General features: G+C 58.5%; 45 protein-coding genes and 2 tRNA genes (1 of these 47 cut by a window edge). 27 read left to right on the plus strand and 20 right to left on the minus strand.

Annotation, left to right across the window (positions count from 1 at the left end; all coding sequences use genetic code 11):
* The first annotated feature begins 93 nt into the window (after positions 1-93).
* Positions 94-4,794, plus strand: coding sequence for an Ig-like domain-containing protein (locus tag JS530_RS02150; protein ID WP_214375554.1), 4,701 nt, complete (start codon positions 94-96; stop codon positions 4,792-4,794).
* A gap of 110 nt (positions 4,795-4,904) precedes the next feature.
* On the opposite strand, the gene JS530_RS02155 is transcribed toward JS530_RS02150, so the two are convergent.
* Both JS530_RS02155 and ahpC read right to left on the minus strand, forming a co-directional pair.
* Positions 4,905-6,797, minus strand: a complete 1,893-nt coding sequence (locus tag JS530_RS02155) for an FAD-dependent oxidoreductase (RefSeq protein ID WP_214375555.1) — start codon at positions 6,795-6,797, stop codon at positions 4,905-4,907.
* Between the two features lie 150 nt (positions 6,798-6,947).
* Positions 6,948-7,511, minus strand: coding sequence for an alkyl hydroperoxide reductase subunit C (ahpC, locus tag JS530_RS02160; protein WP_100493703.1), 564 nt, complete (start codon positions 7,509-7,511; stop codon positions 6,948-6,950).
* 307 nt (positions 7,512-7,818) lie between these two features.
* Here ahpC and JS530_RS02165 point away from each other — a divergent pair, with 307 nt between their 5' ends.
* The 5 genes from JS530_RS02165 to JS530_RS02185 all read left to right on the plus strand — a co-directional run bounded on the left by JS530_RS02165 (position 7,819) and on the right by JS530_RS02185 (position 13,881).
* On the plus strand, positions 7,819-8,457 hold the full coding sequence (locus JS530_RS02165; protein ID WP_214375642.1) for a carbonic anhydrase: 639 nt from the start codon (positions 7,819-7,821) through the stop codon (positions 8,455-8,457).
* Positions 8,458-8,582: 125 nt separating this feature from the next.
* Positions 8,583-11,363: an FHA domain-containing protein gene (locus JS530_RS02170; protein ID WP_214375556.1), complete on the plus strand. Its 2,781-nt coding sequence runs from the start codon at positions 8,583-8,585 to the stop codon at positions 11,361-11,363.
* Between the two features lie 75 nt (positions 11,364-11,438).
* Complete coding sequence (locus tag JS530_RS02175; RefSeq protein WP_214375557.1) at positions 11,439-12,737, plus strand: hemolysin family protein; 1,299 nt, start codon at positions 11,439-11,441, stop codon at positions 12,735-12,737.
* Positions 12,738-12,956: 219 nt separating this feature from the next.
* On the plus strand, positions 12,957-13,436 hold the full coding sequence (locus JS530_RS02180; RefSeq protein ID WP_214375558.1) for a Dps family protein: 480 nt from the start codon (positions 12,957-12,959) through the stop codon (positions 13,434-13,436).
* Between the two features lie 286 nt (positions 13,437-13,722).
* Entirely contained in the window at positions 13,723-13,881 is a 159-nt protein-coding gene (locus JS530_RS02185) for a hypothetical protein (RefSeq protein WP_214375559.1), read from the plus strand.
* 136 nt (positions 13,882-14,017) lie between these two features.
* Here the strand turns inward: JS530_RS02185 and gnd are convergent, their stop codons facing one another.
* The 3 genes from gnd to JS530_RS02200 form a co-directional block, all read right to left on the minus strand.
* Complete coding sequence (gene gnd, locus JS530_RS02190; protein WP_214375560.1) at positions 14,018-14,911, minus strand: phosphogluconate dehydrogenase (NAD(+)-dependent, decarboxylating); 894 nt, start codon at positions 14,909-14,911, stop codon at positions 14,018-14,020.
* Between the two features lie 68 nt (positions 14,912-14,979).
* Complete coding sequence (locus JS530_RS02195) at positions 14,980-15,549, minus strand: gluconokinase (RefSeq protein WP_240541041.1); 570 nt, start codon at positions 15,547-15,549, stop codon at positions 14,980-14,982.
* A gap of 53 nt (positions 15,550-15,602) precedes the next feature.
* Positions 15,603-17,027, minus strand: a complete 1,425-nt coding sequence (locus tag JS530_RS02200) for a GntP family permease (protein ID WP_214375561.1) — start codon at positions 17,025-17,027, stop codon at positions 15,603-15,605.
* Positions 17,028-17,197: 170 nt separating this feature from the next.
* Here JS530_RS02200 and JS530_RS02205 point away from each other — a divergent pair, with 170 nt between their 5' ends.
* Complete coding sequence (locus JS530_RS02205) at positions 17,198-17,947, plus strand: FadR/GntR family transcriptional regulator (RefSeq protein WP_214375562.1); 750 nt, start codon at positions 17,198-17,200, stop codon at positions 17,945-17,947.
* Between the two features lie 71 nt (positions 17,948-18,018).
* On the opposite strand, the gene JS530_RS02210 is transcribed toward JS530_RS02205, so the two are convergent.
* Together JS530_RS02210 and JS530_RS02215 are read right to left on the minus strand one after the other, a co-directional pair.
* The gene (locus tag JS530_RS02210) at positions 18,019-18,714 is read right to left on the minus strand and encodes a M48 family metallopeptidase (RefSeq protein ID WP_214375563.1); all 696 of its coding nucleotides are present in this window, start codon (positions 18,712-18,714) and stop codon (positions 18,019-18,021) included.
* 51 nt (positions 18,715-18,765) lie between these two features.
* On the minus strand, positions 18,766-20,835 hold the full coding sequence (locus tag JS530_RS02215; protein WP_214375564.1) for a beta-N-acetylhexosaminidase: 2,070 nt from the start codon (positions 20,833-20,835) through the stop codon (positions 18,766-18,768).
* Between the two features lie 216 nt (positions 20,836-21,051).
* On the opposite strand from JS530_RS02215, the gene JS530_RS02220 reads away from it, so the two are divergent.
* The 4 genes from JS530_RS02220 (at position 21,052) to JS530_RS02235 (ending at position 24,794) form a co-directional block, all read left to right on the plus strand.
* Positions 21,052-21,125: transfer RNA gene (locus JS530_RS02220), tRNA-Ile, on the plus strand.
* Between the two features lie 50 nt (positions 21,126-21,175).
* Positions 21,176-21,248, plus strand: a tRNA-Ala gene (locus JS530_RS02225).
* A 240-nt stretch (positions 21,249-21,488) separates the two neighbouring features.
* Positions 21,489-23,546, plus strand: coding sequence for an acyltransferase family protein (locus JS530_RS02230; RefSeq protein WP_214375565.1), 2,058 nt, complete (start codon positions 21,489-21,491; stop codon positions 23,544-23,546).
* A 273-nt stretch (positions 23,547-23,819) separates the two neighbouring features.
* Positions 23,820-24,794 carry a DUF5692 family protein gene (locus JS530_RS02235; protein WP_214375566.1) on the plus strand — a complete coding sequence of 325 codons (975 nt, stop codon included), beginning with the start codon at positions 23,820-23,822 and terminating at the stop codon, positions 24,792-24,794.
* A gap of 152 nt (positions 24,795-24,946) precedes the next feature.
* Here JS530_RS02235 and JS530_RS02240 read toward each other — a convergent pair whose 3' ends face one another.
* A complete protein-coding gene (locus JS530_RS02240; protein ID WP_214375567.1) occupies positions 24,947-25,624 on the minus strand; it encodes a vWA domain-containing protein in 678 nt (225 codons plus the stop codon).
* 112 nt (positions 25,625-25,736) lie between these two features.
* Positions 25,737-26,828, minus strand: coding sequence for a macro domain-containing protein (locus tag JS530_RS02245; protein ID WP_214375568.1), 1,092 nt, complete (start codon positions 26,826-26,828; stop codon positions 25,737-25,739).
* Positions 26,829-27,022: 194 nt separating this feature from the next.
* On the opposite strand from JS530_RS02245, the gene gdhA reads away from it, so the two are divergent.
* Positions 27,023-28,369 (plus strand): NADP-specific glutamate dehydrogenase, encoded by a 1,347-nt coding sequence (gdhA, locus tag JS530_RS02250; protein ID WP_214375569.1) that lies wholly within the window; start codon positions 27,023-27,025, stop codon positions 28,367-28,369.
* Positions 28,370-28,544: 175 nt separating this feature from the next.
* Here the strand turns inward: gdhA and lacZ are convergent, their stop codons facing one another.
* Positions 28,545-31,748: a beta-galactosidase, LacZ type gene (lacZ, locus tag JS530_RS02255; RefSeq protein WP_214375570.1), complete on the minus strand. Its 3,204-nt coding sequence runs from the start codon at positions 31,746-31,748 to the stop codon at positions 28,545-28,547.
* Positions 31,749-32,017: 269 nt separating this feature from the next.
* Here lacZ and JS530_RS02260 point away from each other — a divergent pair, with 269 nt between their 5' ends.
* Positions 32,018-33,040 carry a LacI family DNA-binding transcriptional regulator gene (locus JS530_RS02260; protein WP_214375571.1) on the plus strand — a complete coding sequence of 341 codons (1,023 nt, stop codon included), beginning with the start codon at positions 32,018-32,020 and terminating at the stop codon, positions 33,038-33,040.
* 199 nt (positions 33,041-33,239) lie between these two features.
* Here JS530_RS02260 and JS530_RS02265 read toward each other — a convergent pair whose 3' ends face one another.
* Entirely contained in the window at positions 33,240-33,395 is a 156-nt protein-coding gene (locus JS530_RS02265) for a hypothetical protein (protein ID WP_214375572.1), read from the minus strand.
* Between the two features lie 38 nt (positions 33,396-33,433).
* Here JS530_RS02265 and JS530_RS02270 point away from each other — a divergent pair, with 38 nt between their 5' ends.
* Both JS530_RS02270 and JS530_RS02275 read left to right on the plus strand, forming a co-directional pair.
* On the plus strand, positions 33,434-33,682 hold the full coding sequence (locus tag JS530_RS02270; RefSeq protein ID WP_214375573.1) for a hypothetical protein: 249 nt from the start codon (positions 33,434-33,436) through the stop codon (positions 33,680-33,682).
* 150 nt (positions 33,683-33,832) lie between these two features.
* A complete protein-coding gene (locus tag JS530_RS02275; protein ID WP_214375574.1) occupies positions 33,833-34,879 on the plus strand; it encodes a LacI family DNA-binding transcriptional regulator in 1,047 nt (348 codons plus the stop codon).
* 94 nt (positions 34,880-34,973) lie between these two features.
* Here JS530_RS02275 and JS530_RS02280 read toward each other — a convergent pair whose 3' ends face one another.
* From JS530_RS02280 to dnaA, 7 genes are all read right to left on the minus strand, one after another.
* The gene (locus tag JS530_RS02280; RefSeq protein ID WP_214375575.1) at positions 34,974-35,531 is read right to left on the minus strand and encodes a DUF3566 domain-containing protein; all 558 of its coding nucleotides are present in this window, start codon (positions 35,529-35,531) and stop codon (positions 34,974-34,976) included.
* 69 nt (positions 35,532-35,600) lie between these two features.
* A complete protein-coding gene (gene gyrA / locus JS530_RS02285) occupies positions 35,601-38,315 on the minus strand; it encodes a DNA gyrase subunit A (protein ID WP_425350838.1) in 2,715 nt (904 codons plus the stop codon).
* Positions 38,316-38,419: 104 nt separating this feature from the next.
* On the minus strand, positions 38,420-40,510 hold the full coding sequence (gene gyrB / locus JS530_RS02290; RefSeq protein WP_214375576.1) for a DNA topoisomerase (ATP-hydrolyzing) subunit B: 2,091 nt from the start codon (positions 40,508-40,510) through the stop codon (positions 38,420-38,422).
* Between the two features lie 181 nt (positions 40,511-40,691).
* A complete protein-coding gene (locus tag JS530_RS02295; protein ID WP_214375577.1) occupies positions 40,692-41,162 on the minus strand; it encodes a DciA family protein in 471 nt (156 codons plus the stop codon).
* Positions 41,159-42,445, minus strand: coding sequence for a DNA replication/repair protein RecF (gene recF / locus JS530_RS02300; protein WP_214375578.1), 1,287 nt, complete (start codon positions 42,443-42,445; stop codon positions 41,159-41,161). The genes JS530_RS02295 and recF overlap by 4 nt, the downstream gene beginning before the upstream one ends.
* Before the next feature lie 43 nt (positions 42,446-42,488).
* On the minus strand, positions 42,489-43,613 hold the full coding sequence (dnaN, locus tag JS530_RS02305; protein ID WP_214375579.1) for a DNA polymerase III subunit beta: 1,125 nt from the start codon (positions 43,611-43,613) through the stop codon (positions 42,489-42,491).
* Between the two features lie 588 nt (positions 43,614-44,201).
* Entirely contained in the window at positions 44,202-45,719 is a 1,518-nt protein-coding gene (dnaA, locus tag JS530_RS02310; protein WP_214375580.1) for a chromosomal replication initiator protein DnaA, read from the minus strand.
* A 319-nt stretch (positions 45,720-46,038) separates the two neighbouring features.
* Here dnaA and rpmH point away from each other — a divergent pair, with 319 nt between their 5' ends.
* From rpmH to JS530_RS02350, 8 genes are all read left to right on the plus strand, one after another.
* A complete protein-coding gene (gene rpmH / locus JS530_RS02315; protein WP_007054596.1) occupies positions 46,039-46,173 on the plus strand; it encodes a 50S ribosomal protein L34 in 135 nt (44 codons plus the stop codon).
* Between the two features lie 31 nt (positions 46,174-46,204).
* Positions 46,205-46,552: a ribonuclease P protein component gene (gene rnpA / locus JS530_RS02320; RefSeq protein WP_214375581.1), complete on the plus strand. Its 348-nt coding sequence runs from the start codon at positions 46,205-46,207 to the stop codon at positions 46,550-46,552.
* A gap of 1 nt (position 46,553) precedes the next feature.
* The gene (yidD, locus tag JS530_RS02325; protein ID WP_214375582.1) at positions 46,554-46,871 is read left to right on the plus strand and encodes a membrane protein insertion efficiency factor YidD; all 318 of its coding nucleotides are present in this window, start codon (positions 46,554-46,556) and stop codon (positions 46,869-46,871) included.
* Positions 46,868-47,881, plus strand: a complete 1,014-nt coding sequence (yidC, locus tag JS530_RS02330) for a membrane protein insertase YidC (RefSeq protein WP_214375583.1) — start codon at positions 46,868-46,870, stop codon at positions 47,879-47,881. Before yidD ends, yidC begins: the two co-directional genes overlap by 4 nt.
* A gap of 124 nt (positions 47,882-48,005) precedes the next feature.
* Positions 48,006-48,539, plus strand: a complete 534-nt coding sequence (locus tag JS530_RS02335) for a Jag family protein (RefSeq protein ID WP_214375584.1) — start codon at positions 48,006-48,008, stop codon at positions 48,537-48,539.
* 169 nt (positions 48,540-48,708) lie between these two features.
* Positions 48,709-49,374, plus strand: a complete 666-nt coding sequence (gene rsmG / locus JS530_RS02340) for a 16S rRNA (guanine(527)-N(7))-methyltransferase RsmG (protein ID WP_214375585.1) — start codon at positions 48,709-48,711, stop codon at positions 49,372-49,374.
* 264 nt (positions 49,375-49,638) lie between these two features.
* Entirely contained in the window at positions 49,639-50,607 is a 969-nt protein-coding gene (locus JS530_RS02345; protein WP_214375586.1) for a ParA family protein, read from the plus strand.
* Entirely contained in the window at positions 50,607-51,923 is a 1,317-nt protein-coding gene (locus JS530_RS02350; RefSeq protein ID WP_214375587.1) for a ParB/RepB/Spo0J family partition protein, read from the plus strand. The genes JS530_RS02345 and JS530_RS02350 overlap by 1 nt, the downstream gene beginning before the upstream one ends.
* 164 nt (positions 51,924-52,087) lie before the next feature.
* Here JS530_RS02350 and JS530_RS02355 read toward each other — a convergent pair whose 3' ends face one another.
* Positions 52,088-53,500 carry an ATP-binding protein gene (locus tag JS530_RS02355; protein WP_214375588.1) on the minus strand — a complete coding sequence of 471 codons (1,413 nt, stop codon included), beginning with the start codon at positions 53,498-53,500 and terminating at the stop codon, positions 52,088-52,090.
* 372 nt (positions 53,501-53,872) lie between these two features.
* Between JS530_RS02355 and JS530_RS02360 the strand changes: the two genes are divergently transcribed.
* The 4 genes from JS530_RS02360 to JS530_RS02375 all read left to right on the plus strand — a co-directional run bounded on the left by JS530_RS02360 (position 53,873) and on the right by JS530_RS02375 (position 56,552).
* Positions 53,873-54,142, plus strand: a complete 270-nt coding sequence (locus JS530_RS02360; protein ID WP_214375589.1) for a type ISP restriction/modification enzyme — start codon at positions 53,873-53,875, stop codon at positions 54,140-54,142.
* A 12-nt stretch (positions 54,143-54,154) separates the two neighbouring features.
* Positions 54,155-54,439: a type II toxin-antitoxin system PemK/MazF family toxin gene (locus tag JS530_RS11035; protein ID WP_425350839.1), complete on the plus strand. Its 285-nt coding sequence runs from the start codon at positions 54,155-54,157 to the stop codon at positions 54,437-54,439.
* Positions 54,440-54,633: 194 nt separating this feature from the next.
* Positions 54,634-54,969 (plus strand): ATP-binding protein, encoded by a 336-nt coding sequence (locus tag JS530_RS02370; protein WP_214375591.1) that lies wholly within the window; start codon positions 54,634-54,636, stop codon positions 54,967-54,969.
* 245 nt (positions 54,970-55,214) lie between these two features.
* A complete protein-coding gene (locus tag JS530_RS02375) occupies positions 55,215-56,552 on the plus strand; it encodes an ATP-binding protein (protein WP_214375592.1) in 1,338 nt (445 codons plus the stop codon).
* An 80-nt stretch (positions 56,553-56,632) separates the two neighbouring features.
* Here JS530_RS02375 and JS530_RS02380 read toward each other — a convergent pair whose 3' ends face one another.
* Positions 56,633-57,671, minus strand: partial view of a DUF5060 domain-containing protein gene (locus JS530_RS02380; RefSeq protein ID WP_214375593.1) — the 3' portion only. Its footprint extends 503 nt past the window's final position; the window shows 1,039 of its 1,542 coding nt (coding positions 504-1,542); its start codon lies off the right edge, out of view — the gene reads right to left on this strand; it ends in the stop codon at positions 56,633-56,635.

Consider the following 57,671-nt stretch of genomic DNA (forward strand, 5'->3'; position numbering starts at 1 on the left):
GAGAAGCCAGAGCCACACGTTTCGATTGATCAGCCCCGACGTAGGAGCCGAGAAAACCACTCACCACATCATCCAAGGCATGGAGGTCTTACGATGACAACAACCAACCGCCCGGCAGCCGAAGAAGCACTCACCGGACGCTCCAACAACTTCAACTCGGGCTGGCGGTTCTTCCGCGGCACGCCGAATGGCGCCGAACACCCCGAATTCAACGATTCGGCCTGGCGCCACGTCAATCTGCCCCATGATTACGGCGTGGAAGGCAAGTTCTCCCGCAACGCACGCGCCACCGTCGGCTACCTCAAGGTGGGTGAAGGCTGGTACCGCAAGACCTTCACCGCACCTGCCGAGCTTGCCGGCAAGTACGTGACCCTGGACTTCGACGGCGCCATGGATCGCGCCGAAATCTGGCTGAATGGCGAAAAGGTCGCCGAGCATCACTACGGCTATACGAACTTCGCCGTTGACCTGACCGGCAAGATCAAGCCCGGCGAGGTCAACGTGCTCACCGTACGCACCAATAACGAGGAGCCAAGCTCCCGCTGGTACGCCGGCGCCGGCCTCTACCGCGACGTGACCCTGACCGTCACCGACCCGGTGCACGTGGCCCGCTTCGGCACCCAGATCACCACGCCGACCCTTGAGGACGACGTCAAGAACAACCATGCCACCGTTGCCGTCTCCACCATCGTGGCCAACAGCACCGCAGCCGATGCCGCAGTCACCCTGCGTCACGAAATCCTCGACGCCAACGGCACTGTGGTCGCCACCGACGATGCCGCAGTCACCATCCCGGCCAACACCCCTGACACCACCAAGGCAGCCGCCGCCTACGATGCCGCCGAAGCACCGAACCGCTTCTCCACCACGCTCTCGGTCACCGATCCTCACCTGTGGAGCACCGCCGACCCGTACCAGTACACGCTGCGCACCACCGTGCTCGACGCCGACGGCAACGCCGTGGACACCACCGATACCAAGTTCGGCCTGCGCTGGATCACCCTTGATCCGAAGCGCGGCCTGTTTCTTAACGGTGTGAACATGCGCGCCCTCGGCATGTGCATGCACCACGACCTCGGTTCCCTGGGCGCCGCCACCTACCGCCGCGCCGTGGTCCGCCAGCTCGAAATCCTACAGGATGCCGGCGTGAACGCCATCCGCACCTCGCACAACCCGTGCTCCAAGGTGTGGGCCGAGGAGTGCAGCCGCATGGGCTTCCTGCTGCTCGAAGAGCTCACCGACATGTGGACCGCTCCAAAGAACCGCAACGACTACTCCAACTACTTCGCCCAGGATTATCCGGAAGACTTGGCCGCGATGATTCTGCGCGACCGCAACGAGCCGGCCGTGTTCATGTGGGGCATGGGCAACGAGGTGGCTTGGCAGGAACATGAGATTCCGATCGCCGCCGACCTGACCCGCCGGTGCCATCTGCTGGACCCGACCCGCCCGAACTCCGTGAACGACGCCTCGTACCTGTCCAAGGGCATCGACGGCATCGGCAACAAGATCCACGAGCAGATGGACGTGCGCGGCTACTCCTACATCAACCGCGATCAGATGGAGCAGGTGCATGAGAAGCACCCGAACGATGTGATTCTGAATTCCGAATCCGGCAACTGCACGCCATGCCGCGGCTTCTATGTGCACCCGACGATCCTTACCGACGAATGGCAGCTGCGTGGCCGCGATTACCCGTTTGCCAAGGGACGCCGGCCGTGGAAGGAAGACACCTACGAGATTTCCGACTACAACGTGACCACCAACCGTGGCTACCCGCTGGATATCGCGTTCGACCGTCTGGTGAACCTTGAGTTCAACGTTGGCGAGTTCGCATGGACCGGCTTCGACTACATCGGCGAGCCCGCTCCGTACATCTCGAACTTCTACTGGAACAAGCCTGATATGCCGGAATCCGACGGCACGGTGCTGGCTCCGTTGCGCTCCTACTACGGCATGGTCGATACGGCCGGCTTCCCGAAGAATCCGTGGTGGCTGTACAAGGCATTGTGGACTGATCCGGATGACGCTCCGGTCGTGCACCTGCTGCCGCATTGGAACTGGGAGCAGGGTGAATCCGTGGCCGTGTGGGCCTACACCAATGCCGCTTCCGCCGAACTGTTCCTCAACGGCAAGTCCCTGGGCAAGCGCGAATTCGAATCGCACCAGGCCACCTTCCACCTGAGCAACAAGTACGCGGACAAGCCGTTCGAGTACCGCTACCAGAAGGACGGCAACGAGCCCAAGCAGCTCACCCTGCAGTGGGAGGTGCCGTTCGAGCCGGGCACGGTGGAGGTTGTGGCCTACGACAAGGCCGGCCATGTGGTGGCCCGCGACTCCATCACCACCGCCGGTGCCCCGGCCGGCATCAAGCTCATTCCCGACCGCCACGTCATTGACGGCGACGGCCATGACCTGAGCTTCATCGAAGCCGATGTGATCGATGACGCCGGTGTGATTGTGCCGCGCGCCAACAACGAGATCACCTTCCATGTGGAGAACGGCACCCTGCTCGGCACCGACAACGGCTACCAGGCCAACACCGAGCCGCTGCAATCCCCCGTGCATTCCGCCTACTCCGGCAAGGTGCTCGCCATCGTGGCTTCCGACGGCTCCGGTAAGCCGATTCGCGTAACCGCCACCGCCAAGGGATTGAAGGCTGACACTGTGAACGTGTTCATTACTGATACGCTGGCCAACGACGCCGACGCCCTCGAAGCCCGTAACGTGGCCGTGCGCGTTCGCGCCGGTGAGACCCCGGTGCTGCCGCAAACCGTCACTGTGCTCAAGGCCGGCAATGTTACCGAAGATGTTCCGGTCACGTGGCAGCTGGCCACACTGCTGGATTCCGTGGCTGCCGCAGAAGCCAAGTCCGGCGCACAGTCGTTCACCATCGATGGCGAAGCCGCAGGACTGCCGGTCAGCGCAACGGTGACCGTGACTCACCCGGTCGCCGCACGCCCGGCTTCCTTGGCAGCCCCGGCTGGCGCTGCGCCAACCCTGCCCGCCAAGGCATTGGTCATCTTTGATGATGGCAGTGCCGTTGATGCTCCGGTGGCTTGGGATGCCGCCGAGGCCGACTGGAGCAATGCCGGCACTGTGGTGCTGAACGGTACTGTCGAAGGCTACGAGCTGCCGACCACCGTAAGCGTGCGCCTGGCCGACGGCGAAGCCACTGCCCACGACACCACTGATTTGACTCAGGTTCTGGTGGATGGCGAGCCGGTCGAGTTCGATGATCAGCATCGCGCTGTGCTGCACCGCGCCTACACTGCCGGCGCTCCGACCATCAGTGTTGAGGCCGCCGACAATGCTGTGGCATACGTGGTGCCGCCGCTCAACTACCCGTACGGCTCTTACGTGATTCGCGTCACTTCCGAGGATGGCGAACAGCATGCCGCGTATGCGCTTGACTTGGATGTGCCGCCGGCTCCGGTTGCCGAGGTCACCTTGGTGCCGCCGACCTTCACGTTGGCCGAGGATGAAACCTCTGATCTTGCGGTGTCTGCCACCGATGAGACCGGTGCCGCCATCTCGCTGGGCGAAGGCAGTGAAGCCGCAATCACGTTTGCTTCCAGCGACGAATCCGTGGCCGGCGTGGACGGCAACGGCATCATCACCGGCCGCCTGTCCGGTACTGCGAATGTGACCGCCACCGTCACGTACGGTGGAGTGGCCAAGACCAGCACGCCGGTCATCGTCACCGTTACCGAAGGTGCCCAGCCGAAGCAGCCGACCGATGTTCAGGTTCCTGCCGTGCGCACGATGGCAGGCACGGTGCCTGCATTGCCGGCTACCGTCACCGTCAACTTCGATCACGGTGTTGCCGCACCGCTGCCGGTCGCGTGGGAAGCCGTGCCGGCTGCCGCCTACGATCACGCTGGCGAAGTGAGCGTTGCCGGCAAGGTGACGCGCTTCGATCTGGATGTGAGCGTCAAGGTGCAGGTTGTTGAAGTGCTTGAGGTGCAGTCCGTGGCACTGGACACCATTACCGGCATCGAGCCACTCGTGGGTGAAACCGCTCCCGAAGTGACCGTCCACTGGTCCGATGGCGCCAAGGAACAGCGCGCGGTGACATGGGGCAAGCCTGAGGCTGCGCTGTATAGCCACGCCGGTGAATTCACCGTACTGGGCGATGTGGAAGGCTTGGAGCAGAAGGCTGTGGCTCATGTGCGCGTAACCGATGACTACGTGCAGAACCGCGACCTGTTCTCCTACCGTAACGACGTGTATCCGCAGGTGCGCGCTTCCTACACGAACCCGGATCCGAAGGCTCAAGAGGATGCTTCGCTGCTGATGGACGGCATTGTGTCCTACACGCCGCGCGTCGGCTACAACCTGAAGAACCGTTGGTCTACGTTCGGCGACCCGTCCAACACCGCTTGGCTGGAGTACCGCTTCGGCTATGGCGAAGAGGAGCCGTTCATGCTCAACTCCTTCACCATCTACTACTGCCTGGATGGCGAGGATGTCGCACTGCCCGAATCCGTGAAGGTGGACTACTTGGCCGCCGACGGTTCCTGGCAGCCAGTGCAGGGGTTGAAGGTATCCTCCAACCCGGTTGAGCAGACCAACGACGCCGCCTGGGTGTACGCCACGGTTGGCGATAAGCCCGGCTCCTCGATGAGCTCGAACGGTGACGAAACCACCTACTCCTTCGATATGGTGCGCACGTCTCGTATCAAGATCACGTTCACGTCCGCTGAAGGCAAGTGCGTGGCAATCACCGAGGTTCGCGGTGATGCTCGCATTCCGGCCCCGCGCAGCGAAGCTACGCCTGAGGAAGCGAGGTGATGCCGCATTAGTGTAGATTACTTCTCGATCCTAGCTTGGTAAATGTCAAGGCCGCCCGGCTCTCATATGAGGACCGGGCGGCCTTTACTGTTAGTTATCCAGCTATGTGCCTACGCACCCAGCAAATCAAGCATTTGCGGAATGCTCTTCTTGCCGAATTCGACGGTCTGGCTGCCGTCGGACTTGTTGATCACGATGCAGGGCACGCTCATCGCACCGTACTGGTCCTTGAGTTCGGGGAAGTGCGAGACATCGTAGGCTTCGGCGCGCACGTTCGGATTGAGCGAGGCGATGCGCTGCGAGGCAAGCACGGTTTCCGGGCACATCGTGCAGGTCAGGGACACCAGAATCATCACATCGAGCGGACTGCTGATGGCTGCGGCACGTTCACGCAGATCATCATCAAGCGGCTGACCCGGGCCGGCAGCATTGTAGAGACCCAGCACGAACGAGTTGAACTCGTGGCCGGACGGCACGCCGTGGAAGGCGAGTCCGGTGAAGGTGAGCTTGTCATCATCAGCCGTGCAGATGCGTACGGCCGGGCGGGCGAGCGGCATTGCGGCGGCAACATCGAATTCAGCACGGCCGGAGTCATCAAGTGTGCCGTACGTGGGCAGCGCAGCATCATCGGCCGGCAACGTCACCTCCAGCGGCTCGCCTACCACCAGGCTGGTTGGCGCGGACTCACCATCAATTGCGGTAATCAACCCATCGGCACCGACTGCCACCGAGTTCAACTTGCCGCCGGACAGGGCGACCATCGCGCCAATGAATCCCTGCAATTCCGTAGACAACGGAGTGTTATCGAGCTCCAGAACCAGCGTCACCGGGCGGGTCATGCGGCCGAACACCACACCAAGCTGCTGCTTGATGGCGGCGGAGAACAGCTCTCCCGGCTTCTTGGCGGTCTGCGCGGCGGCAGCAGCGGCAGCAGCGCTGCGCTTGGCAGGCGCGGGAGCAGGCGTCGTGCCAGCAGCGGCAGTCTTGGCAGCCGCAGTCGCTTCGGCCTGCTCATAGGCGGACGTGGTCGGTCGCGGCGGCACGAGACCCGTTTTCTCGCTCAGCTGCTTGGCGTAACGCTCCAGTTCCACAGCTGCAATGGCGCCATCGGCAGTAGCGGTGACCACCTGGCGCAGGTTCTTGACGCGCAGATCGCCGGCCGCATACACGCCGGGCACCGAAGTCTCCAGATAGCCGTGGGTGACCACGTAGCCGTGATCATCGAGTTCCACCACGCCACGCACCAAGTCGGTGGCGGGCACGTAGCCGGCGAATACGAAGACGCCGAACGTACCGTTATCGGCCGGCTTCCAGGTTTCGGTCTCACCGGTCTCACGGTTCAGAATCGTGGCTTCGCGCAGCCCGCCCTGACCTGCGGTGACACCCTTGAGCTCGACGTTGTACCGCACGTCGATCTTCGGATTGTTCTTGGCTTCGGCGGCCACGGAAGCATCGCAAGTGAAGTCGGGTTCGCGCACAAGCACGGTGACCTTGGACGCATATTTGGTGAGGAATACGGATTCCTCGGCGGCCGCGAAACCGCCGCCCACCACGAGCACTTCCTTGCCGGTGAAGAACTCACCATCACAAGTGGCGCAGTAGGCCACACCGCGGCCGGCGTATTCGCGCTCGCCCTCGAAACCGAGCTTGCGCGGGGAGGCGCCGGTGGCGATCAGAATGCCGAAGGTCTTAAGGTCGCCGCGCGAAGTGTGCACGGTTTTGATGTCTCCTTCGACATCAAGCCCGATGGCTTCGGCGGAGAGGAACTCAGCGCCGAAATCCTTGGCTTGCTGGCGCATGGTTTGGGTCAGTGCGCGGCCAGTAGTGCGGCCGACGCCCGGATAGTTCACCACTTCATTGGTGATGGTGATCTGCCCGCCGAAATCATCCTTCTCGAGAATCAGCACACGGTAGCGAGCGCGGGCGAGGTACAGGCCCGCGGTAAGCCCCGCAGGTCCCCCACCAATGACCACGACGTCATAAAGATTGTTGGTTTGAGTCATGCAAAAACTCCTTAGCGCGTATACAGTGGCTCCCTCTGACGAGGGAGCTGTCGAACGAAGTGAGACTGAGGAAGAGAAACAGTCAACCGCGCTGACAACTCCTTCATCAGAGGGAGTCAATAATCTGCTTACTGAGCTATTCAGCGCCGATCACAGCTGGCCGACGAGGTCGAGGCTAGGCTCGATGGTCTCCTCGCCCGGGGTCCAGTTGGCCGGGCAGACCTGATCGCCGTGCTCGTACACGAACTGGGAAGCCTGCACGCGGCGCAGCAGCTCGTCGGCGTTACGGCCAACGTTGGAGCTGGTGACCTCGTAGGCCACGACCTTGCCCTCAGGGTTGATGATGAAGTCACCGCGCTCGGCCATGCCGTCGGCCTCGTTGTAAGTGTCGAGGTCGCGAGCCAGCAGGGCAGTCGGATCGGCCAGCATCGGGTACTGGATCTTGGCGATCTTCTCGCTGGCGTCATGCCAAGCCTTGTGCACGAAGTGGGTGTCGCAGGAGACGGAGTAGATCTCGCAGCCGATCTTCTTGAACTCCTCGTACTTGTTGGCGAGGTCCTCAAGCTCGGTCGGGCACACGAAGGTGAAGTCAGCCGGGTAGAAGAAGAACACGGACCAGTGGCCGAGCACATCTTCCTTGGTCACCTCATGGAATTCGTTGTTCTGGAAAGCCTGCACTTTGAAATCAGTCAGTTCATGCTGCAGCAGAGTCATCATCGGTCCTTTCAGGAATCCTGTTGCATTACCGTTTTCTATCGTAATGTGATTGGCCACAGCTCGTGCCGATTCAGCGTATGAGCATAATCACAGCCGCATCGGTACTACCTCCCCAGCTACTATGAGGAACTAGCAACAAGCCGATTATGGAGGTTTCATGACACAGTCGGACTTTGAAGAGAACTTCGAACAGAACGAACAAAACGTTGAGGCAACGCAGCAGACGCCGGAGCCGGCCGCAGAATTCGCCTCTCCCCTGCCCAGCGAGCTGCACGAATCCACCGCCAACGCCACATGGAGCCGCATGCTCCAAGGTAACAAGCGTTTCGCCGAGGGCAAGGCCGAGCACCCGTGGCAGGATAAGGAAACCCGCCACATGCTCACCGACGGGCAGAAGCCGGATGCCGCCGTGCTCTCCTGCTCCGACTCGCGAGTGCCACCGGAAATCATCTTCGACCAGGGCCTGGGTGACCTGTTCACCGTGCGCACCGCCGGCCAGATGATTGATGATGCAGTGATCGCCTCACTGGAATACGCGGTCAAGAAGCTGCATGTGAGCCTGTTGTGCGTACTGGGGCACGGGCGCTGCGGTGCACTGGAGGTTGCCGAACGCGAGTTCAACGAACTCGTGCGCACGGTGACCGCCGAAGCCGAAGAATCCAAGGATTCCATCGAAGCGGAAAACCTGCTGGATGATTTGGATGAGCGTATCGCCCAATCGGATTCGATTGTGTTGCGTCAAGCCGGTATTTCCGTATGGCAGGCGCGCGAGTCCGAGCTGGATTGTCTGGACGACATCGAGCGCGTGCATGTGGCGCACACCATCGAAACACTGGTCGACCGCTCCGAAGTCATCCAGCAGGCACTGGCATCCGAGCAGCTCATGATCGTGGGCGCCCGCTACCAGCTCGACACCGGTCGCGTCGAGGTGCTGAGTTTCTGAGCTTCTGTATTTCTAACTGCCTGTTTGCCTTGTAATCGTTGATTTGTGGCCTTTTTACACGTCGGCAATGCGAGGGATGATAAAGGTTATCGAGAGAGAAGATTGCCTGAAGAAGGCGGGAACCAATGCCACCGACCCTTATCATCGATTACAAGTCAGCCCAGTACGCTGTCAATCCGGAACACGTCACGGTTATCGGGCGTTCGCCTGACTGTGATGTGGTGATTCCCGACGCGCATGTGTCGCGCCACCATGCCCGCGTCAGCTGGACTCCGGATGGTTGGCTGCTCCAGGATTTAGGCAGCGCCAATGGACTGACCGTCAAAGGTCAGCGCCTCACCCTCGTACCATTGACAGCCCCCGAAACCGCTGTGACCTTGGCGAACGGTGTGGTGATTCGATGCAGGGTGAATGTTCCCGCTGCCGCAGTGCCACCAGCGCCGTCAATATCAACGGCGCACACTGCGCAAACGGCGCACACTGCGCACACGGCACAAACCGGGCATACAACATACACGTCACCAACAGCACCGACCATCACATCGACGGTACAACCAACAACAACATCGATTGCGGCACCGGTTCTGCCGCAGCCGCAGCCGCAATCGCAGCCGCAGCCGCAACAATCCGCGTTGCCGATACCGCCGGCGCCACGACTGCCGCAACCATCAGCGCCACAACCATCAACATCGCAACCGCGCGTGCCGCAAGCCGCCGCGCCGGCACCTAAGATTCCCACGCCCCACCCGGCGGCCGAAAAGCACACCCATCGTGCACAGCCGCCAAAGCCGCGCGCACTCAATACTCCCATCGCGACTCAGCCCAATGCCCAAGCGCAACCACCGACCCCAGCTGCGCCGCTGCCCAATGATCAGAACCTCTCGGGCACAGTGCTGGCGGGCAGCATCCCGCTGGAGGAACTGGATTCCCAGCTCACCTCCCGCCGCATCACCGGTTACTTTGACCCCACCAAAGAACAGTCGGGCACGCTCGGACGTTCACCATCCTGCCTGATTTGCGTCAACGATGTACTCGTCTCCCGCACGCATTGCTCGCTAGCCGCCACACCGAACGGCATCCTGCTCACCGATCTTGACTCAGCCAACGGCACTTATGTCAACGGTCGCCGCGTGGCCAAAATCTGGCTTGAGGAAGGCGATCGCGTTACCGTCGGCAACACCGACCTTATTGTGCACGACGGCATCCTGTGTGACCGCTCACCGTTCAGCGGCGAAGATGCGGTGATCGCCGAGAACATCGGGCTCACGGTCGGCAAAGGCACGCGCCTGCTCAACGGCATCAACGCCGTATTCACCAAGGGCTCGCTGACCGCGGTAATCGGCCCGTCTGGCGCGGGTAAAACCACGTTCACCTCCATTGTGGCAGGCCTCAGCTCCCCCACCGAAGGACGTGTGCTGTTCGACGGCTACGACGTGCAGCAGAACATCGAACTGTTGCGCAGCCGTATCGGATTCGTGCCTCAGGATGATGTGGTGCATCGCAAGCTCACCGTGGATGATGCTCTCGAATATGCCGCCAAACTGCGCTTGCCGGGCTCCACCAAGACCGAACGCGCTGAAATCATCAACCGTGTACTGAACGAATTGGAGCTCCAGGAACGCCGTAAGAATCGTGTCGACCAACTCTCCGGAGGCCAACGCAAGCGCGTCTCCACCGCCATCGAATTGCTGAACAGCCCGGAACTGCTGATTCTTGACGAACCGACCTCCGGCCTTGACCCGGCACTGGATCTCACCGTGATGACCATGCTGCGCCAATTGGCGGATGCCGGTCGTGTGGTGATTGTGGTCACGCATTCGCTGGCCTACATCAACAAACTATGCGACAACGTGCTCATGCTGGCTCCCGGCGGCAAACCGGCCTTCTTCGGCAGCGTCACGGAAATGCAGCAGGCGTTCAACGGCCAGGAGTGGGCGGACATCTTCAAGACGGTCACCGAGCATCCCGATCATGTGTATTCCATCGCTGATTCGAAGCAGCGCACCGTGGAATACACGCAAACCATACAGCCGCGCACCAATCATGAAAAACCTGCCAAACCATTCCGCGTCAAACAAACCATCACCTTGGTGGCTCGTCAGCTGCATCTCATCGCCGCTGACCCAGGACTGCTGATTTTCCTAGTACTACTGCCGCTGTTCCTCGGCTTGCTCTCGCTGGTGGTGCCCGGCTCGCACGGCTTGGGCGAACCGGATTTCAAGGATTCCGCCACAGAGCCCAGCCAGCTACTGTCGCTGATCATCCTGGGCGCCTGCTTCATGGGTTCGGCGTTGTCGGTAAGGGATATCGTCTCCGAGAAAACCATTTATGACCGCGAACGCGCCGTGGGCCTCTCCCCCACGTCGTACACATTCTCGAAACTCATTGTGATGGGTTTGCAGACGCTGCTGCAGGCAGCATTGCTGATTACTGCGGTCAGCATCGGCAAACCACACCCGGATGAAGGCATGATCACCGATTCCGGCATCCCGGAACTGGTGCTGGTGGTGTGGCTCACCGCATGGGCTTCGGCCATGCTCGGCGAAGTGGGTTCCGCGCTGGTCAAGTCCAGCGAGCAGACCATGCCGTTGCTGGTGGTGCTGGTGATGGCGCAGCTGGTGTTCTCCGGCGGCATGATTCCGGTAACTGACCGCGATGGTCTCGAACAAATCAGCATGATTTTCCCCGGCCGCTGGGGCTTCTCGGCCGCAGCCTCGGACATCAACCTCAATGATCTGCTGTATGGCCCCACCAAGGTGCCGACGTTCAAGAAGGATGATTTGTGGGAGCACACCACCGATCAGTTCTGGTTCGACATCATTATTCTGCTGGTGATGGTGGTGCTGTTCACTGTGGTGCTGCGCATCTGCGTGAGCAACGCGGCAGCCAAGCTGAAGAGGCGGTAGTGCAGTCGGCTTCGCGCTGCAGCCTTGCTGCTTGCCTACCTGCAATTGACTCCCCGCTCCCCTAAAGTTGGAGTCATGTCTGTTGGTTTGAACGTCCTCCTGATTTTCGTCTTCCTGGTTATCGGCTCGGTGTTTTCCGGTACCGAGCTGGCACTGGTCTCACTGCGCGGTTCGCAGATTGAGCAGATGGAGCAGGAGGATGCGCGCGGCGCGAAAGTCGCCAAAATCGCGCGCGATCCGAACACGTTCCTGTCCACTGTGCAGATTGGCGTAACGCTATCCGGCTTCCTGTCCGCCTCGTTCGGCGCTTCCTCGATTGCACCGTATCTGATTCCGGTTGTAGAGGGCTGGGGTGTGCCGGTTGGCATCGCAGGCGGCTTGGTGAACATTGTGCTCACGCTGATTATCTCCTACTGCTCGATTGTGATTTCGGAAATGGTGCCGAAGCGTATTGCTATGCAGCGCACTGAGCAGATCGCACGAGCTGTGGTGCCCGCGATTGATGTGTTCGCCACAATCTGCCGTCCGATTATTTGGCTGATCGGCAAGAACACGAACGGTATTGTGCGCCTGCTTGGTTTCGACCCTCAGCAGACCGAATCCGAAGTGTCCGACGATGAGCTGCGCGTACTGGTGAGCTCCAATACCAATCTTTCCAAAGATGAGCGCACGATTTTGGACGATGTGTTCGACGCGTCCGAAACGATTGTGGCCGAGGTGATGCGCCCGCGCGCCGACGTGGTGTTCATCGAAGGCGATCAGCCTTTGGATGAGGCTGCCGCGTTCGTGCGCGATCAGCCGTACTCCCGCTACCCGGTGACCGGTAAGGATTTCGATGATGTGATTGGCTTTGTGCATGTGCGCGATCTGCTGGATGTGCGCGACCCGAACGCCAAAACCGTACGCGATGTGGTGCGCGAAGGCATCTCCCTGCCCGGCACTTCTAAGCTGCTGCCAAGCCTTGAGCTGCTGCGTAAGCGTGGTATTCATCTGGCTGTGGTCATCGATGAGTACGGCGGCACGGATGGCATCGTGACGTTGGAGGATATGACCGAGGAGCTTGTGGGCGATATTCGCGACGAATACGATCTGCCGAGCGAAAAGGGTGGCGAGCGGAAGCCTCGTACCGTGTTTGTGAACGGCGTGGCTACCATCGAGGCCAGTATGACCATTGAGGACTTCGCCGATCTGACCGGCATCGAACTGGAGGATGGCCCGTACGAGACGGTGGCCGGCTACTTCCTGGCCCACACCGGCAAGATGGGTGCCGTGGGTGATGTGCTTCATTCGGATGATGGCTACGACATGGTGGTGACCAAGGTCGACGGCCGCCGCATCGAAACCATCGAAGTGCGCAAGGCGGCCGCGGCGTAAAGCGGATAGTCCAGTGGACTATCCGTAGCCGAGGCCTGAGCGAGGCGACAACCCGAGCGAAGGCAATGCTGAGTCTCGCCATAGGCGAGTCCTTAATTGCCTCCAGAGCACGCGCCAATTGCCGAAGCGTGATTATTCCCACGCTCGCGCCGGGCTTGTGGCAGCGGCAAACGGCATAGACTGGAATGACTGTTCCCAAACATGAAAGGAAAGAACATCATGACACTTGCATTTGTGGTCCCAGGCCTCGATGAAGCGACCAGCGAGAAGGCCATTGCGATCTTGCAGAACCGTTTGAGCCAGGAGCAGGAGGCTGCTCTGGTGCTGAAGCACGCGCACTGGAATGTGACCGGCCCGAACTTCATCGCCGTGCATGAGATGCTCGACCCCGAGGTCGAATCCGTGCTGGCTCAGGCCGATGAGACCGCCGAGCGTATCGCCACGCTGGGTGGCACTCCGGATGGTCGCCCGGATACGGTGGTGCGCAACCGTACCTGGAAGCCGTTCGATGTAGAGGGCCGCGCCGGCACTGAGGAATACCTCAAGGCGCTCATCGAATACTACGATGCCTTTATCGCTGAAGATCGCAAGGCTGTGGCCGAACTGGATGAGCTGGACTTCGTGAGTTCCAATATCATTCAGGATCATGTTCAGCAGCTCGAGAAATTCCACTGGTTCATGCGCTCTCATCTGGCGTGAGCTTCCAAAGTCTCAGACGACTTCAGACAGTCTGCATTAGCGGCTCCATTCATTGCGAATAGAGCCGCTTTTTCTATATAGGTATTGGCGTAACAAGGCATGACCGACGTCACTCCGCATGGTATAGGATTCGCGTACGCCCATTCTCCAACCGCATGTCGTTGCGCAATCTCGGATGTAACACTCTGCAAGAGAGCCGCACGGACCCATAAAACGTCGCAGAACAATAATCGACAATATGTAAAAACGTCGCAGAAACTCATTACATACCGCTCTGAACAGTCTCATGAATGTCGAGGAATGGAAGCTCGACCGGGCGATTGTGCTGTGCGAGGGAAACGTCTCCAACGACAGCACACAACCTGGCATCACCTATATGCCGTGGTACATGACGATGTTCATCACACAGCCGAAACCTGAACCCATCATTGTTGGAGAATTGTGAGCACAACAGCATGAGATATGCCACAATGCACTCGTAAGCGTTTGATAATCAAATTGTGGCTCCCTTCCGAAGAGGGGAGCCGCAACCTATATCCTCACCGTTGAGGATGCCTGCCATATCTCGCAATCACACGCAATCAGTGGGTGGCGATTTCGTCCACCTTGGTCACGTGACCGCCAAACTGGGCGCGCAGGGCAGTCACCACGCGCAGGATGTCGTCGGCGCCGCCGCGCGAGGTCTGGCGCTGCCAGAGGGCCGCAGCCGTGGTGGGCACTGGCACACCAAGCTCCAACGCCGCTTCGACCATCCATTTGGCCTCGCCGGACTCGTTGGCCACGGCGGGCACGCTTTTCAGTTCCGGATCGTCTTTGGTGGCGTTGTCCAACAGGTCGAGCAGCCAGCTGGCCACCACGGAGCCGGTGCGCCACGAGGTCATGGTTTCGGCCGGATTAGTCACGTACTCGCTGCGCAACATCGTGGCGAATCCTTCACCGAACGCCTGCATCATGCCGTATTCAATGCCGTTGTGCACCATCTTGGCGAAGTGGCCGCCACCCACCGGGCCGGCATGCACCAAACCATACTCACCTTCCGGCTTGAGACTTTCGAAAATCGGCAGCACGGTCTCGTAATCCTTATCCGAGCCGCCGATCATCAGTGCGTAGCCACGCTCGGCGCCCCAGACGCCGCCGGAGACGCCGCAGTCCAGGAACCCGATGCCCTTTTCGGCCAGCGCGGCCGCATGTTCGCGGTCCTCGGTGTACTTGGAATTGCCGCCGTCAACCACGATGTCGCCCGGCTCGAGCAGCTCGCCCAGCTGTTCCACGGTGGAATCGGTGGGCTTGCCGGCGGGCACCATCACCCACACCACGCGCGGGGCATCCAAAGCGGCCACCAAGGCTTCCAGCGAGTCCACATCGCGTCCGGATTCGGGGTTCATGTCGAAGCCGACGATCTCATGGCCGTCTTCGCGCAGGCGCTTGACCATGTTGCCACCCATGCGGCCGAGGCCGATCATTCCCATCTGCATTGCAATTGCCTTCTTTCGAAATACTGTGTTCGTTATCGTCGTTGATGAACTGGGAGAAATATGCGAGGTTACAGGTTCAGGGCTCCGGCCACGGCCATGGCTTCCTGATCCGGGTCGGCCAGACCGATGTGCACGTTGACGTGCACTTCGTCGTCGCCCGGCTCTTCAAGGATGTCGAACTGGCTCTTGAGCATGCTCGGCTTCATGAAGTGGCCTTCGCGGTGGGAGAGACGCTCCATCACTTCGTCGAAGGTGCCCTGCATGTAGACGAATACGACGCCCGGGCGGCGCAGCTTGTCGCGGTAGACCTTCTTCAGTGCGGAGCAGGTCACCACAGCCGCTTCGCCGGCAGCGATACGCTCGTCAATCCAGGAGGCCAGGGTGTCGAGCCACGGCCAGCGGTCCTCGTCGGTGAGCGGGATGCCGGCGGCCATCTTGTCGATGTTAGCCTTCGGGTGGAAGTCGTCGGCTTCCGCGTACTTCAGGCCGTAGCGGTCGGTCAGGTGGGCTGCCACCGTGCTTTTGCCGCAGCCGCACACGCCCATCAGCACGATGATCGGCTTGGTATTGGCAAAGTAGTCGGCAGGGATGGTGTTGGCGGTGATGATGTCGGCATGTGCCTCGGTTGCGATGGTCATAAGAGTCTCTTTTCAGCTGGGTAGGGGAGAGGATTACGAATGATTGATGATTGCTAGACCAGCGGCACGAAGATGCTGCAGATCATCACAAGGGCGAGTACCACGACGGAGAGCAGGCATTCGAGCACGGTCCAGGTCTTGAAGGTTTCGCCGACCTCCAGGCCGAAGTATTCCTTGATGAGCCAGAATCCGGCGTCATTGACGTGGGAGAGGAACACGGAGCCTGCGCCGATGGCGATGACCAGCAGGGCGATGGCCGGTGCGGTGACGCCCATCTGGTCGACGACCGGGCCGAGAATGCCGGCGGTGGTGATGATGGCCACGGTGGCGGAGCCGGTGGCCACGCGCACGAAGGCGGCGATGAGCCAGGCGAGCAGGAAGATGGAGATCGCGGAGCTTTCAACGAACTTGCCGATGATGTCGCCGATGCCGGTGTCTACGAGCACACCCTTGTAGCCACCGCCGGCGCCGACGATGAGCAGGATGCCTGCGATGGGCGGCAGTGCGGCCTTCAGGGAGTCATTGACGGTCTTCCATGACATGTGGGTGGTGCGGCCAAGCACGATCATGGCGAAGATTACGGCGGTGGCCAGTGCGATGGCGGGCTTGCCGAAGAAGGCGAGCACCTGAGCATACACGGCCTTGGAGCCGGCCTGATCGGGAGCCACGATTTCGAAGATGGCGTTGCCGAGCATCAGGATGGCCGGCACGAGGATGCACAGCACGGACAGGGCGAACGGCGGCTTGGTGGCGATCGGGTTGCCGTCGGCGTCCACGCGGCCCTTGCCGGTGTCGAAGTTTTCAGGAGCGCCGACCGGCACCCACTTGGCGGCGAACTTGGAGAACAGCGGACCGACGAGCGCGGCGGTGATCACGGCGATCGGCAGGCCGAACATCATCGTGATGCCCACGGAACCGTTCTTGAAGCAGCTCAGTGCGGCGAGCGGGCCAGGCTGAGGCGGCATGCAGGCGTGCATCACGGAAAGACCGGCCAGCGTCGGAATGGCGACGCGCATCAGCGGCAGCTTGGAGCGGCGGGTGATGAGGATGATCACCGGCACGAGCACCACGAGGCCGACTTCGAAGAACATCGGCAGGCCAATCAACGCACCGATCAGGGCCATGGTCCACGGGATCATCTTGGTGGAGGTCTTGGAGAGCAGCGTGTCGACGATGCTGTCGGCGGCACCGGTGTCCATCAGCACGCGGCCGAGCATGGCGCCGAGGCCGACGAGGATGCCCACGGATGCCATCGTGGAGCCGAAGGTGGTGGAGAAGCTTTCCACGGTGGCCACCGGGCCGTAGCCGGAGCCGATGCCGACCACGAGGGAGGAGATCAGCAGGGAAACGAACGGGTGCAGTTTCGCGACAGTCACCAGCAGAATCAGCACGACGATGCTGGCCACCACGCTGATGCCGAGCTGGGTGCTGTTGAGCTGGACTGCGTTCGCGGCTTCAGCCAAAACAAGCGTATTCATAATCCATCTCTTCTTTGAGTAGTTGTATTTGAATGACGTTTCATTGTCACCGCATACATTTCGTATGTTGTTATCTAATATACCGGGTGATTATGGAATACGCAATACTTTTGCGTATCGGTGTGTTGAATATGTATGCCATAACGAATCAAACGTGCGATACTTGTCTTATGACTTCCGCGATTTCTCCGATGACTGCCGCCGTATCCGGCGCGGCTGCCGCCAACGAGCTCTCCCTGCATGACCGACTCCTCGATGAGTGGGGCATGGCCGTGGTCAGCGGCGAGGTAGCCACGGGGGAGCGGCTGCCCGAACCGAATATGGACGGCGACGCCGCGCCTTCACGCACGGTGACGCGCGAGGTGACGCGCGTATTGGAATCAATGGGCTTGGTGAGCGTCAAGCGTAAGGCCGGAGCCACCGCGAACCCCATCGAACAGTGGAACATTCTGGATCCACAGGTGATTCAATGGCGGCTGCGCGGCCCGCATCGCATTGCCGCGTTGCATGAGCTTTCGCAGCTGCGTGCCGCCGTGGAGCCTGTTGCCGCCCGGCTTGCCGCTTCGCACGCCACCGCAGATGATTGGGCGACGCTCACCCGCGCGGCCATTGAGATGGTGGCACATTCCGATCATGCCGATGAAGCCGAGTATTTGGATGCGGATATTCTCTTCCACCGCACGCTGTTGGAAGCTTCCGGCAACCTGATGTTCGCGGCTTTGGGCGACGTGATTGCATCCACACTGACCGGCCGCACGCAGCACGAATTGATGCCTCAAGTGGCCGATCAGACGGCACTGAGCTGGCACACCGAGGTAGCTGCCCTGATTCGCAAGGGTGATGGCGCGGCGGCCGAGGCCACGATGCGGCAGATCGTCGACGAATCGGACCAAGCCATCAGCCACATCGCCGGCGAGTAGTGGGTGTGTGTCCCGAATTTCTCTCACTGAGGTTCCCTCAGTGAGAGAAATTCGGGACACACACCCTCGCGCTACAATACGACGCGACGATTGAGCTCCCGACGCAATTCGCGCCAGTTCGGCAGATATGAACCAATACGCCGCTGGAATCCGGCTCCATGACCGCGTTCCCACAGGTGCGTCATTTCATGCACCAGCACGTACTCCAGGAATCGCGGCTCCATCAATCCCAATTGCAGATTCAACCGAATTCGCCCGGTTTTCGGCGTGCATGACCCCCAGCGCGTGGTCATCAATCGCAACGTGATATGCGTGGGCGTTCGACCAATCACCGGCCCCCATTTGGCCAATAGCGCCGGCAGCTGTGCATTGATATTGGCCACAGCTTGTTGACGCAGTTCGTCGGTCCATACAAGCCCGCTATCGCCGGTTTCAGAGGAACCGGAGGATGTCCTTTCGCCGCCATCACGACCACCCTCAAGCCCCGGTTGGGGTACCACGGACTGCTCGCGCGCATGCTGCATCTTACGCACATTGCCGTCGATCCAAGCGCGCCGCCCGCGCACAAAATCAATGATTGTCCGCTCGCTCATGCGCTGCGGCGCCGACACCACCACGTCCCCATTCGGCGGCTTGATGCGCAAATACATGTTGGCGATGGGCTTGCGCACCACCGTAATCGACAGTCCGTCAACAGTAAGGCTGCTGCTGGTGCTGACTGCGCCATGGGAACCAGAGCGGGAGCGGGACGAGGGACGATACGGCATGCGCGCTATTGTCACGCACGGAACCGACAGCCAGCGCGAGTCATCAGCAGCCTAACTGCGTAGCAAATCCGCGCAACCCCAGACCACCTCAGCGATACGCCGCAGTTCCGCTTCCGCGCTCACCGTGCGCCACACTGCCGCATACGCTTCAAACCACTGTTCCAGACCGCGAGCAACTTGCCGCGAGAAGCCATCAGGCAACGACAGCACGTCACCAGCAACCTCAGCCTCGGTAACGACCCCTTCGCGCATCGCCAAGCACATGCCTAGCTCATTGAACAGGCGCTGACCTTCCGCCGCAATCAGCAATGGCTGCAGTACATTGCCACGCACAGCGCCGGCATCATACGTTGCAGCCCGCGCTCCCATCGCACCAAGGCGCACGATATCCGAACCCAGCGTCTTGTTCGCCTCAGCCCAGCGCAATATGTTGGGTTTCAGCCAAGTGAGCAGATGTGCGCGCGCCTCATGTACCGTAGTGCTGCCGTGGATGAGCTTGGCGTAGGGGGAGCCCTGGGCACCACCGTCGTCATCGATGCGAATCGAATCGCGCACGTCAGTGTTCAGCGAACTATCACCGGAGTCAAGCTCCACATAGCGGACGATATTGAACCAGCCAAACGCGGCCTGGTGGCTTGCATCGCGCAACGCAGCCACGAATTCACCGGTACCATCGCCGTACTCCACCATCGAGATGCGGCGGTCCAGCTCAGTCTGAGCAGCAGTCGTATGTGCCGCCCACTGCGGATCCCATGCGCACTGTGCGCCATAAATCATGCCGGGGATTGCGATACGCGGGTCATTGATATGCCCGAAATCGCCCCAGTCGGTCACAAGGAGTCCCGTAGCCCCATAACGTTGTCCGTACTGAGCCAGGCGCGAGATATTTCCCCACGCCCAGTCCAATCGCGGCAGCAGCGCATTCCAGCACCACACTGCCGGGCACACGTATTGCCGGGCACCGGATTCGGCCACCAGCCGCACTTTCTCGTCAGTGACGTCCGGCGCATACAGCCAATTGAGCAGCGTTACATGCTTCGGCAGTCGTTCGAGGATTTCCGGCTGCTCTACGGCAATGTCGCCCCAGAACATGGGCTCGCGACCTTGGTCGGACAGGTGCGCGCACAATCGGGATATGTAGTCGGCATACATGGTGGCGGCACCGCGCTGATCGGCTTCCGGTTTGGATCGACCTTTGCCGAGGTCAAAGGTTTCGTCGCCGCAGATGTTGAATTTGCGACTGCGGAACAGCTGCAGATAGTCATCGATCAGCGTGCAGGACAGCGCGAACGCGTCCGGTTCGGTGATGTTGAGCGTGTGATGTTCCATTCGCTCGATCAGACTGTATGGCCGATCGGCATGCTCGGGAAATTCACCAAGGTGACGCAATTCATGCGTACGCAATGCCATGTAGAGGTGACCGAAGGTAGACACCGATGGCACCAGTTCGATGCCGCGCGCCGCGCAGTATTCATCGAATGCGAGGATGTCGGCTGGTTTGAGCGGACTGGTGCCGCGCCAGGTTTCGCTCATGTCGTCGAACGCAAACGTGTGCTCAACGTAGAGCTGCAGCTGGTTGTACTTGTACAGGCACAGCTTGTCGACCCAACGCTTAAGCCAATCGAGCGTCGGCACACGGCCGCGCGTCGCGTCGAGATAGTAGCCGCGGGTGCGATAGGCGGGCTTGTCTGTGATGCTGAGTGCGGGCAGTGTTGGGGCACATTGGCGGATGATCTGGCGCAATGTCTGAATGCCGTCGCGCAGACCGGCGGCATCGCCGCCGATAACGCTGATGCCATCCTGGGTGATTGTCAGGCGGTATTCATGGTGCTCCAGAGCATTGTTCCCCACAACCTCAGCAGATGTTCGATCAGCGATGGACAGCGTGATGAACGACTGCCAGCGACTGCCTTTCGCAATATCCCACCGCAGTCCAGTGGCCGCCTCGATATCATCGGCAATCTGACCGGCCCACACGTTCGCCGCATCCGCATCGCCCGCATTTTCCGTAATACGACCTACGTAAGGCAATACAACTGCCGCATCGTGGTTGATTGCCACCGTACGAGGTTCGGGAATCAGCTCGAAACTCTTCGCTTGCCCTTCAACGCAATAGTGCATTGTGCACACTCCCTTCCACGCCATCGTTCTTGTGCACGCTGTCGGATGACTGCTCGTTCAGCCCTTCACCACACCCAGCGCTGCGCTTTCCACTATCCACCATTATTCCCGCGCCACCACCGACCCAAGCGCGACACGCCGAAGAGCATGTCTTCGTTGACACCTCCGCATTCAGTGGTATTGTAATCACTTGTGCGCTTTTGAAGCGTGCGGATCGGGCCCGTAGCTCAGCTGGTTAGAGCGCATCCCTGATAAGGATGAGGTCGGAGGTTCAAGTCCTCCCGGGCCCACGGAAAAATTAGCGGCCAGCGTGCCGCTCTTTTTTTCAACACTGCAACATGGGGCTATAGCGCAGCTGGTAGCGCATCTGCTTTGCAAGCAGAGGGTCGCCGGTTCGAACCCGGCTAGCTCCACTACCCGAAACCCTTGGAATTGCAACGATTCCGAGGGTTTTTGCGTTCTTTCGCATCGGTCACATTGAGGCAAAATCAGGCGTTTTCGGCGCTCCTAACGGTGCACAAGTGGTGCACAAGTGGCACACAGGGGATTCACAGGGGCACGCGTGGGGCACGACCCCAATCACACACCATCTCAGCTGCAACATACAATATGCCCGAAGAGAGAACAGGCAGTTTGCAGAAAAGTGGTTCATCATGACGAATCCTCGCCCGGCGCGCATCGCATCATCGGCGCAGCATGTCTCGGATACTCCGGCATCATCACCAGCGATGCCGGCACAAACCAAGCCCAAGCCAACCGGCACCCATTTCACTGCCATCGATGGTCTGCGCGCGTTGGCCATCCTCGGCGTCGTCGCCTACCACACCCGCCCATCGCTACTGCAAGGCGGCTTCCTTGGTGTCACCATCTTCTTCGTCATCAGCGGATTCCTCATCACCCGCAGTGTCACTGGCGAACTCAGCCGCACCGGCACCATCGCCTATGGCACCTACCTTGCCAAGCGAGTGAAGCGACTCGTGCCGCCAACCCTCGTCATCATCGCCTTCACTGCGCTGGCAGCCTACCTCACCTCGCCAAGTCTCCTGCCGAAAGCCCAAGCTGACGCGCTGCCTTCGCTGTTCTTTGTGAGCAACTGGGTGAATATTTTCCGTCATGTGTCGTATTTTGCCGCAGCCGGACTGCCTTCGCCGCTGACGCATCTGTGGTTCCTCGGCGTACTGATGCAGTTCTATCTCATCTGGCCACTGGTGCTGCTCGCGTTGCATCGCGCCAAGTTACCGCACTATGTGCAGTTGGGCATCGTCGCTGCGCTGACGCTGGCATCAACGCTCGCTATGGCATTCCTCTTCGACCCGAATGCCACCGGCAGCCGTTCGTATTATGGCCTGGATACCAGGGCCGCGGAGCTGCTGGCCGGCGCATTGCTGGCGCTGCTCATCACCGATCATCGCCAATCAGCAGGCGTCAATGCATCTGAGGAGTCAGCCAAGCAAGCCCATCAGGGTACCTTGGGCAATGTGCTGGCCTTGGTGCCATTGGTACTGCTGATTGCCGCGTTCATCGCCGCCAAGTCCAGCTGGACAGTGCTCTACCGCGGCGGATACCTGATTGTGGCATTGCTTACCGCGCTGCTGTTGGCGGCGAGCATTGCGCCCGGCAATATGGTGGGTCGCGCGCTATCGGTTCGTCCGCTGAAGTACATTGGTTCACGCTCGTTCTCGCTGTACCTCGTGCATTATCCGATGCTGGAGATGATGAATCCGGCCACGCGCACCACCAAACTGGCTTGGTGGGAATGGATTGTGCAGGCGCTGGTGCTGTGGCTTGCCACGGAAGTGTTCTATCAGCTGATCGAACGCACGATTCGGCTGACTGCCACGGCGGCGCCGACCAAGTCCCGTCATCGCGCACAGGCCAAGCATGACGCACGCATCATCGCGCTGCAGGTACTGCTGGTGTGCCGCCGCGTCATCATCGTGCTGTGTGCAGTCGGCACCGTGCTGCTGTGTGTGCTGCCGCTGGATTGGGGCGCGATTGCACAGGCGCGATCCGCACAGCTGCGCCCGGTTACCGCCAAGGTCGAGGCGACGCCGGCACAAACCAAGTCGGCACCAAAGCCTGCGGATAAGTCCGCGCAGCAGTCAGACCAGTCAAGCGAACAAACCGAAACCCAAGCACAACCCGCCAGCAAACTGGTACCGGTGGCCGAGAAGGTGCCGAATAATCTGGATACTTCCGGTTGGACCTACGACGCAGCCACCGGCGTATGCAGTGCCGATCCGCTGATCATCAGCGATTCCGTGGAGATGGGTGCGCAGCGTGTGCTGGTGAACACCATGCCGAATGCTGTTCAGGACAATGAAATTGGCCGCAGTCTGATTGCCTTCCCGTCCACCTACCAGCAGCATATGGCTGCGGGCGATGATAAGCGCGTGGTGATTGCGGCGCTGGGCACCAATAGTGCCGGGCCGAATCCTGAGCAGTCATTTGAAGACGCGGTGTCTGCGGTGAACGGCAAGGCATTGTATTTCATTACGATTCGCAATCCTGCGATGGATTCCGAGGGTGTGAATGCGGCCATGCGAGCGGTAGCCGCCCGCCATAAGAACGTTGGCATCATGGATTGGTATGGCTTGAGCGAGGGGCATAGCGAATACTTCTATGACGATGGCGTGCACCTGACCATTGGCGAGGGGCTGGGTCGCGAGGCGTACTCGCATATGATCATCCAGGCTTTGTGCGGGCAGTGATTGTAAGGATTGACTGCTAAGCACACATCGGAATCCCTTGGAATTACAGCGATTCCAAGGGATTCCGCTTCTGCAAACACCCTCTTTTGACACAGCGTCAAAAGAGGGTTTACAATATGCCGTGAGAGAAATTGACGCTTCGTCAACAATGCGTGTTCCGCAACGATTGCGGCAGCACAGCACCTCGAGCCAAGCGCCAATAGCCCGGCCCGGCATCCAACGAGGGATGACGAGCGCAGGGCACAGCAACTAGGACACTCGGAAAGGACCGTTATGCTGTTTCAGGTCTACGGCGACAATGCCGTCTACCAATGGATCGGATGGATTCTCGTATTCTGCTGCCTTATCGGCGCCAATGAGCTGGCCCGCCGCACCAAAACCGGCGGCGTGGTGGCGTTCCTGGTCATCCCCGCAATCCTGACCGTCTACTTCATCACCATCTACACGGCCGCCGCCATGGGTGCCGAGTGGGCCTTGAACAACCCGACCTACGTGCACATGACCTCATGGTTCCATTACGCCAAGTTGTATGCGGCCACCATCGGCTGCATCGGCTTCATGGCCCTCAAATACAAGTGGGGCTCCATCGGAAAGTCGCACTGGTTCAAGTGCTTCCCGTTCGTCATCGTGGCCATCAACATCCTGATCGCCGTGGTCTCCGACTTTGAATCCGCCATCCGCGGCTGGGGCGGCACCTGGGTCTCCACCGAAGGCGTGACCCTGTACGGCGGTTGGCACAACGTGTTCAACGGCGTGGCCGGCATTCTCAACATCTTCTGTATGACCGGCTGGTTCGGCATCTACGCCTCCAAGAAGAAGGACGATATGCTCTGGCCGGACATGACCTGGGTGTTCATCGTGGCCTACGATCTGTGGAACTTCTGCTACACCTACAACTGCCTGCCCACCCACTCCTGGTACTGCGGCCTCGCACTGCTGCTGGCCCCGACTGTGGCCAACTTCTTCTGGAACAAGGGCGGCTGGATTCAGAACCGCGCGTTCACGCTGGCCATCTGGTGCATGTTCGCCCAGGTGTTCCCGATGTTCCAGGATTACTCCGTGTTCTCCACCCAGTCCGTGAACAACCCGAACGTGAACCTCGTGGTGTCGCTGATCGCACTCGTGGCCAACGTGCTGGCTCTGGGCTACATCCTCATCCGCGCCAAGAAGCAGGGGATCAACCCGTGGATGAAGGAAGTCTTCAAGGGTACGAAGGATTATGAGCAGGCTATCGCCCGCGCTGCGTGAGGTCCGTCTCACGGCTGCATATCGTGTGGCACTGCCCGTGGCTACTGCGTAACTGCCATATAGCACATGCGCTGGCGTCTCGTTTGTGGGACGCCAGCGCTGTTTCTTTCTCACCCCCGATTTGCAAGTTGCGCCCCGCCCGGGCACCACTATCACCGCATACGAGAGTTGTAATCCCTGCGAACAGCGCTAAGCGCAGCCGCAGCTTCCTGCTCAAAGCCACGAGCACCACCGCGAACGGCAGTCGCCGCGCATGACACGGCCGCGAACGAAGCTTCCACGCCACGCCCGTCTGCGTGGAAGTTCGCCGCATACAGAGGATCGATGCCGAAATCATCCGCAGTCTGTACTGCGTCGATGTTGGCACCAAGGAATACGAACTCCCAATGGTACTGTTCGCGTTCATGCGCAATCATCTTGCGCACCTTCGGCAGTGTGTATCGGTGGCTCGCGTTCTCATAACCATCAGTGATAATCACGAACAGCACACGGTCGGCACGGTAAGGTGCGGCCGTATGACGTTGCCGGGAAACCACACGGTCAATAGTCGAGCCGACGGCATCCAACAGGGCGGTGCTACCGCGAGCCCAATAATCGTCCTGCGTCAAATCCTTGACCGCACGCAGATCAATATGATCATGCAGTGTTTGCATACGATGATCGAACAGCACGGTCGTCACCGAGCAATCACCAGGGATCGCTCGCTGCTTGGCGAGCATGCTGTTGAATCCGCCAATGGTGTCGGATTCGAGGCCGGACATCGACCCGCTTCGATCCACAATAAACACGAGTTCCGTACGGTTGGCATTGGTGTTGTTCGTCATCGTCATGATGCATCCTTTCCCTATATTTCGGCGCTGTATGTGCCGAAGATGGGATAAGCATCGCATCATCGAAACCGGCATTGGTCGCTTCGCAAGCGACATTGCTCACGACAAACGATTACTGTCCGAGCAGAGGCTGATCGTACCGGAATAGCGATTCATTGATGGTAAACACATCAAAAATGCCGTGAGCAATGAAGAACTCCACGATAACATCGAACTTCACACTGTGCGAGAGCGCATAACCGGCACAAGCCAACAGGTCTTCCGTTTCATCGATATCCAGCCGCAGGGAAATCGCTAATGCCAGCACAGTTTTCTTACTCGGCATGTACCCGTTGCCACAACGTATTTTCGAGAACAGCTTCCGGCTGATATTCGCTCGCTTGTACACATCCACATCGGAATAACCTTTGGCATCGATGATTCGCATCAGAATCACGTTGAAAGGCTCATCCAGATCGGAGAGGATCTCGTCTTCGGGATAATGAGGCGATTGAAGCCCAGCAGATGGGGAGGCCGAGGTCTGCCGGGCGGCCGGGGCGGAGGATGGAGACATCGCACGTGGCGCATGCGCGGACGATTCTTCACCCACGCCACCAACCGCGAATGCTCCGCGATAGCCGAGATCGCGCATTTCCTGCACGCGGGAACTTGGCCGGCCTTCATGTTCGGCCACATAATGGTCGTCGATGTATGACTGAATCTGCCGGTCAAGTTCCGTGCCGGCATCGAAAGCGGCACGGTCGAATATGCACAGATATACGTCGAGGTCTGTGTTCGATTGTTCAAGATAATCTCGGATTTCGTCAACGGCCACACGAAGCGCTTCCGCTTTGGGATAGCCAAAAATACCGCTGGAAATCAGCGGGAACGCAATGCTCTCGCAACCCAAATCGGAAGCCAGCTTCAACGAGTTGCGGTAGCAGGCGCGCAGCAATCGTTCCTCGCCATGGTTGCCGCCCTGCCAAATCGGACCGGCCGTATGAATCACATACCGCGCAGGCAAATCGAACCCAGGGGTGGCCACAGCATCGCCGGTATGGATAGGGGAGAGCCGATCACATGCCTCCTGCAATCGACGTGCGCCAGCTGCACGAAAAATAGCGCCGCACACACCGCCGCCCATCAGCAGTCGGGTATTCGCGGCATTCACGATGGCATCCACTCGCATTCGCGTAATATCCTGCCGAACCAATTGCAATGGCATGCGTGGCTCCTTCGCGTAATGAACTCTGTGACCAGCTCTATGGTATGGCGTCTCGTTTGTGGGATGCCAGCGCATTGTTGCCGCAGTGTCCACCTAGTGAGGAATCTCGCAGGCAACTCTTGAGCGTTTCCAGAGTTCACGCCTACAATCGAAAGCGTCTTATTCAATAGTCCAACCCAAAGGGGAGTTTCACTATGCTCACTAACGAGTACGTCAAGCGCGTCTACGATCAGGTGCAGAAGCGTGATGGCGATCAGCCCGAATTCCTGCAGGCCGTCTACGAGGTGCTGGACACCTTGCAGCCAGTTATCGCCAAGCATCCTGAATATGAGGCCAACGGCGTGCTGGAGCGTCTCGTTGAACCGGAGCGCGTGGTGAAGTTCCGCGTGGCTTGGGTCGACGATGCCGGCAAGGTGCAGGTCAACCGCGGTTATCGCGTGCAGTTCAACTCCGCCATCGGCCCGTACAAGGGCGGTCTGCGCTTCCACCCGACCGTGAACGAGGGCGTTATCAAGTTCCTCGGCTTCGAGCAGATCCTGAAGAACAGCCTCACCACGCTGCCGATGGGCGGCGGCAAGGGAGGATCCGACTTCGACCCGAAGGGCAAGTCCGACGCCGAAGTCATGCGCTTCTGCCAAGCCTTTATGACCGAGCTCAACCGTCACATCGGCCAGTTCACCGATGTTCCGGCCGGCGACATCAACGTCGGCGCCCGTGAGATCGGCTACCTGTTCGGCCAGTACAAGCGCATCCGCAACGAGTACTCCGGCGTGCTGACCGGCAAGGGTCTGGAGTTCGGTGGCTCGCTCGCCCGCACCGAGGCCACCGGTTACGGCCTGTGCTACTACACCGCCGAGGCGCTGCGTGTGCTCAAGAACGATTCCTTCGAAGGCAAGACCGTGGTGATCTCCGGCTCCGGTAACGTGGCCATCTTCGCCACCGAAAAGGCTCAGGAGCTGGGCGCCAAGGTCGTGACCGCTTCCGATTCCAACGGTTACGTCTACGATCCGGATGGCATCAAGCTGGATATCGTCAAGGACATCAAGCTGGGCCATCGCGGCCGCATCAAGGAGTACGCCGAGCGCGTGCCGGGCGCTGAATACCACGAGGGTTGCGCTGGCGTGTGGACCGTGCCGTGTGACATCGCCCTGCCGTGCGCCACCCAGAACGAGATCGACGAGGCTTCCGCCGAGGCCCTGGTCAAGAACGGCTGCAAGGTGGTGTGCGAGGGCGCTAACATGCCATCCACTCCGGAGGCCATCGCCGTCTACCAGAAGAACGGCCTGCTGTACGGCCCGGCTAAGGCTGCCAACGCCGGTGGTGTGGCTGTCTCCGGTCTGGAGATGAGCCAGAACAGCTACCGTCTGTCTTGGACCTTCGAAGAGACCGACGCCAAGCTGAAGTCCATTATGGAGTCCATCGTTGCCGAGTCCCTGGCCGCTGCCAAGGAATATGGCGAGGAAGGCGACCTGATGGCCGGCGCGAACATCGCAGGCTTCGTCAAGGTGGCCAACGCCATGGTCGCTCAGGGCATTCTGTGACGTGTAACCGCTGAATAACCCTTAATTACGTCCGTATGTACGCGCAGTTCACGGACCTTGCGCGTACATACGGACGTTTTTGTTGTCCAAATCATCCGTATGTACGCGCAGCATTCGTTATTTGCGCGTACATACGGACAAAAACCGAGGTCCCGGCCTCAACTACAGCAGTTCCCTACAGCAGTTCCAGCGTCACGTCGAGCTTCAGCGGCTTGTCGGCAGGCAGCTGGAACTCCGGATGCACGGGAGCACCCCACGTGTCGTCGCCGCCGACGCCCATCTGGGCCGCCAGCAGACGCAGGAACGTGTGGCGCACCGGCGGCAGCTCGTCCGGGTGCAACGCATCCTCCAGCATCAGCGAGCTGTACGGCAGCAGGCTCACCGCGAACGGCTGAGCATCGGCACCAGCCGCAGTCACGCGCATGCCATGACCCTCGGCATCGGTGATTTCAGCCCAACGCACGCCCTCATGGTTGCCGGTTTCCTGCGGCACCAGATACGGTGCGAAATCTTCGGCGGCCGTGCGGGAGAAGATGCCCAGCTTGCCGCCGTGCAGACGGTCACGATAGGTTTCTTGAGGCCCCAGACCGTAGAAGCGCAGGTGATCGTACTGGGCCGGCAGTATCCATTCAAAGCCAAACGCCGGCAAAGTAGCGGCATCCGCTTCGCCCGGGAATTCCGCGGTCAGATGGATACGCAGGTCAGCATCGATCTCATAGCGCACCGTGACCGGCGTATGCGCCGCATCGGCCAGCTCGTAGGTGTACGTGCCGGTCAGACCATCAACGCTCTGCTCAATGGATGTGCCAGTCACGCGCGCGTACCGTCCGGCAGCAAACCATTGCGCACGATCGAACCCGGATTGGTTGCCGCGATCGTTATCCACCAACGCACGGAAGGTGGTGAGCGACGGCCGGCGAATCACCATTTCGCGTGCTGCTTCGCCGTTTGTGCCGAATCGCTTGAAGGACACCAATCCGCCTGCGGTCTTGGAGAGCAGTGCTTCGGCGGCATCATTGTGGATGCCGGCGTTGAACGGATCTTCGGCGACCACAGCCAGCGAAGCAGCAGCCTCACCAACCCCAGCCGCGGCCCCAGCCCCAGCTTCGCCATCGCCAAAGTCCACGCTCGCCACATACTGCCCGAACGTCAGCTCATAGCCGGCCGGCGCCCAGTCAGTGGCCGCAGCCAGTCGCTGATCGACTTCGTACACCACCTCGGCGCGCCCGGTCAGCGGTACCAAGTCAGTGACGCGCGGGAAGGCGATCGGTACACGCTGCGTGTCTCCTGCCGGCACATCGAAGCGATAGTCGGCATGCCAACGCTCAACACCGTTCACCAGCACGCGCGCAGTGAACACATAGTCAGCGGTGGAGATGAACAGATTGTCGTTGACGATGGTCACGCCGGATTCGTCCGGAGTCAGGCGCACGTTGGCGTACAGCTGCTTGACTTCCTGCGCCTTGGGCGTAGGGGTGCGGTCGGCGAAGACGATGCCGTTGCCGCTGAATTCGTAGTCGGTCGGGCGATCGTCGAAATCACCACCGTAGGCGAGGCGCTCGGTACCGTCGCCAAGGGTCTGGAACAGAGCTTGGTCCACGTAATCCCAGATGAATCCGCCCTGATACTTCGGATACTGCTCGAGTGCGGTGTACAGGTGCAGTCCGCCGGTTGAGTTGCCCATTGAATGCGAGTATTCGCAGGAGATGTAGGGCTTCTGATCGTCGCCGAACAGGTACAGGTCCTTGATTTCATCCGGCTTGGCGTACATGCGGCTCATGATGTCGGTTACATCGCTGTATTCCGGCTCGTTGTACACGCTCTCGTAGTGCACCGGGCGCATCGGATCATTGGTGTGCACGAAGTCGCGCATCGTGCGGAACACGTCGCCGCCGAAGGACTCGTTACCCAGCGACCAGATCACCACGCTCGGATGATTCCAATCGCGGCGCATCATGCTGTTGAGACGATCCACGCAAGCCGCACGCCACTCGTCGCGACTGCCCGGTACGGCGGTTTCCGGGTGGAAGGTACCATCCGCATAGGTCCAGGTGCCGTGGGTCTCGAGGTTTGTTTCGTCAATCATGTAGATGCCGTATTCGTCGCACAGCTCGTACCAGCGCGTCTGGTTCGGGTAGTGGCAGGTGCGTACGGCATTGATGTTCAAGCGCTTGAATTCGCGGATGTCCTGGAGCATCACGGCTTCGGAAACCGCGCGGCCGGTGCGTGCGTCGAATTCATGGCGGTTCACGCCCTTGAACACCACGCGCTTGCCGTTGATCTTCATCAGTCCGTCTTCGATGGCGAAGTGACGGAAACCGATGCGCTGCGGCACGACTTCAATCACTTGGCCGTCCGCGTCGCGCAAGGTGATGGTCAGTGTGTACAGGGTCGGCTCTTCCGCACTCCACGGGCTGACGGGCCCGATGTTCGCTTCCCAACTCAAGGCGATGGGGGAGTCGTCAAAGCTCTCGACAGCGGGCACGTCATCGATGGTCTTACGCCACACTTCCACGCCGGAGGCGTCCGTCAACACAGCCTCCAGCCCGTTCACAGCAGCGGTATTGCGCACGAAAACATCAGCACTCAGATTGCCTTCACCGGCGGCAACATCATAATCAGCGGTGACGCGCAAATCCTCAATATGAGCCACCGGCTGCGCGGTGAGCTCCACCGAGCGGAACAGGCCGTGCATGCGCCAGAAGTCCTGATCCTCAAGCCAGCTGGCGGACGCGTACTGGAAGCAGGCCACAGCAAGCACGTTCTCGCCCGGCTGCAGCGCCGCGGTCACATCGAATTCGCTGGGCGTGTAGGAGTCCTCGGAGTAGCCGATGAACACACCGTTGAGCCATACGGCGATGGCGGTGGACGCGCCTTCAAAAGTCACGGTGACAGGAAACACTGGATTCTCACCGGCCTCGATCGCACGCGCGTTGGCAGTAACGGCTGCGGCGACCTTGTATGCCGGCGTGAATGTGCGACGGTAGAACGCCACATGATTATGCTCAGGGATTCCCGGCGCCTCGGGTGCCTCATGGCCGGACCATGGGTACTGCTGGTTCACGTACTTGTGCGGCAGAAATCCCTTGACTTCCAAGCAGGATGGCACATCGATGGATTCGAATGTGGAGTCATCGAAACCGGGGGCGGCAAAATCGGCGGCGGCTAGCGCCTCGGTACCAAGGTCCGCCAAATCAGCAATAGATACAGCCCATTCGCCGTCCAGGCTCTGGCGCAGATCCATCGCTTCACCCACTGCCGGAGCGTGGTCATAGAAGCGATGGCTGGAGTGTGGCTCGATCCGATTCACCGCGAATGTTTGCGGATCGTTCAGCCAGGCTGGATCAAACTGTTCGACTGGCTTTATCACAGTAGTCATGCTTGTTTCTTTCTTTCTATGCACCGCGCGATGCACTCCATAGTGCACTGCGCAATACTGATTGGTGCGTGACGGTTGCTCCATAGCTATGCACTGCATATGACCATTCGTCAACACACGATGTGCTTTGCTTTCAGAAATACTATAGACTATTTTGTAACCGGTCACAAAGAGGTGATGCGCGCCGAATTGCAACCGATTGCACACCCGTGCACAATCACGAGTCACAGAGAATCACCCTGTGTGACGCGCACTATCGGAGGTACCGTATGACAGCAACGAAGAACAAGGTAACCATCAGGGATGTGGCCCGCTTGGCCGGCGTCTCCTATGGCACAGTGTCGCGGTATCTCAACGGCAATGAGCATGTTTCCGAGCGTGCCGCGCAACGCATCGCACAAGCCATCGAGGAATCCCAGTACACCCCGAACAATGCCGCACGATCATTGGCCCAGCAGCGTACCTCCACCATTGCGTTTATCGTGCAGGTCGAATCCATCTTCACGTTGCTTCAGGCGAGCACTACGGCCGCCATGGCGGAGGCCAATCAGATCCTAGGCGACGCCGGATATCAGATGGTCACACTCATCGCCAATTCCGACGATTCCACACATCGCATCGCACAGTTGGTGCACAGCGACTTCGCCGACGGCTATCTGCTGTTCTCCTTAAGCGAGGATGATTCACTCGCCAAGATCTTCCGCACCGCCCACCGTCCGGTGGTGCTCTCTGAAGCGAGCGACCGCAGCACTGATGTCTCCTATCCGGCTGTGGATTTCGCCAATGCCGATGGCCAGCGCGATATCACACGTTTCCTGCTCGACCGAGGAAAGACCCGATTGGCATACGTGTGCGGCCCGGGATACTCACCCTCATCCAGCAAACGATTGCAAGGCTTCAAACAAGCCATGGGAAGTCGTTACGATGACAATCGTGTGTATTACGCGGATGATTGGGAAATCACCAGCGGCGAGATGGCGGCTGCGGCTTTCGAGCCGATACTGCATGATCTCGATGGCATTGTGTGCGCCAACGACAATATTGCCATCGGTGTGATCAATCAGCTGCATCGAATGGGGTATCGCGTACCTGAGGATATCGCGGTCACTGGATTCGATGATTCACCTATCGCCACGATGATGGATCCGAAACTCACCACCGTGCGGCAGGATTCCTGGATGCATGGGCGTGCGATGTCCCAGCTGCTGCTCAGCATGCTGCGCGGCGAGACCGTGGGCCCTCATACCGTCACGCTGCTGCCCACCGAGATTGTGACCCGGCAGTCAGCGTAGGCTGCGTGCACGATGTACGCACATGCGCAAGCCTTCTGGCACAGTTTCCAACCTAATTCGTCTGTATGTACGCGCACCATACATGAGTTGCGCGAACATACGGATGTTTTTTGACGTACCATCCTCACATACAGCAAACGGGTGCTGCGATTGAGGTTATCGCAGCACCCTCGAGGAAGGAAAGTAGAGACAGGAGCGGTTACTCCTTGACGGCGCCGGCACCGCACTGGACACCGGACTGAAGGTCACCGCCGATGACTACCGCATTGATTTCACCGTGCGCCGCACCGATGGTGAGGATGGCCTGGTGATTGATTTCGGTGCGATCACCGGGTCTGTTACTTCCGCTGGTCATTCGGCGACTGGGGCAACAAGTACTACATTCTGAAGCGCGTGGGCGATGGTATTCAGGATGAGACAGTGCCCGCGGTTGAGGGTGGCGTGGAATCGAACTTGGATTGTGACGCTCCCGTACTGTCTGGCGGCAGCCACGGCACCGCCACCGTGCTTGCGGCGGCTTTGGATGCGGGCAAGCCGTTCGAGCCGGCGCCTGTCCAGCCGCAAACGGTTGTGGCGGCCGCCGACTTGTCTGACTGGCAGGCTGAGCCGTATTCCTTCACTGCGTTCCAATTGCCGGCGTGATTCCTCCACAGGCTCCCCGTGTCAGAGGAGCTGGATCGCGGCGAGACTGAGGGGAGTGGGCATCGCGTGACACGTAACGATGTCAAAACCCGCAATGTAACGATAAACCACCCTGTTTTGTATAGTTGGTGAACAGCAAAGGGGTTTTCTATGGTCACCATGAAAGATGTTGGACGCGAGGCCGGAGTCTCCGCCATGACGGTTTCCAACGTGCTGCGCGGCAACACGAACGTCACGCCGGAAACGGCGCGCCGCGTACGGGAGGCAGCCGATAAACTGCATTACCGGCTCAACACCACCAGCCTGTCCGCACGCAGTCTGCGCGTGTCCACCAGCCGTGGCGGCCGTAATTTCGGCACCATCGGTCTCGCCATCTTCGAGCTGGACCGTCCTTACCCTTCACAGTTGGCATCGTTGATCTCCCAGGCGGCGGAAAAACGCGGTTATCAGACCGTGGTGCAGGAGACGCGTATCAACGCGGACAACGAGCGTTCCATCATCGAACGTGTATCCAACCAGTTCTGCGACGGCCTGATTTTCAGTTCCAGCCGACTGTCGGCGGCGGAAATCGAACAGCTTTCCAATCATCGACCGACCGTGCTGTTGGATGATGACCGGCCGCAGCATGATATCGACACGATCTTGACGCCCAGTGAAGCCGGCGCGCAGGCCGCCATCGAATACCTGTGGGGCACCGGTAAGCGTCGTATCGGCATTATCGGCGGCCTTGGCGAGAGTGTTGACGAGCATGAAACCTTCAACTCCAATGACACTCGTCACCGCCGTCTGATGGGCTGCCGTAACGCCTTTGAATCGCTTGGTGTGGATTGGATGAGCGTGCCGATTATCGCCACGCCTTGGAATGACGTGGATGCCCGCAAGGCGATTGTGGCGAACGGCGAACTGGTTCGCTCCTGTGATGCCTTGTTCTGCATGACCGATACCACCGCATTCGGTGTGATTCGAGGCCTGAAAGACATTGGTCTGAGCGTGCCCGATGATATTGCGGTGATGGGTTTCGATGGCATTGAAATGGGTGCCATTATGACGCCGTCACTGACCACGGTGGCCGTGGATATCCCGATGGTGGCGCAACAGGCCGTAGATCTGCTGATCGAGCGTATTGACGACGAATCCGACCGCGACCGCCAACGCATCGTAGCCGACTTCCACATCGCCCAGCGCGAATCCGCCTAATAATCAGCGAAAACGGAAATCAGCCGAAGGCTGATTTAGGTAATAAAAAAGCGGCCGGTGAGGCCGCTTTTGTAGCGTTATGCGAGCGATGCGATCAGTCGTCGCCCAAGGTCAGGTGCACGCCACCGACCAAGGAGCTGACCACATTGTAGATCAGCGCGATGATGGTGGCCAGCAGGGTGAACAGCACCACTTCCACGATGGAGAAGATGGTCACACCAGACACCACGGTGGTCAGGGACAGCACATTCTTCAGATCGAAGTCGGCGTTCAGACCGGTGGCGGACACGATCTGGGTGAGCTGGTTGAACACGCCCACTGCATCCATGAGCAGCCAGATGATGGCGGAAGCCACGATCTGGATAATGGCGCCGGCGATGGAGAGCATGAAGGTCACCTTGGCCACGGACCATGCGTCCACGCGGGTCAGGGACAGGCTCATACGGCGGGCACGCGGGGTGCGGCGCACGGTCGGACGCGACGTGGTGGGAGTGCTGCCGGACGGCAGTGCGGACTCCTCCGGATCGCTAGACACGGAACGGGCCACGCGAGGAGCGCTCTGCTTGGCGCCGATCAGCGGCTCGACGGTTTCATTCGCGGGGGTTGGGGCTGCGGGCATGACCGGCTCGTTGCCTTCGAGATTCTCGCTCATCGTTTCTCCTTAAACAGGCTATTGGTAGCCTCTGCTGTTAGAGAGGCTACCAGCTTTTCAGGACGCGGCTCACGCCTCGTCCGTGTTGTTCACATTCTCGCCGGATTGCGGGGTTTCAGCGGCCTCCTGAGCAGCCTCAGCGGACTGCGCTGCATCAGCAGCAGTCTCAGCAGACTCCTCTTCCGCAGGCTCATCCTTTTCCTCGTTGCGCGCGATGGACAGGATTTCGTCGCCCTTGTCTGGCTTGGCGAAGGTCACGCCTTGCGTGGTGCGGCCGGTGCGGTTGACTTCGTCCACGTTGGAGCGAATCACCTTGCCGGACTTCATGATGGCCATCACCTGATCGTCTTCGGAGACCACCAGCGCGCCCACCAGGGAGCCTCGGCCTTCGACCAGCTGCACGGCCTTGACGCCGAGGCCGTTGCGGCCCTGCAGACGGTATTCCGAAATGGCGGTGCGCTTGGCGAAGCCCTCGTTGGTGACCACGAACAGGTCCTTGTCGGAGTCGGCGGGCACCACGTCCATGGCCAGCAGCTCGTCGCCGGCACGGAACTTCATGCCCTGCACGCCGGCGGTCTGGCGGCCCATCGGGCGCAACTGCTCGTCATCGGCCTGGAACTTCAGGCTCATGCCAAGCTTGGAGACCAAGATGATGTCATCCTCGGCGTTGCACAGTGCGGCACCGATCAGCTCGTCAGCGTTCTCGCCGTTCTCATCAGCCATCAGGCGCACGGCGATCAGACCACCCTGACGAGGGGAATCATACTCAGCCAGCGGCGTCTTCTTGACCTTGCCGGAGCGGGTGGCGAGCACCAAGTACTTGGCCACCTCGTAGTTCGGGATGGACAGCACGGCCTGAATCTGCTCGTCCGGCGCGAACTGCAGCAGGTTGGCCACATGCTGGCCCTTGGAGTCGCGCGAACCTTCCGGCAGCTCGTAGGCCTTGATGCGGTACACGCGGCCCTTGTTGGTGAAGAACAGCAGCCAGTTGTGCGTGGAGGTCAGGAAGAAGTGATCGACCACGTCGTCCTCGCGCAACTTGGTGCCCTTGATGCCCTTGCCGCCGCGGTGCTGGGCGCGGTACTCGTCGGCCTTGGTGCGCTTGATGAAACCGGAGTGGGTCACGGTGACCACCACGTTCTCTTCGGCAATCAGGTCTTCGACGTTCATCTCACCGGAGAACGGCAGGATCTTGGTACGGCGTTCGTCACCGTACTTGGCCACGATCTCGTCGAGCTCGTCGCCGATGATCTTGCGCTGACGTTCCGGACGGGCCAGAATGTCGATGTAATCGGCGATCTTGCGCTGCAGTTCCTCATGTTCGGCCACGATCTTGTCGCGGTTCATGCGGGTCAGCGTGCGCAGCTGCATGGCCAGAATGGCGTCGGCCTGCACCTGATCGATGTCGAGCAACTGCATCAAGCCGGTGCGTGCGGCATCGGTGTCTTCGGATGCGCGAATCAAGGCGATGACCTCGTCGAGCATGTCGAGGGCCTTCAGGTAACCCTGCAGGATGTGATCGCGTTCCTCGGCCTCGCGCTTCAGGTAAGCGGTACGGCGGGCGATCACGTCAAGCTGGTGGTCCACCCAGTGGCGGATGAATGCGTCTAGGGACAGCGTGCGCGGCACACCATCGACCAATGCCAGCATGTTGGCACCGAAGGTCTGCTGCAGCTGGGAGTGCTTGTACAGGTTGTTCAGCACCACCTTCGGCACGGCGTCGCGCTTCAGTACGAGCACAAGACGCTGGCCGGTACGGCCGGAGGTTTCGTCACGCATGTCGGCGATGCCTTGGATCTTGCCGTCGCGCACAGCCTCGCGAATGGAGACGACCAAGCGGTCCGGGTTCACCTGATACGGCAGCTCGGTGACCACCAGGCACATACGGCCGTTGATTTCCTCGGTGTTGACCACGGCGCGCATGGTGATCAGGCCGCGACCGGTACGGTAGGCCTGTTCGATGCCCTTGTGGCCAAGGATGGTGGCGCCGGTGGGGAAGTCCGGTCCCTTGATGATGCGGATCAGATTGTCCAGCAGCTCTTCGCGGCTGGCATCCGGATGTTCCAGCGCCCAGTGCACGCCTTCGGCCACCTCACGCATGTTGTGCGGCGGGATGTTGGTTGCCATACCGACGGCGATGCCTGCGGAACCGTTAACCAGAAGGTTCGGGAAGCGGGCCGGCAGCACGGTCGGCTCCTGGGTCTTGCCATCGTAGTTCGGCACGAAATCGACGGTGTCCTTGTCGATGTCGCGCACCATTTCCATGGCGAGCGGGGCCATACGGCATTCGGTGTAACGCATGGCTGCTGCCGGATCGTCACCGGGGGAGCCGAAGTTACCTTGGCCGTCGACCAGCAAGTAACGCATCGACCAGGATTGTGCCATGCGCACGAGGGTGTCGTAGATGGCGGCATCGCCGTGCGGATGGTACTTACCCATCACATCGCCGACTACGCGGGAGCACTTGTTGTAGCCACGGTCGGGACGGTAGCCGCCGTCGTACATCGCGTAAATCACACGACGATGCACCGGCTTCATGCCGTCGCGCACATCCGGCAGGGCGCGCTCCACAATCACGGAAAGCGCGTACGCCAGATAGGATTCGCGCATCTCCTGCTGCAGATCCTTGCGCTGGATACGTTCGCCGGTCATGAGTCCGTAGTCGGTGTTGTCGGCTTCCTGCGGGCTCAGCGGTTCCATCGAGCCGTCAGGCGTGAACTGCTCGTCGGTGCCGTCGGCGTTGTCGTTGACACCGCCCGGGGTGTTATTCGTTTCGTCTGCCACTGATTACCATTCCTTTGGTGTGTTAAAAAGCTCAAACGCGGTCTCTCCCTCGTCACCGCTTCGCGGTGCCACCTCCCTCGTCAGAGGGAGGCTGGGGGATTCCGTCAGGCGTCAATCCAGCGGACGTTCTTGGCGTTGCGTTGGATGAAGAGTCGGCGGGGTTCCACTTCGTCGCCCATCAGCATCGAGAAGGTCTCATCGGCCGCTGCGGCGTCTTCGATGTGCACCTGCTTCAGAATGCGGTGTTCGGGGTCCATGGTGGTCTCCCACAGCTCCTGATAGCTCATCTCACCCAAACCCTTGTAACGCTGGATGCCTTCGCCCTTGGGCAGCTGACGTCCCTTGGCCTTGCCTTCGGCGAGTACGCGGTCGCGCTCGGCATCGGTGTAGACGAAGTCGTGCGGCCCCTTGGTCCACTTCAGTCGGTACAGCGGCGGCATGGCCACGTAGACATAGCCGGCGGTGATCATCGGACGCATGTAGCGGAAGAACAGGGTCAGGTTCAGGGTGGCGATGTGGGCACCGTCCACATCGGCATCAGCCATGATGATGACTTTGTGGTAGCGAACCTTGGAGAGGTCGAAGTCCTCGCCGTAGCCGCCACCGACCGCGGTGATCAGTGATTCGATGGTGTCGGACTTCATCATGCGATCCAAGCTGGCACGCTCGGTGTTGAGGATCTTGCCTCGAAGCGGCAGAATGGCCTGGGTGATCGGATTGCGGCCCTGAATGGCGGAGCCGCCTGCGGAATCACCCTCCACGATGAACAGCTCGCACTCTTCAGGGTTGCTGGACTGGCAGTCCTTGAGCTTGTCCGGCATGCCGGCGGATTCGAAGATGGACTTGCGGCGCGTGTTCTCGCGAGCCTTCTTGGCTGCCAGACGGGCGCGGGAGGCTTCGATGGCCTTCTGGATGATGTTCTTGGCCTCGGCCGGGTGGGCGTCGAACCAGTCGCCGAGCTTGTCGGTCATCACGCGCTGTACGAAGGTCTTGGCTTCGGAGTTGCCGAGCTTGGTCTTGGTCTGGCCTTCGAACTGCGGGTTGGTGAGTTTCACGGAGATCACGGCGGTCAGGCCTTCGCGCACGTCGTCGCCGGAGAGGTTCTCATCCTTGTCTTTGAGGATGCCTTTCTCGCGGGCGTAACGGTTGACCAGCGAAGTCAGTGCCGCACGGAAGCCTTCCTCGTGGGTACCGCCTTCGGTGGTGGAGATGGTGTTGGCGAAGGTGTGCACGGCCTCGGAGTAGGCGGTGGTCCATTGCATGGCCAGTTCGGCGGAGATGCCGAGCTTCAGATCCTCGGCTTCGAAGCTGATGACTTCCTCTTCCACCGGGTTGGCCTTGCGTACCTTGACCAGATAGTCCACGTAGTCTTTGATGCCGTTCAGGTACTGGTAGGTCACGGTCTGGTGGGTTTCGCCGGCATCCGGCACGTTGTCGCCAGCCACTTCGTCGCCGGCCTGATCGGCTTCACGCAGATCGGTAAGGCTGATTTTCAGGCCCTTGTTGAGGAACGCCATCTGCTGGAAGCGGGAGCGCAGGGTCTCGAAGTCGTAGACGGTGGTCTCGAAGATCTTCGGATCGGCCCAGAAGGTCACGGAAGTACCGGTGGACTCGCCTTCGGCCATGGGCTCGCCCTGCTTCAGGGGAGCGGTGGGATGCTGGTCGATGTAGGTCTGGGTCCAGTGGAAGCCCTGGCGGCGCACTTCGATGTCCACACGGGTGGAGAGTGCGTTCACCACGGAGATGCCCACACCGTGCAGACCGCCGGAGACGGCGTAGCCGCCGCCACCGAACTTGCCGCCGGCGTGCAGCTTGGTCATCACGGTCTCGACGCCGGAGACGCCTTCGCCGGGCACCTCGTCGACCGGGATGCCTCGGCCGTCGTCCACCACGCGAATGCCGTTGTCCGGCAGAATGGTGACTTCGATATGGCTGGCGTATCCGGCCAGCGCCTCATCGACCGAGTTGTCGACGATCTCGTAGACCAGGTGGTGCAGGCCGCGCGGACCGGTGGAACCGATGTACATACCCGGGCGGATACGCACGGCTTCCAAACCTTCCAACACCCTCAGATCAGAGGCCTCATAATGTTCGGGGGCCATGGATTCGTCGAGTTCGCCTTCAGTGAGTTCCGCATTATTGATATGCTCTGCAGCCGCCTTCAGCTGCTCCTCTTTGCTGGTTTCGTCTGCCAACAGGCTTCCTTCCGTAACTACCAGGTCAGCCTTGCAAATCTCGTCTTTTGCAGGGGCGATATGGCTTAAGAGGCCCGTAAAGGGCTCTTCTAGCCTTTTGACCATACTGCATGTGATTTTACTCGTTTAGCCCGACGAGCGCCATAGCGAGGCTTTTATTGCTTTCCGCCTTTGTCGACCATCACTTCCGCTTGGCCCATTTGCGCGAGTATCCCACGGCCGGTCCGGTCACGCGTATTTCGTTGATGGTCAGTCCTTGGAGATTGCCGCGTATGGTTTCGGTCAGCTGAGGAATCAGATACGTCAGCTGCGTGGCCCAAACCGTCGATTCGGCGCGAATCGTCAGCACGCCGTCGGTGAAGTCCGCCACCGCTGTATGAGCGGCGATGCCGGCGCCTACCACTTGATCCCAGTGGGTTCTCAATTGCGCAAGCTTCAGGTTGGTGCTCCAGATGCCATTGCCGGCGATGGTGGACATCACATTGCCGAGTTCTGCAGGGTCGCGCCCGGGCTTGCCGAAGTTCTCCAAGGCCTCTTCGCTGCGCCGTCTGCGATCCTTGAGCAGTGCGCCGCGATGCGAGATCCGCTCAAATACTTCGGCGGCCAGCTTGGTCTGGTCGAGCTTGAGGCTACGGACCACAGGCGGTCTCATTGCTGCTCCTGCCCTTGCACATTGGCGGCATCTGCGGCGGTTGAGTCTGCGTCGTGTACGCCTGCGTGCTCATCGGCGTGCAATGCCGCCAGCGACTGCTGTAAGGACTGCTGCAGCGATTCGGCGAACGCATCGGCTTGGTTGCGCAAAGCGTCTACGTCGATGACATGGGCTGTGCCGCCGTTCAAGGCACTGTGCGGCACGTCGCCTTCCGCCGCCACGGTGATGAGCACCTGATCCTGTTCACGCGCGAATTCGAGGATCTGCGTGCGGCGGCTGTCGTCCAGCTGGGCGAACACATCATCGAGTATCACAATCGGACGCACGCCCAACCGTTGCCGGATCATGCGGTACAGCGCCATTTTCAACGCCAATGCCATGGTCCACATCTCGCCGTTGGACGCGAATTCCTTGGCGGGAATGTCGAAGAGCTCCAAGTTCAGGTCATCGCGCTGCGGGCCGATGAGGTTTATGCCGCGCGCCACCTCGCCGGGGTAGATGCGCTGGAAATGCTCGCTGATGGCCTGATGCGGCTCATCGTAGAGCAGTACTTCATCGAACGAGGGCGCGTAGCTCAGCGTGACCTGCTCGGTGTCGCCGGCAAGATCACAGTAGATTGCGGCGAACGGGTCAGCCAATGCGTCGATGATGCGTTTGCGCATGCGGGTCAGGGTGATCCCGGCTTCGATGAACTGTCCGGTCCAGATTTCCAGTCCGCTCAGTGCCGCGTCAATGGGCTGCCCGGCCGCGGAACTGGCGTTCAGCTGCTTCAGCAAGGTGGCGCGCTGCTTGCCGATGCGGGTGAGCTGCTGAAGCGCTTCGGCGTAGCCGGGTTCGAGCAGTACGCCCGCCTGATTGAGGAAGGTTCTGCGGGATGCCGGATCACCGGAAATCAGCCGCTGGTCCTCGGGAGTGAACGCCACGGAGGGAACTTGGCCGATGATGTCGCGCAGATACATCGATGTGCCCGAGTTGATGCGCGCACGATTGGCACCACGGGCATGCAGCGACGCCTCATAAGTGGTGGTCTGTTCGTCGCCGTGCGAGTCGTCGGAGGCAACCACGTTGGCGCGAATCGTGGCAGTGGACTGGCCTCGCTCGATCAGCGGCAGGGTGCTGGAGGTGCGATGGCTGGCTCCGGTGGACAGGATTTCCACTGCTTCCACCAGGTTGGTTTTACCGAGCCCATTTTTTCCCACTATGAGATTGATGCCGGGAACAAAATCGACCACTACCTGGCTCCAGGAGCGGTAGTGGTCGAGTGCGAGGCGAGAAACGTACATCAGATTGTGGACGATTTCTTCTTGATATTCGGTCGCCTATGGTTCAGCTGTTGAAGCGCATCGGCACGAGCAGGTAGCGGTAATCCATCGACTCATCGGAGTCGGCTTCCTGCTGACCGTTGAATTCAACCGGCTTGACCGGGGTGGTCATCTTGATGCGCACGAACGGCTCGGCGATGGCGGACAGGCCTTCCTTCAGGTAGGAGGGGTTGAAGGCCACGGTGATATCGTCGCCATCCATGTCGATGTCCAGGGTTTCGTTGGCCTGGGCTTCATCGGCGGAACCGGCGGACAACGCCACTTCCTGACCGGTGAACGACATGCGAATCGGAGCATTGCGTTCAGCCACCAAAGCCACACGGCTGATGGCATCGAGCAGATCCTGCTTGTTCACCACCGCCTGAATCGGGTATTCGTCGGCGAACAGGCGGTCAACCGCCGGGAATTCGCCGTCGATCAGCTGCGAGGTGGAGACGCGGCCAGCGTTTTCGAAGCCCAGCAGCGTCGGGTTCTCGGCATCGAAATCGAGGCGGATGTTCTGATGCTCGTCCAGCGAACGAGCCACATCCTTGAGCAGGGAGCCACGGACCAGTGTGGTGGTTTCCACATCCGGGTTCTGCGGGGTCCACGTGAAGGTGGCACGGGCAAGGCGGAAACGATCGGTGGAGGTCATGACCACCTTGTCGCCCTGGAACTGCATGCGCACGCCGGTCAGCACCGGACGGTTCTCCTCGCGGGAAACCGCAACGGAAGCCTGGTTGACCGCCTGCACGAACGTCGGCGCATCGACTTGACCTAAAGCCGGAGGAACCACAGGCAGATCCGGGTACTCGGTATCCGGCATGAGCTGCAGTGTGAACGTGGATTTGCCGGCGGTGATGGTCAGCGTGGAGTCGGTGGTGGCGAGGTAGGTTTTCTCGGAGCGCAGCGACTTGGTGATATCCGCCAGCAGCTTGCCGAGCACCAGCACGGAACCAGCCTCATCAACGCCAGCCTCGATGTGATGGCGAGCGGAAATCTCGTAGTTGAACGCCGAGAACTGAAGCGTGCCATCGATTGCTTCAAGACGCACGCCTGCCAGAATCGGGTTGGAGGGGCGTGCATCAATGACGCGTGACGTCCAAGCTACGGCATCGGCCAAAGCCGCGGTGTCGATTTCGACTTTCATAGGGTTTCCCTTCGTCTAATTTGCTGACATTCATTCTAGCTGTTGCCTGCGCGTGCTTCGTTCGCGCAGCAGCTGCCGATTGCCATGGTGGTGATGCTTTCTTAAGGTTCGAGTAAGTAATCGCCATAATAAGCGCGGTGGATAGTGTGGATAAGTGGGGAAAAGTGTTCTCCTGTTTCGTTTCCCGAGGATGCAGCCGCTGTGGATAACTTCTGTATAACATGTGGATAAACACCCAAGTTATCCACAGGCTTTCGCTCTGATTTTCGCTGTCCACACCGAAAAACGATTTATACACGAGTTTTCCACCGAAAAAGAGTGGGTAATCCACGAGTTATCCGCAGACTTTACCCACATTTGTGAATAACTATGTGGATAACTTTGGTGCTATTTTCGTCAGTCCGCCGGCGTGTTGCACGCGTCTGCCGTCGAGGAGAATCGATTCTGGAGACCGATTTTGCGTGTTTTTCGACGGCGCAGAGAAAAAGTGCCGAAAATGGTCTGTCAAAACGATTGTGTCAGATGACAGTGATGCGCACGGACTGAGCCGCTCACGATGATGCGGCGTCCACGATGATAAAGGCGGGGTCAGTCGGCGTTGTTGTTCTGCTTGAGACGCACAGTGAGTTCCGTAACGTAGGTATAGATCTCCTGCTTCTGCTGCATTTCGTCGCTGACACGCGTATAAGCATGCATAACCGTGGTGTGATCGCGGCCACCGAACACTTCGCCGATGTCCAACAAGCTCATGCTGGTCATTTCACGGGCAAGATACATGGCGATTTGGCGAGCCAAAGCCACGTTCTTGGTACGCGAACGACCCACGAGATCGTCGAAGGTCAGGTGGAAGTACTTGGCCACCTGGCCGATGATGTCGGTCGGCTTGATTTCCACATCGGTGGTGAAGAAGTCCTGCAGCGTCTGCTCGGCCAGCGCGCGGGTCACCGGCTGATTGCTCAGCGATGCCACTGCGGTGACACGGGTCAACGCACCTTCAAGCTCGCGGATGTTCTCGGTGAATCGTTCGGCGATCAGATCCAACACGTCGTTTGGAATCTTGGAACCGTTCATCGAGGCGATCATGCGCAAGATGGCGATACGAGTCTCCAAATCCGGTGGCTTGACATCTACGGTCAAGCCGGATTCAAAGCGGGAAATCAGTCGAGCCTCAAAGCCCTTCAAATTCTTTGGCGCCACATCGGAGGCGATGACGATACGCTTATTCGCCTGATGTAGGGAATTGAACGTGTGGAAGAACTGATCCAACGTCGCTTCCTTGCCACCAAGGAACTGGATATCGTCGATGAGCAGCACATCAACCTGACGATAGCGTCGGTTGAATGCGGCGATCTGACCCTGACTTTGGTTCGGATTCTGCAGCGCATCGATGAATTCGTTGGTGAATTCCTCACTGGTCACATAGCGAACCTTGAGGCTCGGATCCTTAACCAGCGCGTAGTTGCCAATGGCGTTGAGCAAATGGGTTTTGCCCAGACCCGAACCGCCGTAGATACACAACGGGTTGAAATCCTGACCGGATCCCTCCGCCACGGCCAATGCCACGGTACGGGCGAACCGGTTGGAATCGCCGGGCACAAACGAATCAAACGTAAAGTTCTTATTGAGATGCGTCTCCGGATCGCGGTTCATCTTCTGACCGCCCACCGGATACTGCTGTTCCTGGGGCTGCGCCGGCGCGTACTTCGGCTTCGGCTTGGCCACTGGTTCCGGCTGCTTCATGCCATAGGGTTCGCGACCAAACTCCGCCACCGTCGGCGCATCCGAATAATCATCTTCCGTATTCGGTACGGCCTGGGGCGTGGCATGTGATTGCGGCGCCACTTTGAACGCCGGGAACATGTTCACGCCGGTAACGGTGTGCAGCGTGTGCAGCAGCTGAGTATTGAGATTGCCCTGAATGGCCTGCAACGTATCGTTGGAATCCACGCACAGCACGATCGTCGTGCCGAACACACCTTCCGCGACCACGCCTTCGAGCCATCCTTTTTCTCGAGGGGTCAGCGATTTGCTGTGTTTGAGCATGGCGAGGGTGTCCGACCAGATGCGGGCAGCCTCGACCGCGGGGTCGGCAGATGAACCAGCCATATCAGACCCCTTCTTCTTGCTCGTAGTTACATGGATACAATAGGTAATGTTTACTCCTATCCACGGAAGTTATCCACCGCGTTGCGTGTTGGAAATGCTGGAATGTGAATAACACACATGTAATTTGTGGATAACTTTGGAGCTGAAACTGTTGATTTTACGCCACTTCTAGGCTCTTCGGCGTGTTGCGGACGCTGTGTCGAAATGTGAAAACTCCTGACTCATTTTGACTTGTGACCATGGTTGAGAGTAGGTTGGTATAGCTTGACTCACGTGAGGGCAGCGCGAAGCGTTGCCAAATAGACCTAGGAGCATTGATATGAAGAGGACGTTCCAGCCGAACAACCGCCGTCGTCACATGAAGCACGGCTTCCGTCTGCGCATGCGCACCCGTTCCGGCCGCGCGGTGATCAACCGCCGTCGCGCCAAGGGCCGCAAGTCCCTGTCCGCCTGATTCCAGCGGACAGTGCCACAGGCATAGTCGAGTGGAGCGGCTGAAAAGCCATCGTGATTTTGTCGGCGTGCTGAAACGCCGTCGCAAAGTCGGTGGCAGGGATATCGTCGTGCACTATTTGGTGCCCGACGAGCAGCATGACGACCAGGCGAATCATCGTCGCCTGGGTTTAGCCGTCTCCAAATCCGTAGGCAAAGCAGTTATCCGCAATACGGTAAAGCGAAGGTTCCGAGTCCTGGCCAGGATGCATGAGCACCAACTCCCGGAACACTGCGATATTGTGTTGCGCGCCAAGCCGAGCGCGGCATCAGCCTCGTTCGAATCCTTGGATCATCAGATTGCGAAATGCTTTGCCGCTGTGGCGAATAAGGCGAAGTGACATGTCTACTTCCATCAAGGCGGTGATGATTCGCTGCGTGCGTTGGTACCAGCGCACCATTTCCGCGAACACACCGCCTTGCTGTAAGTATTATCCGTCATGCTCGAATTACGCTATTGAAGCTCTCGATCGGTATGGCGCCTTCAAAGGGGGAGTGCTTGCTGTACTGCGATTGCTCCGCTGCAGGCCGTGGAGTCGTGGGGGGATAGACGACGTGCCGCAGCGATATTCGATTTTTTATAGGTTTTCTTGGTCGAAGGCCCATGAGGAGCCTCGACTGACACCATTGGCCACGACCCAAGGAGAGGCCCATCGATGACTAATCCAAACCAATTCTTTCTCGATAGCGGGTTCTGGGGATTCTTCTATAGGCTCCTGACCCCAATCGAATGGCTGCAGACCTGGATTCTGAAGCTCGTCCACGATTTCTTCGTGCTGCTTGGCATGAATGAGATTGGCGTTTCTTGGGTGCTTGCCATCATCTGCCTGGTGCTGGTGGTGCAGATCTGCATCTTCCCGCTGTTCTACAAGCAGATGAAGTCGATGCGCAAGATGCAGGCATTGGCTCCGAAGATGCAGCGCATCCAGAACAAGTACAAGGGCAAGACGGATCAGGCTTCCAAGGAAGCTCAGAGCCGCGAAATGATGAAGCTCTATCAGGATAACAACGCCAATCCGGCGGGATCCTGCCTCCCGATGCTGATTCAGGGCCCGGTGTTCATGGCGATGTTCTACACGCTGTCCGCCATTCCATACATCGCCAACGGCGTCAAGAAGGAATCGCTTGGCGCCTTCGATGTGGCCACCGCCCAGCAGTTCGTCAAGACCGATGTATTCGGTATCGTCAGCGTCACCGATAACTTCAACTCTGCGGCGTTCGGCGGCAAGATCGTCATCGGCATCTTCGTGGCATTGATGTGCTTCTGCCTGTGGTTTGTGCAGTACTTCAGTATGAAGCGCAACATGGCCGCTGCTTCGATGAACAAGCAGGCCGAATCCATGCAGAAGATGATGCTGTGGATCTTCCCGGTCATGTACATCTTCTCCGGTGTCACCATGCCGTTCGCTGTGCTGGTCTACTGGCTGACCAACAACGTCTGCAACCTGCTGCGTACCTTCTGGCAGGTCACCTACTTCCCGACCCCGGGCTCCCCGGCGGCCGAGGATAAGGAGAAGCGCGACCACCGCCGCGAGAACGCACGCCGCGAAAAGGCTGGCCTGCCGTCCTTGGAGGAAGAGGCTCTGATCAAGGCCAAGGAAGCCGCCGAGCATAAGGACAATAAGGGCTATCAGCGCGTTCAGCCGCAGCGCAAGCGTAAGCGCAAGTAACCCACCAGTCGATTGCATGTGCTCCATGTTTCACGTGAAACATGGAGCACATTCGACACTTAAGCCCTTTTTCAGTTAAAGGGCTATACACTTGAACTTTAGTATTGGTTAGAAGGAGTACCGTATGGCACTAGATGACGATAAGACAATCGATCAGCTCAATGAAGAAGCTGACATCGCTGCCGATTATCTCGAAGGGCTGCTCGACATCGCCGACTACGAGGGCGATATCGAGATGGGCATTCGCAACAACCGCCCAACGGTGCAGATTGTCGCTGACGACGATACCGACATCAAGCATCTGATTGGTCGCAATGGCGAGGTGGTCGATGCTCTGCAGCAGCTGACTCGTCTGGCTGTTCAGCAGAAGACCGGCGAACGCTCCCACCTGATTGTGGATGTGGATGGTTTCCTGAAGCGCAAGCGCCAGCATCTTCGCGACCTGGCACTCGACGCTGTGGATGCCGTCAAGGAATCCGGAGAGCCGTATGACCTGAAGCCGATGAACTCCTTCGAGCGCAAGGTGGTGCACGATGTGGTTCGCGAGGAAGGTTTGAAGTCCCGCTCCCACGGCGAGGAACCTCATCGTTATGTGACGGTGTACCTCAAGAACAAGAGCGACGACACCGACGACACCGAGGATTTTGATCAGGAGTGATGTGCTCATCGCGGCTGCTCGTAGCTGATTGGACAATTGGCTGCGCATCCAAGCCGTGATTGGTTTCATTTCAACAATGGTGTGATGAGGCGTCGTAGTTGCGGCGCCTCATTCCATGTGCGATGTTTCATGTGTAATGTTTCACGTGAAACACAGAAGGGGAGTGCGTATGACAGACACACTTGCTGGATCTCCGGTGCTTGCCGAAGTGCTCGGCGATGCATTGCCTCAGCTTGAGCTGTTCCACAAGAAACTGGAAGACGAAGGTGAACCCCGCGGTCTGATTGGGCCGCGCGACGTGGACATCATCTGGGAACGTCATATCCTCAATTCAGCCGCCATCGTACCCTATGTGCGCAAGTCCACTGCGGGCGCCAAGTTCAAGACCATCGCCGATGTGGGCAGTGGTGGAGGCTTCCCCGGTATCGTGGCCGCCGCCTGCCTTCCTGATCATCAGTTCACATTGATTGAGCCAATGGAACGTCGCGTGGAATGGCTGACTGAGTGCGTGGAACTCATGAATCTTACCAATGTGACCATTGTGCGCGGTCGTTCTGATGAAGTGATTGCGCAGGTACGCAAGCATAAGATTCATCCGTTCGCTGTAGTGACCTGCCGCGCGGTCGCTCCGATGACCAAGCTGTCAGGATGGACCCTGCCACTGCTGAAGCCTTCTGGTCAATTGATCGCGCTCAAGGGTCGTTCCGCACAGGTCGAACTGGAGAAGGCAGCGGATCAGATCAAGCGCTTCGGTGGACGCAACGCTCGCGTGGTGGAGGCTCAGGTAGGCCCAGATCTGGAGCCTACGCACGTGGTGATTGTGGATAGGCGATAGCAGTGGAAAAGCACACTAGTTCATCCACTTATCCACATTTTCCATAGTGCGGTAAAGTTATCCACATTATGAGGCTCACAACGTGGATAACCACAACAACCGTTGCAATATAACCGTTTTACACTCCTGAAAACCGCAAATAACAAGGCTGAATAATCATAGTTGTCCACAGTTATCCACAGCACGGTGGAAAACTGTGGATAACTCACAACCCTGTCCATGCGCATAGGAAAACTTGAAACCATATCAGTACAAGGAGGATCGATGTCCACGAAGGATCATCCCGAGGAAACGATTGAATCGGCTTCCGAAACCCTTCATCGCATTTTTGACGGGCAGGGGTCAGGGCTGGGCAACCAGATGGCCGACGAGAATTCCCGTTATGATGCTCTTCAACATGCCGATTTCCCCAAGCCGAAGCGCACACGTCTGATCGCCGTCGCCAACCAGAAGGGTGGCGTGGGCAAGACCACGTCAACCGTGAACCTGGCTGCAGCGTTGGCCAAGTACGGTGCGCAGGTGTTGGTCATCGACATGGATCCGCAGGGCAATGCCTCCACCGCATTGGGTGTGCCTCACGCCTCCGGCGACCCGTCCACGTATGACGTACTTGAGGGACGTTCACCCATCGAAGAAGTGATTTCGGTGTGCCCGGATTTCCCCACGCTGGATGTGGTGCCGGCCTCCATCGATTTGAGCGGTGCCGAATTGGAAGTCGCCGACTTGCCGAACCGTAACACGCTGCTGAAGGAAGCGCTGGAGCAGTATCTTCGTCAAACGGACAAGCATTACGACTACGTGTTCATTGATTGCCCGCCGAGCCTGGGCCTGCTGGTCATCAATGCGATGTGCGCGGTCACTGAGATGTTGATTCCGATTCAAGCTGAGTATTACGCACTGGAAGGTTTGGGTCAGCTCATCAACACCATCGGTTTGGTGCAGGATCACTTCAACCCGGTGCTGCTGGTCTCCACGATGCTGGTCACCATGTTCGACCGTCGCACGTTGCTCAGCAGGGAAGTGTTCAACGAGGTCAAGGGCCATTACCCGAATATAGTGCTTGATACCACGATTCCTCGGTCGGTGAAGATTTCCGAAGCCCCGAGCTTCTCCCAGTCGGTGATTGCCTATGACCCGCGTGGTCTGGGTGCCATCGCGTATGGTGAAGCCGCATTGGAACTCGCTGGCCGCTCCCAGCATGTACTCGACGCTCTTGACGCGAGGAGGAAATAATGTCATCGAAATCACGACTGGGCAAGGGCCTCGGCGCACTATTTCCTGATCTGCCGGGGGAGGAGTCCGCTGAGAAGAAAACCAAGGCTCCTGCGGATGCCAAGAAGGTTGCGGAAACCAAGACTGCAACCAAGGTGCTCGCTTCCGCTGCAACTTCGGTGGCTACTCCCGGTAAGGCATCGAACAATGTGAAGAAGAACATGGCCAAGCGTGCTGCCATGCCGGCACTGGATGATATCGCTCACCCAAGTGATTTGTTCTTCGGTTCCGATGCCCCGCAACCGCAGTTGCCGGTTACTGATCTTCACAAGGTGGCGAGCAAGACTGTTTCACGTGAAACATCGAAGTCCGAGAAGTCCGAGAAGGCGAAGGACAGTGAGAAGAAGCCGGAGCTGAAGCCAGTGCAAGGTGGCTACTTGGCTGAGCTGAAGCTTACCGACATCGGTCCGAACGCTCACCAGCCTCGTACTATTTTCGATGAGGATGAGCTGAACGAGCTGTCGGCTTCCATCAAGGAAGTCGGTGTCTTGCAGCCGATTGTGGTGCGCAAGCGCCCGGCTTCGCAGATCGCCGAAGCCAAGGCCAAGAAGGAAGAGCAGACTCAGGAGTCTTCCGCCAACCTGTTCGCTGGCCACTTGGACAGCCCGTATGAGCTGATCATGGGTGAGCGTCGTTGGCGCGCATCCCAGCTGGCTGGTCTGGAGTCGATTCCGGCTATCGTCAAGACCACCGCCGACGATGATATGCTGCGCGACGCATTGCTGGAAAACCTGCATCGCGTAGCTCTAAATCCTCTGGAAGAGGCGGCCGCCTATCAGCAGATGATTGATGAGTTCGGTTTGACTCAGGCGCAGCTTTCCAAGTCGGTCTCGAAGTCCCGTCCGCAGATCGCCAATATGCTGCGTCTGCTGAATCTTCCGGCTGCTGTGCAGAAGAAGGTTGCCGCCGGTGTGCTCTCGTCTGGTCATGCGCGTGCCCTGCTTGGCCTGAGCGATCCGGAGGAGATGGATAAGCTGGCTAAGCGCATTATCGCTGAGGGTCTGTCTGTGCGTAGTACCGAAGAGATTGTGGCGATGAAGATTGCGTCGGGGGAGCAGCCGAAGAAACCGAAGAAGTCCAAGACGAATCCGTGGGCTGGTTCGGCTGTGCAGCAGAGCTTGGAGAATCATTTCGATACCAAGGTGTCCATTAAGGGCAGTGCCAAGCATGGCCGCATCGAAATCGTGTTCTCCTCCCCGGAAGACATGGATCGCATCCTGAAGCTCTTGGTGCCGAATCAGACAGGCAGTGGCGATTCGGAATCCAAGTGGGTGTGATTGACACGTCGCAGTCTCCAGCAGGGTAGACTGGGGATAGTCGGCAAAGTGCCGACCGATGGGTTCGATTCTATCAATCGCATGAGGGCTGGCTTCTATGGGTAGGAAGCCAGCCCTATTACTTTGCGCTGAATGATCCATGTGGCAGGGTGAGCGACGCTGAGTTATAGCTCGAACAAATCATGGATGCCAATAAGCCTCACATCAGATTCGCTTGATGCAGCATCATCAATCAATGGTTGTTCAAAGCCACCAAGCGAGAACAGGTAGTACGACCGTTGATTAATACCAGTGCGGGACGCGCGATCACGTAGTAGATTCAATACCGATCGACCTACAGGGGTATTACGGAATTTACATTCACCCACAATGGCTGATGAGCCGGTAGCGCTAATCGCCATTACGTCAATCTCATCGTGACGATTCCACCATCGTCCAACCTCGCGAGCATGGAAGGGGAGTCTTCCGGCGGTGCTTTCACGCCATACCCATGCTCGGCAAAGCTCCTCGAATGGTTTGCCAGCAAAATCATGAAGCATTGGCTTGATATGGTGTTCGTATACGCCCTCTATATCGCTCTGTTCCAATTCTGATCGGTAGGGGAAGAGGAACGTGTACCAGAATCTGAAGAAGTTGTCACTCAACTGGTAGAGTCCACGTGCACCTTTGGCTTGCTCTTTGAGTTTGGCGGTGACGGGGAACTCACGTTCCACGATGCCGAGTTCCATCAGGTTGTTGAGATAGGAAGGCACTGTTGCATTAGGCATCATTGCTTGTGTAGATATTTCGTTGAGTGATGTTGCTCCGAGGGCTATCGCTCGTATGATGCTGTTGTATTTTGAGGTTTCGCGCAATTCTTCATGTAGAAGAAACTCAACTTCACTGTACAGGGGAGCAATGCGACGCAGGATATGCTGCTTGATATTGACCTCGATGGATTCATTGGGGTCAAATTCTTCAAGATAGCGTGGGATGCCCCCTAATATCGCATACGCTAGAGCTTTATCTTCATCGCTGTATTGCGGGAAGAAACGTGTTGCATCCCAGTATGGCATGGGTAGCATTTTGAGGATGCCAGTCGCACGACCGTAGAGTGGGGACTTTTCTCCAAGCAGCTCTTTTTCGATAAAGCTCATGGCACTGCCGCAGATCACAATCATCACATTGGCATTGCGTAAGGTGTGATCCCACAGATTCTGCAATACCGATGGGAGTGAGGGGTCTGATTTGACTAGATACGGGAATTCGTCAAAGATAATGAGTTTTCGCCGACCATTGCTGGCATTTGGCAAGCGTGTTATTTCGGTTAATGCACTTTCCCAGGAAGGATATTGCTGGAGATAATCTTTTCCGGGTGCACCTGCTTCGAACATGACGCGAGAGAATGAGGCGAGTTGCTCTTCTTTCGTGGCATTTTGCGCTGCGAAGAATATTGTGTCTTTGCCCTTGGCAAAGTGAATGAGCGTTTCAGTTTTTCCGACTCGCCTTCGACCGTATACAAACACAAGCTGGGCTTTATGGGCAGCGTAGCATTCTTCAAGCTGCTTCAGATCTTGTTCTCTACCAATGAATGTCATGCTGCCCACTCCATGCTGTGTGAGGTTTGTCTAACGTTGTATTTTCAAGGAAACAATTGTTAATTGGTTTACGATTTATATTATCACGATAATAATTATCACGATAATATAAATCGTAATCATATAAGGTGAAGCAATCGGTTGCGGCGATAGATGACCGTTGAATGGTTCATACAAGCTGCAGTGTTTCACGTGAAACACTGAATACGATTCGTGGGAGTGTGTCTCAGTGAAAAAGTAGGTGGCGGAAAAACCCCACGCTTCTTTTGTATATGAAGTTAGACATGGCTGCCGTTGAGGATTGCGTTAACACAGCAAGACGAACGCCGATATTGATCAAGTGACTAAAACCTGACCGTTAAGAGAATTCCGATGCATGACAATGAGGATTCCAACGAGTATGTGGTCAACGGCAAGTCTGCTATCGGCTGGCTGATCGACCGCTACAAGGTCACCACCGACAAGAAGAGCAGCATCACCAACGACCCGAACGATTACAGCGATAATCCACGGTACATTGTGGACTTGGTCGAACGCGTCATCCGCGTGAGCATGGAAACCCTTGACATCGTCGAAGAACTCCCCGCCCTAGAAGAACTTCCACACCCCGCCAACTGGCCCGTCGAATGGAACAACAGCTGATTACCTTGCACCTTGTTCAATGACGAATACAACCGATTCAACAATCTGATTATGACCGTGCCGGTCACCAGCAATCGGGAATATCCTCTGCATATTAACGTGGGAACCATTCCGGCGGAAGACGGGGGCGAGATTCACGGGTGGGCGGAGATTGAACAAGCCAAGTGCCTAGACCTGAACGCGCGATACGCTCGCAAGATAGCAACCGTAGACGATGATGTTATGGAGCGCATTACGGAAATGCTTCGGGGGGGGGGACTCATGCGTCTCTCGATGCGCATCGAGCGCTTATACTAGCGTGTTTTGCACGACTGCCTTCCTGTGCGTCTTCAGTTATAACTGATTTCTGAGGTCAATTTCGTATAAGAATCGATTATAATCGATTCTTATACGGTTATCAGCTTGAGAATCAGTTATATCTGATTCTCAAGCGCGCTAGGGGAGGAGCTTGCCATGATGACCTGTTCTCCACGATCTTGTTCAAGGACGTGGTGCGTCATGCCGTTGGCCTGAACAACGCTAATGCCATCGATCAGGTGCTAGAAGGCATCGTGTACATGGAATTGAAGCGCCGCGGCTATGACGTGCACGTTGGCAAAGTGGGGGATAAGGAAATAGATTTCATCGCTAGGCGCGGCGATACGGTTTCCTACTATCAAGTCACCTATCTGCTTGGTTCACAGCAGACAGTGGACCGCGAGTTTGGCGTGTTCGAGGCCGTGCGAGACAACTGGCCGAAGTACGTGCTCAGTATGGATGACTTCCCGCAAATGCGCAACGGCATACGCGGCATGAACATTATCGATTGGCTGCTTGCCAAGGATTGAACGATGCCGTGACAGTCACAGAGCTGTACGCCGACCGTTCGTCATGATTTTTGCACGAAAAGGCAGTTTATTCGTCCAGACTTTTGCATGACACGCCGTAATGTTCGTCCAGACTTTTGCACGAACTGGGTGAAAGTTCGTCATGATTTTTACATCGGCGATGCGCGGCAAGGCTATACTCGCCTTAGTAATACGCCTGCAGAAGCGTATTTGCCGAAGTTCATGTGCCGGACGATGGAGGTCTTATGAAACGCAATATCATGACCACGCTGGAAGCATGGCGGCAGTCTCGGCATCGTCGTCCGCTGGTGTTGTGCGGTGCCAGGCAGGTGGGGAAAACCTATGTGCTGAAAGAGTTGGGACGTACGCAATATGATTCTTGCGCATATCTCAACCTTATGGATGAGCACACGCATGCGGTGTTTGAGTCCGGGTATAACGCGAAGCAAGTGTTGGAGAATATCGGGGTGCTTACCGGCACCAGAATCGTACCCGGCCATACGTTAGTCATCATTGATGAAATACAGGAGGTTCCGGCAGCACTTACCCTGATGAAGGCGTTTGCCGAAGACACTCCCGAGCAGCACATCGCAGCAGCCGGTTCGTATCTAGGGCTCTCGTACCATGCGGGCCATTCATTCCCGGTTGGGAAAATCGACTCCATAGACATGTATCCATTGACGTTCATGGAGTTTCTTGAAGCGAGTGGCCAAGAGGAATTAGCCGAGATCGTGCATACGTTGGATTTCAACAGAGCGGAGCTGTTCTCCGACAGGCTTGAGCGACTGCTGCGCCAGTATTATTTCGTTGGCGGTATGCCTCAAGCAGTCAGCGAATTCCTCGATGGTAACAACGACTATGTGGCAGCCCGTCGCGTGCAACAAGCATTGTTGTCGGACTATGACAAGGATTTCTCCAAACATAAGGGTGATGTTCCTGAAATTGATGTGGAACGTGTACGTCTTGCGTATCGTTCCATTCCCTCGCAGTTAGGACGCGAGAATCATAAATTCGTCTTTGGGCATATCACCTCAGGTGCGCGACGGACCCAGTATGAAACCGCAATACAATTCATCGTCGATTCGGGATTGGCTCACCGCGTATACCGCATCAATAAGCCGCAACTGCCATTGCGTGATTATGAGGATCTTTCGGCTTTTAAGCTGTACATGCATGACATCGGGTTGCTTGGGGCCGCCATGAATGTGTCTGCTCGCGATGTCTTATTGTCCAATAAGGTGTTCGAGGAATACAAGGGTGCGATGACCGAGCAGCATGTATGCCAACAGCTCACGGCAACCGGTCACACTCCGTATTATTGGACGGCAACCCGTGGAACCGCGGAAGTAGATTTCATCCTGCAATATAACGGGCAGCCGGCTCCATTGGAAGTCAAAGCCGAGGAGAACGTCCACGCAAAAAGCCTGCGTCTGTTGTGCACAGACACAGGCTTGCATGGATATCGCTCGTCAATGAAGGGATACCGTGAGCAGGATTGGCTCACTAATGTGCCGTTATGGGCAGTTGGTGAGTATTTCGCGGCTTGGAACGATCCAGCAAACCAGATTCCCGAAGGATTCTGAGTGCGATGGCGATGGCTGACTGCCAGAACTGTTAGAAGATTGGCAGTCAGCCATCGCCACGTATCCCACGATGATTACCGTCACTCCTGCTCGGTGAGGAGGAGCATCTGGTATTCCTTGCGGGGCAGATGGGTGTAGGTGTCTCCGGTGACGGTATCCGGGAATTCGGTTTCGGTCATATTCCAGAAGTCGATGAGACGGGCGCCGTACTTCTTGCCGGCAGGCAGGAAATCGAGCCATTCGAATTCCGGCTGGTTGTCGCCGAAGTAGATAAGGATCTTCTTCAAATCCGGGCGGGCGCCTGCGGCGAGTTCCCAATGCGGGCCGGTAACAGCCTGAGGCACCACCCAATCGAAGCCCTCCGCATCCATGAGATCCTTGAGGTAGTTGATGCGCTTGTAGCTCTCGCCATACAGCTTGCCGCCGTGGGCCCACCAGATCGGGCGCAGTGTATCCGGCTTATCGATGTACACCTCGCCGTGAGTGGCGCCTCCACCGCGCAGAATGCAACGGGTGAACAGGTCGAGCATCTGCTTGCCGGTCATGTCGCCCCAGCCGTAGTCGATGTTGCCTTCGTAGCGCATTTCATCCACGCTGACCGGCTTGCCGTATTCCTTCATCCACTGCGGCACGAAGAACACGTTGTCGGTTTGAACACCAACGTGGGTAATCCACGGCTTGGAATAGTCGTACCAGTTGATGTTCTTGGTTTCCTTGTGCTGCGGCGGATCGTACCAGTTGTGGATGGACAGCAGATGGGCGCTGGGATCTTCGTGACGGATGGTCATGCCGATCTCATCCCACTCGTCGAGCTTGATCTGGTCGACGAGATCCATGAGGTCGTATTCGTTGGCCATGGACCACCACACGTTCTTGTAGCTGGCAAGGCGAGCGATTACGTAACGCAGGTAGCGCTTGTTGTTCTCCATGCCCATACGTGCGAAGCCCCAGTGATCGTACGGCTGGAAGAGAATCACATCCGCCTCGATACCCAGCTCATCAAGTTCGGCCACTCGATCCTCGAAACTGCGGAAGTACTCGGGATTGAAGCGGGTGAAGTCGAAACCGATGGTCTCGGGGAACCATTCCTCGTGCTTGAACAGTCCGTCGGTGATGACG

It is taken from the genome of Bifidobacterium colobi, from assembly GCF_018555455.1.
GTDB classification, from domain to species: domain Bacteria; phylum Actinomycetota; class Actinomycetes; order Actinomycetales; family Bifidobacteriaceae; genus Bifidobacterium; species Bifidobacterium colobi.

Coding starts and splice junctions, on each gene's coding strand:
- JS530_RS02150 (WP_214375554.1), top strand. CDS start 94: ATGACAACAACCAACCGCCCGGCAGCCGAAGAAGCACTCACCGGACGC.
- JS530_RS02155 (WP_214375555.1), bottom strand. CDS start 6,797: ATGACTCAAACCAACAATCTTTATGACGTCGTGGTCATTGGTGGGGGA.
- ahpC (WP_100493703.1), bottom strand. CDS start 7,511: ATGACTCTGCTGCAGCATGAACTGACTGATTTCAAAGTGCAGGCTTTC.
- JS530_RS02165 (WP_214375642.1), top strand. CDS start 7,819: ATGCTCCAAGGTAACAAGCGTTTCGCCGAGGGCAAGGCCGAGCACCCG.
- JS530_RS02170 (WP_214375556.1), top strand. CDS start 8,583: ATGCCACCGACCCTTATCATCGATTACAAGTCAGCCCAGTACGCTGTC.
- JS530_RS02175 (WP_214375557.1), top strand. CDS start 11,439: ATGTCTGTTGGTTTGAACGTCCTCCTGATTTTCGTCTTCCTGGTTATC.
- JS530_RS02180 (WP_214375558.1), top strand. CDS start 12,957: ATGACACTTGCATTTGTGGTCCCAGGCCTCGATGAAGCGACCAGCGAG.
- JS530_RS02185 (WP_214375559.1), top strand. CDS start 13,723: ATGAATGTCGAGGAATGGAAGCTCGACCGGGCGATTGTGCTGTGCGAG.
- gnd (WP_214375560.1), bottom strand. CDS start 14,911: ATGCAGATGGGAATGATCGGCCTCGGCCGCATGGGTGGCAACATGGTC.
- JS530_RS02195 (WP_240541041.1), bottom strand. CDS start 15,549: ATGACCATCGCAACCGAGGCACATGCCGACATCATCACCGCCAACACC.
- JS530_RS02200 (WP_214375561.1), bottom strand. CDS start 17,027: ATGAATACGCTTGTTTTGGCTGAAGCCGCGAACGCAGTCCAGCTCAAC.
- JS530_RS02205 (WP_214375562.1), top strand. CDS start 17,198: ATGACTTCCGCGATTTCTCCGATGACTGCCGCCGTATCCGGCGCGGCT.
- JS530_RS02210 (WP_214375563.1), bottom strand. CDS start 18,714: ATGCCGTATCGTCCCTCGTCCCGCTCCCGCTCTGGTTCCCATGGCGCA.
- JS530_RS02215 (WP_214375564.1), bottom strand. CDS start 20,835: ATGCACTATTGCGTTGAAGGGCAAGCGAAGAGTTTCGAGCTGATTCCC.
- JS530_RS02230 (WP_214375565.1), top strand. CDS start 21,489: ATGACGAATCCTCGCCCGGCGCGCATCGCATCATCGGCGCAGCATGTC.
- JS530_RS02235 (WP_214375566.1), top strand. CDS start 23,820: ATGCTGTTTCAGGTCTACGGCGACAATGCCGTCTACCAATGGATCGGA.
- JS530_RS02240 (WP_214375567.1), bottom strand. CDS start 25,624: ATGACGATGACGAACAACACCAATGCCAACCGTACGGAACTCGTGTTT.
- JS530_RS02245 (WP_214375568.1), bottom strand. CDS start 26,828: ATGCCATTGCAATTGGTTCGGCAGGATATTACGCGAATGCGAGTGGAT.
- gdhA (WP_214375569.1), top strand. CDS start 27,023: ATGCTCACTAACGAGTACGTCAAGCGCGTCTACGATCAGGTGCAGAAG.
- lacZ (WP_214375570.1), bottom strand. CDS start 31,748: ATGACTACTGTGATAAAGCCAGTCGAACAGTTTGATCCAGCCTGGCTG.
- JS530_RS02260 (WP_214375571.1), top strand. CDS start 32,018: ATGACAGCAACGAAGAACAAGGTAACCATCAGGGATGTGGCCCGCTTG.
- JS530_RS02265 (WP_214375572.1), bottom strand. CDS start 33,395: ATGACCAGCGGAAGTAACAGACCCGGTGATCGCACCGAAATCAATCAC.
- JS530_RS02275 (WP_214375574.1), top strand. CDS start 33,833: ATGGTCACCATGAAAGATGTTGGACGCGAGGCCGGAGTCTCCGCCATG.
- JS530_RS02280 (WP_214375575.1), bottom strand. CDS start 35,531: ATGAGCGAGAATCTCGAAGGCAACGAGCCGGTCATGCCCGCAGCCCCA.
- JS530_RS02295 (WP_214375577.1), bottom strand. CDS start 41,162: ATGAGACCGCCTGTGGTCCGTAGCCTCAAGCTCGACCAGACCAAGCTG.
- recF (WP_214375578.1), bottom strand. CDS start 42,445: ATGTACGTTTCTCGCCTCGCACTCGACCACTACCGCTCCTGGAGCCAG.
- dnaN (WP_214375579.1), bottom strand. CDS start 43,613: ATGAAAGTCGAAATCGACACCGCGGCTTTGGCCGATGCCGTAGCTTGG.
- dnaA (WP_214375580.1), bottom strand. CDS start 45,719: ATGGCTGGTTCATCTGCCGACCCCGCGGTCGAGGCTGCCCGCATCTGG.
- rpmH (WP_007054596.1), top strand. CDS start 46,039: ATGAAGAGGACGTTCCAGCCGAACAACCGCCGTCGTCACATGAAGCAC.
- yidD (WP_214375582.1), top strand. CDS start 46,554: ATGTCTACTTCCATCAAGGCGGTGATGATTCGCTGCGTGCGTTGGTAC.
- yidC (WP_214375583.1), top strand. CDS start 46,868: ATGACTAATCCAAACCAATTCTTTCTCGATAGCGGGTTCTGGGGATTC.
- JS530_RS02335 (WP_214375584.1), top strand. CDS start 48,006: ATGGCACTAGATGACGATAAGACAATCGATCAGCTCAATGAAGAAGCT.
- rsmG (WP_214375585.1), top strand. CDS start 48,709: ATGACAGACACACTTGCTGGATCTCCGGTGCTTGCCGAAGTGCTCGGC.
- JS530_RS02345 (WP_214375586.1), top strand. CDS start 49,639: ATGTCCACGAAGGATCATCCCGAGGAAACGATTGAATCGGCTTCCGAA.
- JS530_RS02350 (WP_214375587.1), top strand. CDS start 50,607: ATGTCATCGAAATCACGACTGGGCAAGGGCCTCGGCGCACTATTTCCT.
- JS530_RS02355 (WP_214375588.1), bottom strand. CDS start 53,500: ATGACATTCATTGGTAGAGAACAAGATCTGAAGCAGCTTGAAGAATGC.
- JS530_RS02360 (WP_214375589.1), top strand. CDS start 53,873: ATGCATGACAATGAGGATTCCAACGAGTATGTGGTCAACGGCAAGTCT.
- JS530_RS02375 (WP_214375592.1), top strand. CDS start 55,215: ATGAAACGCAATATCATGACCACGCTGGAAGCATGGCGGCAGTCTCGG.